The 56156-nt window shown below is 44.2% G+C and carries 55 protein-coding genes, 9 tRNA genes, 1 rRNA gene and 2 other annotated features (1 of these 67 running past the window's edge); of the genes, 46 read left to right on the top strand and 19 right to left on the bottom strand.

Going from position 1 to position 56156, the window contains the following annotated elements; genetic code table 11:
• The first annotated feature begins 100 nt into the window (after positions 1-100).
• The 14 genes from rrf (at position 101) to rocF (ending at position 8035) form a co-directional block, all read left to right on the top strand.
• A 5S ribosomal RNA gene (gene rrf, locus ACFQ2J_RS07825) occupies positions 101-214 on the top strand.
• Positions 215-436: 222 nt separating this feature from the next.
• Positions 437-511, top strand: a tRNA-Asn gene (locus tag ACFQ2J_RS07830).
• Positions 512-520: 9 nt separating this feature from the next.
• Positions 521-592, top strand: a tRNA-Thr gene (locus ACFQ2J_RS07835).
• 553 nt (positions 593-1145) lie between these two features.
• Positions 1146-5444 (top strand): S8 family serine peptidase, encoded by a 4299-nt coding sequence (locus ACFQ2J_RS07840; protein WP_386059026.1) that lies wholly within the window; start codon positions 1146-1148, stop codon positions 5442-5444.
• Between the two features lie 179 nt (positions 5445-5623).
• Positions 5624-5698: transfer RNA gene (locus tag ACFQ2J_RS07845), tRNA-Glu, on the top strand.
• Between the two features lie 6 nt (positions 5699-5704).
• Positions 5705-5780 (top strand) — tRNA-Val (locus tag ACFQ2J_RS07850).
• 177 nt (positions 5781-5957) lie between these two features.
• Positions 5958-6033, top strand: a tRNA-Thr gene (locus ACFQ2J_RS07855).
• Between the two features lie 10 nt (positions 6034-6043).
• Positions 6044-6129, top strand: a tRNA-Tyr gene (locus ACFQ2J_RS07860).
• Between the two features lie 137 nt (positions 6130-6266).
• A tRNA-Gln gene (locus ACFQ2J_RS07865) sits at positions 6267-6341 on the top strand.
• A gap of 5 nt (positions 6342-6346) precedes the next feature.
• Positions 6347-6419, top strand: a tRNA-Lys gene (locus ACFQ2J_RS07870).
• Between the two features lie 7 nt (positions 6420-6426).
• A tRNA-Ala gene (locus tag ACFQ2J_RS07875) sits at positions 6427-6502 on the top strand.
• A 139-nt stretch (positions 6503-6641) separates the two neighbouring features.
• Positions 6642-6830, top strand: coding sequence for a hypothetical protein (locus ACFQ2J_RS07880; protein ID WP_386058411.1), 189 nt, complete (start codon positions 6642-6644; stop codon positions 6828-6830).
• Positions 6823-7047, top strand: coding sequence for an HAD hydrolase-like protein (locus ACFQ2J_RS07885; RefSeq protein WP_386058414.1), 225 nt, complete (start codon positions 6823-6825; stop codon positions 7045-7047). The genes ACFQ2J_RS07880 and ACFQ2J_RS07885 overlap by 8 nt, the downstream gene beginning before the upstream one ends.
• Positions 7048-7132: 85 nt before the next feature.
• Positions 7133-8035, top strand: a complete 903-nt coding sequence (rocF, locus tag ACFQ2J_RS07890; RefSeq protein ID WP_386058417.1) for an arginase — start codon at positions 7133-7135, stop codon at positions 8033-8035.
• A 13-nt stretch (positions 8036-8048) separates the two neighbouring features.
• On the opposite strand, the gene ACFQ2J_RS07895 is transcribed toward rocF, so the two are convergent.
• Positions 8049-8228, bottom strand: coding sequence for a Spo0E family sporulation regulatory protein-aspartic acid phosphatase (locus ACFQ2J_RS07895; RefSeq protein WP_386058419.1), 180 nt, complete (start codon positions 8226-8228; stop codon positions 8049-8051).
• 180 nt (positions 8229-8408) lie between these two features.
• On the opposite strand from ACFQ2J_RS07895, the gene sigW reads away from it, so the two are divergent.
• The 6 genes from sigW to glmS all read left to right on the top strand — a co-directional run bounded on the left by sigW (position 8409) and on the right by glmS (position 15499).
• On the top strand, positions 8409-8972 hold the full coding sequence (sigW, locus tag ACFQ2J_RS07900; RefSeq protein WP_386058422.1) for an RNA polymerase sigma factor SigW: 564 nt from the start codon (positions 8409-8411) through the stop codon (positions 8970-8972).
• Positions 8973-8986: 14 nt separating this feature from the next.
• On the top strand, positions 8987-9631 hold the full coding sequence (locus ACFQ2J_RS07905; RefSeq protein ID WP_386058424.1) for a zf-HC2 domain-containing protein: 645 nt from the start codon (positions 8987-8989) through the stop codon (positions 9629-9631).
• Positions 9632-9783: 152 nt separating this feature from the next.
• Positions 9784-10605, top strand: a complete 822-nt coding sequence (cdaA, locus tag ACFQ2J_RS07910) for a diadenylate cyclase CdaA (protein WP_386058427.1) — start codon at positions 9784-9786, stop codon at positions 10603-10605.
• The gene (locus ACFQ2J_RS07915) at positions 10598-11836 is read left to right on the top strand and encodes a CdaR family protein (RefSeq protein ID WP_386058430.1); all 1239 of its coding nucleotides are present in this window, start codon (positions 10598-10600) and stop codon (positions 11834-11836) included. Before cdaA ends, ACFQ2J_RS07915 begins: the two co-directional genes overlap by 8 nt.
• A gap of 40 nt (positions 11837-11876) precedes the next feature.
• Entirely contained in the window at positions 11877-13223 is a 1347-nt protein-coding gene (gene glmM, locus ACFQ2J_RS07920) for a phosphoglucosamine mutase (RefSeq protein WP_386058433.1), read from the top strand.
• Between the two features lie 473 nt (positions 13224-13696).
• Positions 13697-15499 carry a glutamine--fructose-6-phosphate transaminase (isomerizing) gene (glmS, locus tag ACFQ2J_RS07925; protein WP_386058436.1) on the top strand — a complete coding sequence of 601 codons (1803 nt, stop codon included), beginning with the start codon at positions 13697-13699 and terminating at the stop codon, positions 15497-15499.
• Between the two features lie 61 nt (positions 15500-15560).
• Here glmS and ACFQ2J_RS07930 read toward each other — a convergent pair whose 3' ends face one another.
• A complete protein-coding gene (locus tag ACFQ2J_RS07930) occupies positions 15561-15989 on the bottom strand; it encodes a disulfide oxidoreductase (RefSeq protein ID WP_386058438.1) in 429 nt (142 codons plus the stop codon).
• Entirely contained in the window at positions 15986-16675 is a 690-nt protein-coding gene (locus tag ACFQ2J_RS07935; RefSeq protein WP_386058441.1) for a DsbA family protein, read from the bottom strand. Before ACFQ2J_RS07935 ends, ACFQ2J_RS07930 begins: the two co-directional genes overlap by 4 nt.
• A gap of 187 nt (positions 16676-16862) precedes the next feature.
• On the opposite strand from ACFQ2J_RS07935, the gene ACFQ2J_RS07940 reads away from it, so the two are divergent.
• Positions 16863-17234, top strand: a complete 372-nt coding sequence (locus ACFQ2J_RS07940) for an ArsR/SmtB family transcription factor (RefSeq protein WP_386058443.1) — start codon at positions 16863-16865, stop codon at positions 17232-17234.
• 19 nt (positions 17235-17253) lie between these two features.
• Complete coding sequence (locus ACFQ2J_RS07945; RefSeq protein WP_386058446.1) at positions 17254-19845, top strand: heavy metal translocating P-type ATPase; 2592 nt, start codon at positions 17254-17256, stop codon at positions 19843-19845.
• A gap of 60 nt (positions 19846-19905) precedes the next feature.
• Here ACFQ2J_RS07945 and ACFQ2J_RS07950 read toward each other — a convergent pair whose 3' ends face one another.
• The 3 genes from ACFQ2J_RS07950 to ACFQ2J_RS07960 all read right to left on the bottom strand — a co-directional run bounded on the left by ACFQ2J_RS07950 (position 19906) and on the right by ACFQ2J_RS07960 (position 21118).
• Positions 19906-20367 (bottom strand): DinB family protein, encoded by a 462-nt coding sequence (locus ACFQ2J_RS07950; RefSeq protein ID WP_386058449.1) that lies wholly within the window; start codon positions 20365-20367, stop codon positions 19906-19908.
• 115 nt (positions 20368-20482) lie between these two features.
• Positions 20483-20719, bottom strand: coding sequence for a hypothetical protein (locus ACFQ2J_RS07955; protein ID WP_386058452.1), 237 nt, complete (start codon positions 20717-20719; stop codon positions 20483-20485).
• Between the two features lie 108 nt (positions 20720-20827).
• Complete coding sequence (locus tag ACFQ2J_RS07960; protein ID WP_386058455.1) at positions 20828-21118, bottom strand: DUF3243 domain-containing protein; 291 nt, start codon at positions 21116-21118, stop codon at positions 20828-20830.
• Between the two features lie 261 nt (positions 21119-21379).
• Between ACFQ2J_RS07960 and ACFQ2J_RS07965 the strand changes: the two genes are divergently transcribed.
• The 7 genes from ACFQ2J_RS07965 to ACFQ2J_RS07995 all read left to right on the top strand — a co-directional run bounded on the left by ACFQ2J_RS07965 (position 21380) and on the right by ACFQ2J_RS07995 (position 26095).
• A complete protein-coding gene (locus ACFQ2J_RS07965; RefSeq protein WP_386058458.1) occupies positions 21380-21814 on the top strand; it encodes an AraC family transcriptional regulator in 435 nt (144 codons plus the stop codon).
• Positions 21815-21945: 131 nt separating this feature from the next.
• Positions 21946-22380: an HIT family protein gene (locus ACFQ2J_RS07970; protein ID WP_386058461.1), complete on the top strand. Its 435-nt coding sequence runs from the start codon at positions 21946-21948 to the stop codon at positions 22378-22380.
• The gene (locus ACFQ2J_RS07975; RefSeq protein ID WP_386058464.1) at positions 22377-22787 is read left to right on the top strand and encodes a VOC family protein; all 411 of its coding nucleotides are present in this window, start codon (positions 22377-22379) and stop codon (positions 22785-22787) included. The genes ACFQ2J_RS07970 and ACFQ2J_RS07975 overlap by 4 nt, the downstream gene beginning before the upstream one ends.
• 241 nt (positions 22788-23028) lie before the next feature.
• Positions 23029-23778 carry a phosphorylase family protein gene (locus ACFQ2J_RS07980; protein ID WP_386058467.1) on the top strand — a complete coding sequence of 250 codons (750 nt, stop codon included), beginning with the start codon at positions 23029-23031 and terminating at the stop codon, positions 23776-23778.
• A 14-nt stretch (positions 23779-23792) separates the two neighbouring features.
• Positions 23793-24569: a class I SAM-dependent methyltransferase gene (locus tag ACFQ2J_RS07985; RefSeq protein WP_386058470.1), complete on the top strand. Its 777-nt coding sequence runs from the start codon at positions 23793-23795 to the stop codon at positions 24567-24569.
• A gap of 11 nt (positions 24570-24580) precedes the next feature.
• On the top strand, positions 24581-25120 hold the full coding sequence (gene pseH / locus ACFQ2J_RS07990) for a UDP-4-amino-4,6-dideoxy-N-acetyl-beta-L-altrosamine N-acetyltransferase (RefSeq protein ID WP_386058473.1): 540 nt from the start codon (positions 24581-24583) through the stop codon (positions 25118-25120).
• 549 nt (positions 25121-25669) lie between these two features.
• Positions 25670-26095, top strand: coding sequence for an Hsp20/alpha crystallin family protein (locus ACFQ2J_RS07995; protein ID WP_386058476.1), 426 nt, complete (start codon positions 25670-25672; stop codon positions 26093-26095).
• A gap of 42 nt (positions 26096-26137) precedes the next feature.
• On the opposite strand, the gene ACFQ2J_RS08000 is transcribed toward ACFQ2J_RS07995, so the two are convergent.
• Positions 26138-26887, bottom strand: coding sequence for a hypothetical protein (locus tag ACFQ2J_RS08000; protein WP_386058479.1), 750 nt, complete (start codon positions 26885-26887; stop codon positions 26138-26140).
• Complete coding sequence (locus tag ACFQ2J_RS08005; RefSeq protein ID WP_386058482.1) at positions 26887-27609, bottom strand: hypothetical protein; 723 nt, start codon at positions 27607-27609, stop codon at positions 26887-26889. Before ACFQ2J_RS08005 ends, ACFQ2J_RS08000 begins: the two co-directional genes overlap by 1 nt.
• A 157-nt stretch (positions 27610-27766) precedes the next feature.
• Here ACFQ2J_RS08005 and ACFQ2J_RS08010 point away from each other — a divergent pair, with 157 nt between their 5' ends.
• The 6 genes from ACFQ2J_RS08010 (at position 27767) to thrS (ending at position 35145) form a co-directional block, all read left to right on the top strand.
• A complete protein-coding gene (locus ACFQ2J_RS08010; protein WP_386059029.1) occupies positions 27767-28456 on the top strand; it encodes a response regulator transcription factor in 690 nt (229 codons plus the stop codon).
• On the top strand, positions 28453-29457 hold the full coding sequence (locus ACFQ2J_RS08015) for a sensor histidine kinase (protein WP_386058485.1): 1005 nt from the start codon (positions 28453-28455) through the stop codon (positions 29455-29457). Before ACFQ2J_RS08010 ends, ACFQ2J_RS08015 begins: the two co-directional genes overlap by 4 nt.
• A gap of 104 nt (positions 29458-29561) precedes the next feature.
• Positions 29562-30323 carry an ABC transporter ATP-binding protein gene (locus tag ACFQ2J_RS08020; RefSeq protein WP_386058488.1) on the top strand — a complete coding sequence of 254 codons (762 nt, stop codon included), beginning with the start codon at positions 29562-29564 and terminating at the stop codon, positions 30321-30323.
• Positions 30313-32256, top strand: a complete 1944-nt coding sequence (locus ACFQ2J_RS08025; protein ID WP_386058491.1) for an ABC transporter permease — start codon at positions 30313-30315, stop codon at positions 32254-32256. Before ACFQ2J_RS08020 ends, ACFQ2J_RS08025 begins: the two co-directional genes overlap by 11 nt.
• Positions 32257-32472: 216 nt before the next feature.
• A complete protein-coding gene (locus ACFQ2J_RS08030; protein ID WP_386058494.1) occupies positions 32473-32643 on the top strand; it encodes a hypothetical protein in 171 nt (56 codons plus the stop codon).
• A gap of 54 nt (positions 32644-32697) precedes the next feature.
• Positions 32698-32923 (top strand) — a binding site (T-box leader).
• 30 nt (positions 32924-32953) lie between these two features.
• Positions 32954-33178 (top strand) — a binding site (T-box leader).
• A 47-nt stretch (positions 33179-33225) separates the two neighbouring features.
• Positions 33226-35145: a threonine--tRNA ligase gene (gene thrS / locus ACFQ2J_RS08035; RefSeq protein ID WP_386058497.1), complete on the top strand. Its 1920-nt coding sequence runs from the start codon at positions 33226-33228 to the stop codon at positions 35143-35145.
• Between the two features lie 433 nt (positions 35146-35578).
• On the opposite strand, the gene ACFQ2J_RS08040 is transcribed toward thrS, so the two are convergent.
• The 3 genes from ACFQ2J_RS08040 to ACFQ2J_RS08050 form a co-directional block, all read right to left on the bottom strand.
• Positions 35579-36283, bottom strand: coding sequence for an ABC transporter ATP-binding protein (locus tag ACFQ2J_RS08040; protein ID WP_386058500.1), 705 nt, complete (start codon positions 36281-36283; stop codon positions 35579-35581).
• 1 nt (position 36284) lies between these two features.
• The gene (locus ACFQ2J_RS08045; protein WP_386059031.1) at positions 36285-37895 is read right to left on the bottom strand and encodes an ABC transporter permease; all 1611 of its coding nucleotides are present in this window, start codon (positions 37893-37895) and stop codon (positions 36285-36287) included.
• Positions 37896-38073: 178 nt separating this feature from the next.
• Complete coding sequence (locus tag ACFQ2J_RS08050) at positions 38074-39159, bottom strand: Fe(3+) ABC transporter substrate-binding protein (RefSeq protein WP_386058502.1); 1086 nt, start codon at positions 39157-39159, stop codon at positions 38074-38076.
• 250 nt (positions 39160-39409) lie between these two features.
• Here ACFQ2J_RS08050 and ACFQ2J_RS08055 point away from each other — a divergent pair, with 250 nt between their 5' ends.
• The 4 genes from ACFQ2J_RS08055 to ACFQ2J_RS08070 all read left to right on the top strand — a co-directional run bounded on the left by ACFQ2J_RS08055 (position 39410) and on the right by ACFQ2J_RS08070 (position 45818).
• Positions 39410-42838 (top strand): hypothetical protein, encoded by a 3429-nt coding sequence (locus ACFQ2J_RS08055; protein WP_386058505.1) that lies wholly within the window; start codon positions 39410-39412, stop codon positions 42836-42838.
• A 256-nt stretch (positions 42839-43094) separates the two neighbouring features.
• On the top strand, positions 43095-43598 hold the full coding sequence (gene mscL / locus ACFQ2J_RS08060; RefSeq protein ID WP_386058507.1) for a large conductance mechanosensitive channel protein MscL: 504 nt from the start codon (positions 43095-43097) through the stop codon (positions 43596-43598).
• A gap of 65 nt (positions 43599-43663) precedes the next feature.
• Positions 43664-44554: a formate/nitrite transporter family protein gene (locus tag ACFQ2J_RS08065; protein ID WP_386058510.1), complete on the top strand. Its 891-nt coding sequence runs from the start codon at positions 43664-43666 to the stop codon at positions 44552-44554.
• A gap of 127 nt (positions 44555-44681) precedes the next feature.
• Entirely contained in the window at positions 44682-45818 is a 1137-nt protein-coding gene (locus ACFQ2J_RS08070) for a CapA family protein (RefSeq protein WP_386058513.1), read from the top strand.
• A 31-nt stretch (positions 45819-45849) separates the two neighbouring features.
• Here the strand turns inward: ACFQ2J_RS08070 and ACFQ2J_RS08075 are convergent, their stop codons facing one another.
• From ACFQ2J_RS08075 to ACFQ2J_RS08085, 3 genes are all read right to left on the bottom strand, one after another.
• Positions 45850-46701, bottom strand: a complete 852-nt coding sequence (locus tag ACFQ2J_RS08075; protein ID WP_386058515.1) for a VOC family protein — start codon at positions 46699-46701, stop codon at positions 45850-45852.
• 15 nt (positions 46702-46716) lie between these two features.
• The gene (locus tag ACFQ2J_RS08080; protein ID WP_386058518.1) at positions 46717-47124 is read right to left on the bottom strand and encodes a DoxX family protein; all 408 of its coding nucleotides are present in this window, start codon (positions 47122-47124) and stop codon (positions 46717-46719) included.
• 138 nt (positions 47125-47262) lie between these two features.
• Complete coding sequence (locus tag ACFQ2J_RS08085) at positions 47263-47577, bottom strand: winged helix-turn-helix transcriptional regulator (protein ID WP_386058521.1); 315 nt, start codon at positions 47575-47577, stop codon at positions 47263-47265.
• Between the two features lie 344 nt (positions 47578-47921).
• On the opposite strand from ACFQ2J_RS08085, the gene ACFQ2J_RS08090 reads away from it, so the two are divergent.
• Entirely contained in the window at positions 47922-48065 is a 144-nt protein-coding gene (locus ACFQ2J_RS08090) for a hypothetical protein (RefSeq protein WP_386058523.1), read from the top strand.
• A 243-nt stretch (positions 48066-48308) separates the two neighbouring features.
• Here ACFQ2J_RS08090 and ACFQ2J_RS08095 read toward each other — a convergent pair whose 3' ends face one another.
• Positions 48309-49187, bottom strand: a complete 879-nt coding sequence (locus tag ACFQ2J_RS08095) for an AraC family transcriptional regulator (RefSeq protein WP_386058526.1) — start codon at positions 49185-49187, stop codon at positions 48309-48311.
• Positions 49188-49368: 181 nt separating this feature from the next.
• Between ACFQ2J_RS08095 and ACFQ2J_RS08100 the strand changes: the two genes are divergently transcribed.
• Both ACFQ2J_RS08100 and ACFQ2J_RS08105 read left to right on the top strand, forming a co-directional pair.
• Entirely contained in the window at positions 49369-50139 is a 771-nt protein-coding gene (locus ACFQ2J_RS08100; protein WP_386058529.1) for a MerR family transcriptional regulator, read from the top strand.
• 88 nt (positions 50140-50227) lie between these two features.
• Positions 50228-50599 (top strand): DUF4181 domain-containing protein, encoded by a 372-nt coding sequence (locus ACFQ2J_RS08105; RefSeq protein ID WP_386058532.1) that lies wholly within the window; start codon positions 50228-50230, stop codon positions 50597-50599.
• A gap of 34 nt (positions 50600-50633) precedes the next feature.
• Here ACFQ2J_RS08105 and ACFQ2J_RS08110 read toward each other — a convergent pair whose 3' ends face one another.
• Positions 50634-51689 (bottom strand): class I SAM-dependent methyltransferase, encoded by a 1056-nt coding sequence (locus tag ACFQ2J_RS08110; RefSeq protein WP_386058535.1) that lies wholly within the window; start codon positions 51687-51689, stop codon positions 50634-50636.
• Positions 51690-51859: 170 nt separating this feature from the next.
• On the opposite strand from ACFQ2J_RS08110, the gene ACFQ2J_RS08115 reads away from it, so the two are divergent.
• Entirely contained in the window at positions 51860-52075 is a 216-nt protein-coding gene (locus ACFQ2J_RS08115) for a hypothetical protein (protein WP_386058538.1), read from the top strand.
• Positions 52076-52328: 253 nt separating this feature from the next.
• Here ACFQ2J_RS08115 and ACFQ2J_RS08120 read toward each other — a convergent pair whose 3' ends face one another.
• Positions 52329-52520, bottom strand: a complete 192-nt coding sequence (locus ACFQ2J_RS08120) for a hypothetical protein (protein WP_386058541.1) — start codon at positions 52518-52520, stop codon at positions 52329-52331.
• A 121-nt stretch (positions 52521-52641) separates the two neighbouring features.
• On the opposite strand from ACFQ2J_RS08120, the gene ACFQ2J_RS08125 reads away from it, so the two are divergent.
• Positions 52642-53256, top strand: a complete 615-nt coding sequence (locus ACFQ2J_RS08125; protein ID WP_386058544.1) for a hypothetical protein — start codon at positions 52642-52644, stop codon at positions 53254-53256.
• A gap of 135 nt (positions 53257-53391) precedes the next feature.
• The gene (locus tag ACFQ2J_RS08130; protein WP_386058547.1) at positions 53392-54549 is read left to right on the top strand and encodes an acyl-CoA dehydrogenase family protein; all 1158 of its coding nucleotides are present in this window, start codon (positions 53392-53394) and stop codon (positions 54547-54549) included.
• Between the two features lie 11 nt (positions 54550-54560).
• Here ACFQ2J_RS08130 and ACFQ2J_RS08135 read toward each other — a convergent pair whose 3' ends face one another.
• Positions 54561-54749 carry a DUF4177 domain-containing protein gene (locus tag ACFQ2J_RS08135; protein ID WP_386058550.1) on the bottom strand — a complete coding sequence of 63 codons (189 nt, stop codon included), beginning with the start codon at positions 54747-54749 and terminating at the stop codon, positions 54561-54563.
• A gap of 113 nt (positions 54750-54862) precedes the next feature.
• On the opposite strand from ACFQ2J_RS08135, the gene ACFQ2J_RS08140 reads away from it, so the two are divergent.
• Entirely contained in the window at positions 54863-55780 is a 918-nt protein-coding gene (locus ACFQ2J_RS08140; RefSeq protein WP_386058553.1) for an exonuclease domain-containing protein, read from the top strand.
• A gap of 14 nt (positions 55781-55794) precedes the next feature.
• Here ACFQ2J_RS08140 and ACFQ2J_RS08145 read toward each other — a convergent pair whose 3' ends face one another.
• On the bottom strand, positions 55795-56156 hold the 3' portion of the coding sequence (locus tag ACFQ2J_RS08145; RefSeq protein ID WP_386058556.1) for a DUF6944 family repetitive protein. Its footprint extends 187 nt past the window's final position; the window shows 362 of its 549 coding nt (coding positions 188-549); the start codon falls outside the window, past its right edge; its stop codon occupies positions 55795-55797.

The following is a 56156-nucleotide window of genomic DNA, read 5'->3' on the forward strand; positions in this document are numbered from 1 at the left end:
TCGATCGAGGACTTATCTATATGATGATTCGCGAAAAGACATGATATGTTGAATGGCTGCACTTATCTAGTTTTGAGGGTTCATCCTCAATTAAAGAAGATCTAGTGGTGATGGCGGAGAGGTCACACCTGTTCCCATGCCGAACACAGCAGTTAAGCTCTCCAGCGCCGATGGTAGTCGGGTTTACCCCCGTGAGAGTAGGACACCGCTAGGCTTCTTTTTTTTATCTAATTATAACTTGAATACCATGTGGCATTTCGGTTATAATTTGTTTGTCGCTGATATAGAAAAAGCCGTAAATCTCCTTGAATAACTTCACTGTAGGCTTTGCGAGAAGTACAACACTGCCTGTTAACGCAAGAAGGCATACCAAACATGTTGTACGACGAGCACAAAACCAAACGAACAAGCTCAATGAATATCTACATATTATTGTTCCACCGTAGCTCAGTGGTAGAGCAATCGGCTGTTAACCGATCGGTCGCAAGTTCGAATCTTGCCGGTGGAGCCAACTCTATATGCTTCCATAGCTCAGTGGTAGAGCACTTCCATGGTAAGGAAGGGGTCGCCGGTTCAAGTCCGGCTGGAAGCTCTTTTATAAAACGACTTTCTCATTGGAGAAGGTCGTTTTTTTGTGGAAAAACGGAGTCTTGTATGAAATTTTTCCAAACTTGTATTAATACGATGGAAAGTTGTCAGAAAAACCACCCGAATTGTATAAATGATATCCCATTTTGTATAAATACCAGCTAAAGTTGTATAAAAAGCCTCCTAAGTCATTAGAAAAACACATCAAAGGTTCTATAAAATCTTCCATATTCACTCTGTTAACAGTCTTCTTCTCGACTCTGACAGCACCCTGTTAATCTTCTTTGCGTTTCGACACCTTTCACTGAACCCAAAGACTTATTTGTATACTTGCATTTTCCTGTTTTATGGAAATGGCATAGGAATCATGAAAGATGTGTAGTAACTTGTTTGTAACATCTTAGACATCTTTCGAAACATTCCATTCCGAAGGAGGTGTGATTTCCTGGTTTTTTGTCTGTTAGTGGACAGATTTGGTTGTGGGTTGAAAATCAAAGGAGAGAGGGGCCAAACATTTGCACTCAAAAAAGAGGCTAATTAAGTGGTTGAGTATTACGATGATTTTTATGATGATCGTACCATTTTTCAACTTCGGCACTACCGCAGCCCAGACATCCCCAAGTTTATCCATCAAAGATAGTTCCCAACTGAAGAATAAGGTGGACAAGGCACTTACTGACTCTTTCAAAAAGAACGATAAAGTGACTTACCTTGTCAAAATGAAAGAGCAGGCGGATACGAAAAAAGCAGCTCTGAACGCAGTGGAAAAAGCGAAAAAGAATAAGGCTGCGTTAACGAAACAGCAGGAGAAAAGTGTTAAAGCTTCTGCTGTAGTGACGGAACTTCGTGCGACTGCTATACAGTCACAACAATCTTTGAAAAAGTTACTGACAGATGCAAAACAAAAAGGAAAGGTTTCTTCCTATGAATCTTTCTACATTGTAAACGGTATGGCTGTAACAAGTGATCAGGAAACGATGAAGCAGATTGCAGCACTTCCGGAAGTAGAAAAGATTCTACCGAACCGTACGAGGCAGCTCACTACTCCTACGGTGAAGGAAGAAAAGGCTCAACTAGGTGTCCAACTGGACAATGAAGTTGAGAATACGGAATGGAATATCGATCGTGTCGGAGCTCCACAAGTGTGGAGTGAATTCGGAATTGATGGTGCTGGTGTCGTTGTTGCTAACATAGATACTGGGGTTCAGTGGGACCACCCGGCACTAATGGAAAATTACCGAGGTTACAGTTCAAGTGACCCGGAAAACCCTGACCATGAGTTCAACTGGTTTGATGCTACTGCTGGACAAGCGGTTCCATATGATGACCATGGTCATGGTACACATACGATGGGCACGATGGTAGGGGCAGAAGATGATGGTTCCAATCAAATCGGTGTCGCACCTGGTGCGAAGTGGATTGGAGTCAAAGCCTTTACTGCAGCTGGTGGTACGGACGTTGACCTCTTAGCAGCGGGTGAATGGATCCTTGCGCCAGTGGATGAAGACGGAAACCCTCATCCGGAGATGGCGCCGGATATCGTCAATAACTCCTGGGGTGGTGGCCCGGGGTTAGATGAATGGTACAGACCAATGGTTCAAAACTGGAGAAATGCTGGTATTGCACCTGTCTTTTCCGCAGGTAATGATGGACCAGGAGACGGGACAATCTCTGCTCCGTCAAACTATCCAGAAGCGATTGCTGTTGGAGCCACGGATTCAAGCGATGGACTGGCAAGCTTTTCTTCACGTGGACCATCTCCATATGATGGAGAAATCAAACCGGATATCTCTGCGCCTGGTGTGAATATTCGTTCCTCTGTACCTGGCAGTGATTATGAAGGTGGATGGAACGGCACATCAATGGCTGCTCCTCATGTTTCTGCTGCTGCAGCACTAATGTTGCAAGCGGACAACTCCTTGACGGTCGATGAGTTGGAAACAATTTTACTTGAAACTGCTGATACCGCAACGAATGATCAATATCCATCCGACCCGAATGAAGGGTATGGTGAAGGAATTGTTAACGTCTTCAATGCAGTCTCAGCGATTACAGATGGTATTGGTGAAGTGACTGGTCATGTGTACAAAGAAGGAGAAGATTCAGAAGCTCCAACTTATAGTCACGAAGCACCTGAGGAAACATATGAGACTGTTCCTCTACCATTAGTAGTTCAAGTAAATGATAACGTAAGCGTGGATTCAGTTACACTATCCTATCGTATTAATGGTAACTGGTCTGAACTTGAAGCAGAGCTGATCAGCGGTGATTATATGACTGGTATGTATCAAGTAGTGGTTCCTGGTGAAGAAATTTCAGGAGATCTGCTTGAATATAAATGGCTAATAAATGACTTTGGAAACAATGAAGTAGAGTCCGAAGTTTATGAAGTAGCTATCAAGGATTCTATCACAGTTGGTTATGAGCAGGACTTTGAAGCGATCCCAAGCGGCTGGATGTCGTTCGGAGAAAACAATTCCTGGGAGTGGGGAGTGCCTGAATCAGGTCCGGAAGCAGCTTTTTCAGGTGAAAAAGCTTACGGTACCAACCTTGCAGGCGAATATGGAAATAATGCCGATATGACGCTAGTGATGCCTCCTGTATCTCTACCTGAAGGTGATGCCTTCCTGAGGTTCCAGAGCTGGCATATCCTTGAGAACAACTACGACTACGGTCATTTGGTTGTCTCTACAGATATGGAAAACTGGGAGCAGGTAGCAGAATACAATGGAGATAGTGCTGGATGGGTTGAAACTGAAGTAGATCTATCCAATTACGCTGGTCAGAATGTCTTCATTGGTTTCCATGTAGATACTGACTTCAGTGTAACTAAAGAAGGCTGGTTCATTGATGATGTCCATTTGACAGACGAGTCTAATGGAACAGCGACTTCTGCTAAGAAAGCTAACAAAGGTAAAATCGGAAAGATGAAAGAATCCAAACCGAAAATGATGCAAAGAAAGAATCCAGTCAATCCTAAGAAACTCCTTCCTGGAGAAGTGACAAATGTACAAGCTCCAATGTTGAAGAATACTGTAAGTAAGAAAGAAGAGAAGAAAAAGCAACCTACAGTTTTACCATTGGATGCGACTGTAACGGTACTTGAAACAGACCGTTCTACAAGTACGAATCCTGCTGATGGCAGCTATCGTATTGTGCACGGTGCTGGTGATTACACATTGCAAGCAGATGCATATGGTTACTATCCAAGCACTGAAGATGTACAAATCCCTGATGACGGAAATGTTGAAGTGAACTTCCAGCTTGAGCCGATTCCTCAAGGGGAACTTACTGGAACAGTTACAAATGAGCAGACTGGTGAGCCGATTGAGGGTGCAACATTGATGGTCGCAGAGGATGCGGCGGTCGCACCTGTAGAAACAGACGAAAATGGTAACTACTCACTGACTGCTTATGAAGGTGACTACACGTTGATGGTTATGGCGCCAAACTACCACTCTGAAGAGTTGGCTGTTACCATCGAAGCGAATGAAACAGTGACGCAGGATGTTGAACTGGCTCCTTTCATCGGATACCCTGGTGAAATCGGTTATGACGATGGAACTGCAGAAAATGCTCGTGCATTCTATGATGCAGGTAATGGTTGGGCAGTTCGGATGTCACTTGAAGAAGGTCAGGAGTCTGCCATGGTAACTGGTGGTCTATTCCGATTCTGGAATGAAGAATGGCCGGTACCTGGTGGAACTGAATTCCAAGTGGCTGTCTACGATGCAAGCGGTCCGGATGGAGCTCCTGGTAAGAAGCTTGCAGGACCGATTGATGCAGAGGCTCTTCGTACTGGAGAATGGACAGAAGTAGACCTTAGTGAACAAGGCATCGTGGTCAACGGTGACTTCTATATGGTTTACATCCAGTCCCAACCGAACCCTTATGCACCTGGACTTGGAACTGATGAAGACGGTGACTATGCAGCTCGTAGCTGGCAATTGGTTGGCGGTGGATGGAGTCAAGCTCCTGAAGCGGAAGGAAACTATATGATCCGTGCCCTCGTCAGCTATGCTGCAGAAGCACCGGTCATTGAATCTCCAGCAGACGGCTCCTACACGAATGAAGCGAATACGACAGTGGAAGGATCAGCTGCACCAGGCACGACAGTAACAGTTTATAATAACGAAGAAGAAGTGGGATCCACAGAAGTGACGGAAGACGGACATTTCTCTTTGGAAATCACACTTGATGACGGGGAGAATGTATTGACTGCCGTTTCAAATGCTGATAATGGGTCTACTGATCCTTCAGCGCCTGTTACAGTTACGCTTGATCAGCAAAAACCTGGATTGCAAATCACCTCTCCTGAAGATGGAGATCGGACGAACAAACAGGTTGTAACTGTTGAAGGCGAAGTACAGGACGAAAATCTTGATCGTGTAATGGTCAATGGTCAGCGCGCCTCCGTATCTGAAGATGGTACGTTCTCTAAACGTATCCTTCTGGATGAAGGTGAAAATGAAATCAAAGTCCGTGCCATTGACTTAGCTGGCAACAAACGCACGAAGAAAATCACTATCGATGCTAAATTTGAAGCGGCTCCAATCGAAAATCTGACTCCTGCAGAAGATACGTATCTTCAGGCTGGTGAGTCCGTGAAGATTGAGTTCGATTCAGAACCTGGATTGGATGCAACCTTCTACATTAAGATGCCATTGGTCAATCTATCGAATGCAAATGATCTTCCAATGATGGAAGTCTCACCTGGTCACTATGTAGGTTATTGGACAGCAACCTCTAACCTGGTAGCGGAAGGTGCAGAAATCAATGTGAAGACGATGGATGATTACGGCAACATGGCTCAGCAAGCAGCAGAGGGTAAATTATTCATCAATACGGAAGAGTAAAGGTTTTTGGAGAAGCTCCCTGAAGTCCAGGGAGCTTTTCTTATGTAATCAATAATCTGTTTTATAGAAAAAAGAAAGAAACATTAAAAAAATGTCGAAAATGCCTTTACAAACATATTTGTGTGTGGTTATAATAATACTTGTCAGTTTTCAGAGCGGGTGTCGAAGAAAACAAGCAAGGCCCGTTGGTCAAGTGGTTAAGACACCGCCCTTTCACGGCGGTATCACGGGTTCGAATCCCGTACGGGTCACCACTAACTGGAGGATTAGCTCAGCTGGGAGAGCACTTGCCTTACAAGCAAGGGGTCGCAGGTTCGAACCCTGCATCCTCCACCATTTGCTCTATTACTGAATATGTGGATAAATGTGTATAAGTATGTCGACCCTTGCTATGACAATGCTGATCGAGTGATGTCATAATTTGGATTGTGTATAACTTTTAAGTTTTGCACAAGTTCACTTGCAACGAGACGAGCACAATACAATTAATCTGCTGTAATCTTAACAAATAATGCCGGTCTAGCTCAATTGGTAGAGCAACTGACTTGTAATCAGTAGGTTGGGGGTTCAAGTCCTCTGGCCGGCACCACTCATATTATGGAGGGATAGCGAAGTTGGCCAAACGCGGCGGACTGTAAATCCGCTCCCATCGGGTTCGTAGGTTCGAGTCCTACTCCCTCCACCATCTTATGTTTTCTTACTTCGATGTAACGGCTTCTAGTTAGAAAACGATTGTTGTCCTATGGGCATATTAAATTTTATATAATGGATGTTTCATTTTTTGAAAATCGGTTATATTAAACATATTCCTTTCATCATTGTTGGGCCATAGCCAAGCGGTAAGGCAACGGGTTTTGGTCTCGTCATGCCCAGGTTCGAATCCTGGTGGCCCAGCCATGTTTGAGCCATTAGCTCAGTTGGTAGAGCATCTGACTTTTAATCAGAGGGTCGGAGGTTCGAATCCTCCATGGCTCACTCTTTTGGGGCCTTAGCTCAGCTGGGAGAGCGCCTGCTTTGCACGCAGGAGGTCAGCGGTTCGATCCCGCTAGGCTCCACCACTCACTTAAACCAATACCATACATAAATGGAAAGCTGACATGATTCGTTCATGTCAGCTTTTTTCGTGTGAAGGCATGAGTTTCTCACGAGGTAAGTCGTACTTGCAGGTAAATCCGAATAAAAGGGGGAGATGGGTTCATGCCAATCAAGGCAGTGTTTCTTGATCGGGATGGAACACTAGGTGGTTCCGATCAAATCGAGTATCCTGGAGAATTTCAATTATACCCAGGTGTGCGTAAGTCTCTGGATAACCTCAGAAAAAATGGCATCAAACTCTTTTCTTTCACCAACCAGCCTGGAATTACGGATATCCACAGGAATGATTGATGAAGCATTAACAAAATACCGGTTATCCCCACAAGATTGTGTAGTCATTGGGGATAGGGAGAAAGATATGCTCGCCGCACATCGTGCAGAAGTCAAAAGCATACTCGTACTGACCGGAGATGGAAAGAAAGCACGCAATCAACTAAATTCCATTTATTTACATTATGTCGCGGAAGATTGTAATGATGCAGTAAGCTGGCTGTTATCGCACAAATAACGTATATATATACAGAATCGTGTCCAGTTGAGTCATTTTCCTGAAAGCGTCTACAATATAGGTAGATGAAAAAGGAGGAGACATGATGATGAAGAAAATCTCTATTCTTGGTGTACCGATGGACCTTGGTCAAAACCGCCGTGGTGTGGATATGGGACCAAGCGCAATCCGATACGCAGGTGTAATCGAACGTTTAGAAAAGTTGAAGCTTGATATAGATGATCTTGGGGATGTAGCAATTCCTCGTCCGAATCGCAAAGAACCTCAAATGCAGGACAACCTCCGCAACTTGAAAGAAGTAGCGGAAGGAAATGAACTGCTTGCAGAGAAAGTCGATCAAATTGTTAGTGAGGGCAGTTTCCCATTGATTCTTGGTGGGGATCACAGTATCGCGATGGGGACGCTTGCAGGAGTATCCAAGCATTACGAGAATCTTGGTGTTATCTGGTATGATGCACACGGAGACCTGAACAGCAGTGAAACTTCCCCGTCCGGTAACATTCATGGTATGCCACTGGCAGTCAGTCTTGGTATCGGCCATGAGCGTCTGGTCAACATCCATGGGTACCAGCCGAAGTTGAAACCCGAGAATATCGTGATTGTCGGGGCTCGCTCTCTGGATGAAGGGGAACGCGAACTGATCAAAGAGAGAGGCATCAAGGTATTCACGATGCATGAGGTTGATCGTATGGGAATGACCCAGGTCATGAAAGAAACGGTCGATTATCTGAGAGATCGCACCGACGGCGTTCATCTGAGTCTCGACCTGGATGGACTGGATCCAAGTGATGCCCCAGGTGTCGGAACGCCTGTCATGGGTGGTATGAGCTATCGTGAAAGCCATCTGGCTATGGAGATGCTGCAGGAATCAGGGATGATCACTTCAGCTGAGTTTGTCGAGGTGAACCCGATTCTAGATGAGAAGAACAAAACAGCGGATACGGCTGTTGGATTAATGGGCTCACTGTTAGGTGAAAAACTGAAATAAAAAAAGAAGCAACTTATCCACATGTGGGTAAGTTGCTTTTATTTTTTGTTTTTAAATACTGATTCATCAATTGGTCCAATTCTTTACTGAGTGTAACAACTTCCCTAGAAGTCAACGCATTATCTTTGGATGCCTCGTTCATCTTCTTTCTGTGAGCTTCAATCTTCTCCAAGTATTGATTTTTCGTACGCATAGAGCCCTCCGTTATGTTACTGATCGAAATTTATCAGAGATAATCGTGTTTACTGTATCGTACCCTTCTGCAAAAGATGTTAAACTGAAAATTGGAACATATTTCTTTTTATTTTTTTGAAACCTTTACAGGTGGTTGTACGTAGATGTAATGACCGCAAGTATAGCGGAGGTAGGGGACATGGAAACCATAATAAAACAAAAGATAAAAGAGGTTAAGAAAGGGGATCAGTCCTCTTTTGAAGACATCGTATCATTCTACCAGAATAAAGTGTATCAGATCTGCTTCCGCATGATTGGTAATGCCCATGAGGCGGAGGACCTTGCGCAGGAAGCCTTCATCAGAGCGTACACGAACATCCACACCTTTGATGAACGAAGGAAATTTTCAACCTGGTTATATCGCATAGCGACGAACCTTACAATCGACCGTATCCGAAAGAAGAAACCGGATTATTTCCTGGATGCGGAAGTGAAGGGGACAGAAGGGTTGGATATGTATTCACAATTGGCTGCGGACCAAGCGTTACCGGAGGAAGAGGTAGAGAGCCTGGAATTGCAATCGTATATCCATAAGGAAATTCTGGCACTGCCGCCTAAATACCGCAGCATCATCGTACTGAGGTTCCTGGATGAACTATCGCTTCAGGAGATTGCTGAAGTGCTGGATATTCCGGTAGGTACGGTGAAGACACGGATACATCGTGGGCGAGAAGCGTTAAGAAAGAGGCTGCGCCATGTGTAAAGGAGTGAGAGAGAATGAAATGTAAGCCTGAAACAGTTGCGTTGATGCATAAATACCTTGACGGCGAATTGAAACAAGAAGAAGAGAGAGAACTTCGTACGCATCTACAGCAATGCAGTGCTTGTCAAAATCATTTCCATGAATTGAAGCGAACGATCACGATGGTCGGAAGCTCCAGTCATATAAATGCACCACCGGATTTCACGAAAAAAGTGATGGCGGGCCTTCCTAAACAGAAGAAACGTAACAATGTTACAAGGTGGTTGAGGCATCACCCGCTGATTACAGCTGCCGCAGTATTTTTCCTTCTGATGTTCAGCGGTGTATTCTCCGCTTGGAATCAGGATCAGCAAGTGACCGTTTCCAAACAGGAGAACCTGATCATCAAAGAGGATATGGTGATTGTGCCGGAAGGTGTGACCGTCAAAGGTGACCTGGTTGTGAGGAATGGTGATCTCAAAATCGAAGGTGCTGTCGATGGTGATGTCACGATGATCAATGGTCAGATCATTACGGACGATACCCCTCCAGACAACCCGCTTGAAGGCGAAAAATATATGGCATATGTCAGCGGTGAAGTGGAAGAAGTGAACCAGGTTTTCGAGTGGATGTGGTATCACGTAAAAGATACGTTCAAAGATGTCTTTTCATTGAATTGAATGAGGCTTTCCAAGGAACTTGTTTTCATAGACAAGTTCCTTTTTCTATATACTGTAATAATGTGTTCCAATCGTGTAGTGTGATATAATAGGACAAACTATGACATTTTTCAAAAATATTTCACTTACATTATATAGAAGGAAGTGTAGGCATGCTTGATGGGGGACGCGATGTACTCGATTATTTATTGATAGCAATAGACATAGCCCTTGTCTGGTTTGTTATTTATAAACTCATCATGCTTGTGCGCGGAACGAAAGCGATTCAGCTCTTGAAGGGAATCTTTGTCGTTCTGGCGATTTGGCTGATGAGCTATCTGTTTGGGCTGACCACGCTCCGTATGCTGATGTCAGAAGCCATCACATGGGGTTTCTTAGGAATATTGATCCTTTTCCAACCGGAGTTCAGACGTGCTCTTGAACAGCTGGGAAGAGGAAGCTTCTTCAGCAGCAGGAATGTTTCTGAAGAACAGATGATTGAAAAGTCGATTCAAGCGATTTTGAAATCCACCAGCTATATGGCGAAGCGTCGCATCGGAGCGTTGATTACAATTGAAAGAGAGACGGGGATGGGCGATTATGTCGAGACCGGAATTCCAGTCGGAGGCCGTTTGACGAGTGAATTGCTGACGAACATCTTCATTCCGAATACACCGTTGCATGATGGGGCGGTAATTTTGAAAGGGGATGAGATTGTCGCTGCAGCTTGTTACCTCCCTTTATCCGAGAGTCCTTTCATTTCAAAGGAACTGGGTACCCGCCACCGGGCGGCTATGGGAATCAGTGAAGTGACAGATGCGCTGACCATCATCGTTTCTGAAGAGACTGGTAATATCTCCTGTACGAAGAATGGTGAACTGCACCGTGAGTTGACGCAGGAGAAACTGGAAGAAATCCTACGTAAGGAATTTGAAGTTGTAAGCAAAAACTCTTCCTCGAAATCATGGAACTGGAGGGGGACGAAAAATGGATAAGTGGCTGAGAAGTCCATGGTTCGTTCGTGTCATTTCACTTATGATTGCAGTACTGCTTTGGATGTCTGCAAACCTTGATAGTGACACGACATCCGATGCATTACTCCTGAATGATGGCAATAATGATTTAGAAGTTCTATCGAATATTCCATTGGATTTAAGGTATGATGATGAACAATTCACCATAACTGGTGTACCGCAATATGTGAACGTGACGTTGGAAGGACCGACAAGTGCCATGACACCGCATGTTCGTCAGAAGAACTTCGAGGTTTTTATCGATCTCGAGGACATTGATGAGCCTGGTACATATCAAGTCAATGTACAGCACAGCGGTATTTCAAACCGATTGAATGTCACGCTTGATCCCGCCACATTGGAAGTGACTGTGACGGAACGAACTTCTGCGGATTTTGATGTCAGTGTCGATTTCATCAATGACCAGAACCTGATTGAAAACTACACGGTCGGTGAGCCGACAGTAGAACCAGGACAAGTGACCATCACGGGTTCACAGGATTTAGTCAATCGCGTTGCTTTAGTGAAGGCGATGGTTGATGTGACGAATGTGACGGAAAGCATCGACCAGATAGAAGCTCCGGTCAAGGTGTACGATTCACAGGGTAATGAATTGAACGTATTGGTCGACCCGAACAGGGTGGATGTATCGGTTCCAATCGATTTGCCGACTGCCACTGTACCAATCGAAGTGCAGACGACTGGCGAGCTGCCTGATGGATATGCACTAGGCTCCGTTACACCGAATACACAGGAAGTGACCATTACTGGACCGCAAACGGTGTTGGATGAAATCGAGAGCATATCTGATTTGGAAGTGGATATCAGCGAACTGACGGAAACGACTACCGTTGACGTAGACATTCCATTACCGGATGGAGTTCAGAGTGTAGAACCGGAAACGGTACAAGTGGAAGTGGTAGTGACAGAAGCGGAACAGGCAGAAGAAACCATTGACAATATAGAGGTTGGTGTGGATAATCTTCAGGATGGACAGACCATTGACTTTCTGAATCCTGAAGACCAGCTGATCGAAGTCGTTCTGAAAGGTGACCCTGAAGCCTTGGAGCAAGTGACGGCAGAGGACCTGCAGGCTTTCATCGATGTAGATGGGCTGGAAAGTGGCGAACATGAAGTTCCGATTCAGTTGGAGACACCGGAAAATGTGGAAGCACAAGTAAGCACGGAAAATGCAACTGTGCGAATAGGATAAATCAGAATCGTTGGGAAAGATGAAGGAGAGGTATTACATCATGGGAAATTATTTTGGTACAGATGGTGTGCGTGGCGTAGCAAATAAGGATTTGACTCCGGAATTAGCGTTCAAGCTTGGAAGATTCGGAGGCTATGTCGTTACGAAAGGTGTAGAGCGTCCGAAAGTATTGATCGGCCGTGATACAAGAATCTCTGGTCATATGCTTGAAGGAGCACTGGCTGCAGGCTTGCTTTCTATCGGAGCGGAAGTGATGCGCGTCGGTGTCATCTCCACTCCAGGAGTTGCCTATTTGACGAAAGCATTGGGAGCAGAGGCTGGAGTCATGATTTCTGCATCTCATAACCCAGTAGAAGACAATGGCATCAAATTCTTCGGTCCCGATGGATTCAAGCTGACCGATGATCAGGAAAACGAAATTGAAGCGTTGATGGACAAAGACACGGATGATCTTCCTCGCCCAGTAGGCGGAGATCTTGGACAGGTAAACGACTACTTCGAAGGCGGCCAGCGTTACATGCAGTACTTGAAGCAGACGGTGGATTACGACTTCGAAGGAATGCATATCGCTTTGGATTGTGCGCATGGTGCGACTTCTTCCTTGGCATCTCATATGTTTGCCGACTTGGAAGCAGATATCTCATCAATCGGGTCGTCTCCGGACGGTTTGAATATCAATGACGGTGTCGGCTCGACTCACCCTGAAGCAGTGAAGAAGCTTGTGCTTGAAAAGGGTGCGGATATCGGTCTTGCTTTCGATGGAGATGGAGACAGACTGATTGCAGTCGATGAGAAAGGGAACATCGTAGATGGAGACCAGATCATGTTCATCTGCGCTAAACATATGAACAAAAAAGGCCAGTTGAATCATTCTACTGTCGTTTCTACTGTAATGAGTAACCTCGGTTTCTATAAAGCGGTGGAAGCAGAAGGAATGAAGAGTGACAAGACTGCAGTAGGTGACCGCTATGTGATGGAAGAAATGCGCAATGGCGGGTACAACCTCGGCGGAGAGCAGTCCGGACACATCATTTTCCTTGATCACAATACGACAGGTGACGGAATGCTGTCTGCATTGCAGCTCGTCAACGTCATGAAGGATACCGGCAAGCCTCTATCCGAACTTGCATCAGAAATGAAGAAATTCCCGCAAGTATTGAAAAATGTTAAGGTCACGGATAAAAAGGCTGTACAGACGAATGACAAAGTCCAGGAAGCGATTCAGGCTGTTGAAGCGGAAATGGGCGATCAAGGTCGCGTACTTGTGCGTCCTTCAGGTACAGAACCGCTTGTCCGTGTAATGGTGGAAGCACCTACCGAAGAAGACTGTGAGAAATACGTCAACAAGGTAGTAGAAGTAGTGGAACAGGAACTAGGAATGGAATGACCGATGATGCATCGCCTGCACTCAGGAGCAGGCGGTGCATATTTTATTACGTGGGGTTTACATTTGTTTTAACCTGATCAGAAAATGATTGACCTGGTAGTTTGTATTCGGGTAAAATCGTAGTTGTCTTTGATTTTATTTCCATATAGGTTTGAAACCTTTGGAGATGGGATAATAAGATTAAAGTGCATTCATAGGAATAAGGGGGAACAAGATTAATTATCAGTTATAAAAGCGCCAGGACTATTTTCCGTTCGGAGTGAAAATAGTTGACGAGGAGGAGGTTCATCGAGCGTTCGGCGGATGCCTCCCGGTTGCCACACTTCAACCGATCGTCCCAAGTCAAAACAATGAGGCGACTCTTTGCACAAAGACTTCGGACAAAGTGCCAATAAAGATACGAGAGAGGGGGCTGATCGATGCCCCTGATCGGGTGTTGGTCAGCCTCCCATAACTAAGGAGGATACACCAACATGTGTGGAATTGTAGGATATATCGGACAAAATGATACGAAAGAGATTTTGCTTAAAGGACTGGAGAAGCTGGAGTACCGCGGATATGACTCTGCAGGTATCGCTACATTGAATGATAACGGCGTCGATGTTTTCAAAGTGAAAGGTCGTATTGCAACACTTCGTGAAGCAGTAGATGAAAATGTACATGCAACAATGGGAATTGGCCATACCCGCTGGGCGACACACGGGGCACCGAGCGAATTGAATGCCCACCCGCACCAAAGTACGTCTGGACGCTTTACCATTGTTCATAACGGAGTCATCGAAAACTACACGGACGTTCAGGAAGATTACCTTTCCGGAGTAGAACTGAAAAGTGAAACAGACACAGAAATCATCGTTCAATTGATTGAAGTGCTGTACAACCAGATGGATGACGTTTCAGCGGCATTCCGTAAAGCGGTTGAATTGCTGAAAGGTTCTTACGCGATTGCATTGATCGATGCAGAGAATGCAGACACGATCTACGTAGCGAAAAACAAAAGCCCATTGCTTGTCGGCCTTGGCGACGACTTCAACGTCGTATCCAGTGACTCGATGGCAATGCTGCAAGTAACAGATCAGTTCCTTGAATTGATGGATAAAGAAGTCGTAATCGTTCAGCGTGACGGTGTAGAAATCCAGTTGTTGGACGGCACGAAAGTAGAGCGTGAACCGTTCACTGCCGAGCTTGATGCATCCGACATCGAAAAAGGAACCTACCCTCACTTCATGTTGAAGGAAATCGATGAACAGCCATTGGTCATGCGTAAAATCATTCAAGAGTATCAAAACGAAGATAATGAAATCAAACTGGACCCTGAAATCCGTAAAGCGATGACAGACTGCGACCGCATCTATATCATTGCAGCAGGAACAAGCTATCACGCTGGATTGATCGGTAAACAGTTCATCGAAAAATTTGCGAACATTCCAGTTGAAGTCCATGTGGCAAGTGAGTTCTCTTACAACATGCCATTACTATCTGAAAAACCATTATTCGTCTACATCTCCCAAAGTGGAGAGACTGCGGACAGCCGTTCCGTACTTGTACAGACGAAAGAGCTAGGACACCCGGCACTGACGATTACGAACGTACCAGGGTCCACCCTTTCTCGTGAAGCAGACTATACCCTGCACCTGCATGCAGGCCCTGAAATTGCCGTAGCATCTACAAAGGCATATACTGCGCAAATGGCTGTACTTGCTATCTTGGCAGTAGATACAGCGAAAGCAAAAGGAATCGAACTTGATTTCGATCCAATGCAGGAGCTAGCTATCGTTGCGAACGCAATGGAAGCGATGACTGACCAGAAAGACCTGATGGAAGGACTTGCGAAAGACTTCCTTTCAACAACACGCAACTGCTTCTTCATCGGCCGCAGCATCGACTACTACGTATGCTTGGAAGGTGCCTTGAAGCTGAAAGAAATCTCTTATATCCAAGCGGAAGGTTTCGCTGGTGGAGAATTGAAGCACGGTACGATCGCTTTGATTGAAGAAGGTACTCCTGTCATCGCACTTGCTACACAAGAGCCGGTCAACTATTCTATCCGTGGTAACGTACAGGAAGTCGTTGCACGTGGAGCGAATGCATGTGTAATCAGCATGAAAGGCCTTGAGAAGAAAGGCGACAGCTTCGTGCTGCCACAAGTACACGAATTGATGACACCATTGGTTTCTGTACTGCCATTGCAAATGGTTTCCTACTACGCAGCCCTTCACCGTGACTGTGACGTAGATAAACCACGTAACCTTGCTAAATCAGTAACAGTTGAGTAAGAATATACAAAATAAGAGCGTTCATCCTTCTCGGGATGAACGCTCTTTTACATTTAATCGATTATTTCTTCCTTCCGAACCACAGAATCACCGTAATGGAAACAAACGCAGTCAGTGCTAAGAAAGGAATGGTAATGAATCCGAGCCAATTAATATACTCGGCGCTGCAAGGAACTCCTTGCGCACATGGCTTTATTTGAGCAAAGCCAGGGACCTTCTGTTCCAGATAATGAAAGAGTGAAATGCTTCCTCCGATGATCGAAAGAGGAAGGACATATTTGATGATCTGTCTTTCATTATAAAAGGTGGCGATTCCAAGCAAGATGCTGAGTGGATACATGAAGATGCGCTGGTACCAGCATAATTCACATGGAATATATTCTTTAATTTCACTAAAGTATAAGCTTCCTAATGTAGCAATAATGGAGATCAACCAGGCAAAATACAAGTGGTACGCTTTTCTGCTGGCTTCATTTTTTACAGAACTCATTGCCTGTCCTCAAGTTCTTCCTCTATTACAGATTTGATTTTCTCATAATCGAAAGGGTTTTCTAAAATGCGTCCATTGATCATGACAGTAGGGGTCAGCTGGATATCATATTGTTCAACTAAACCGTTATCAACATTGACAGCTTCCTCCACTGCATCAGAGGATAGATTTTCTTTGAATTTTTCCTCATCCAAACCTTCTACACTTTCTTTTGCCACTTCCAAGAGTAATTCTTCAGTGACCCATTGTTCATCATGGCTTTCAGGTTGATTCGCATATAAATTTTTACTGAACTCCCAGAATGATTCAGGTGCCAGCTGATACACAGCCTCTCCGCCTTTAGCTGCCAAGAAGGATTCCTCGCCATGGAACAGTACATTGACATAGGTAAACTGCGCATCGCCTGTATCAATAAAGTCCTTTTTTAACTGTGGATAAACCTGTTCGCTCCAAGCTTTACATGAAGGACATTTATAATCCCCGAATTCAACGATTTGAACAGGGGCATCTGCATCTCCTAATGTTGGTTGGTTTTCCGTGGAAATAGCTTCATTCTCAGAGGTACTTTCGCTCACTTCTTCTTGCTTTTCTTTATTGTTGAATACTACAAGGACGGTTAGAAGGCCGATAACAAATACCGTCAACAATACGATAAACTTCATATTTCCTTTCTTGTGCTCTGCCAATAGACTCACTCCTTCACTTCTGACTCATAGCCATAGAAGTCTAACTCATAATAAGTACAGGTTTAGTTTATGGAAAAACAGGCATACATTCAAGTGATTGTTTGAATAAAAATATTGACACATTTGTTACAAAGGTCATACACTATAAACAAACATTCAAACAATCATTAGAATGAGGGTGTAAATAATGAGCGAAGAAGTAGTAAAAAAACCCCTTAAAGATACATGTGACACGTTTTGTTACGATGAAGCACTTGTCCAACGCGTGCAACCGGAAATTAAAAAAGTGGAAGGCGTCGAATTGATTTTCAAAGCGCTATCGGATGCAACGCGGATGAAAATAGCGTATGCGTTGACGTTGGAGAAGGAACTATGTGTTTGCGATGTGGCAAACATTATCGGTTCGACCACGGCTACAGCTTCTCACCATCTAAGGTTATTGCGCAACATGAAGCTGGCCAAATACCGTAAAAAAGGAAAGCTTGTATTTTATTCGTTGGCCGATGATCATGTTCATCAGTTGGTTTCAATTGCTTTACTGCACTCACAAGAAGGTTGAATAGAGAGGGGGAAACCCAATGAGTCGTTTAGAAAAAGAGGCTCAATCAAGCTGTTGCTCTAGTCAAGCAGAGCCGGAACTTAATGAAACAGAAGATACGAATTCCTGCTGCTCGGAGAAAAAGCCGGCAGAAGCTGCTGCCACCTCCACATGCTGTAGTAGTGAGACAGACGAAAAAGAAACCTCAGTCACTTCTGCATGCTGTGGAAATGATGATGCGGAAGAAGCACACACAGAAACAACACCATCTTGCTGCAGCACCGGGGAAAATGCAACCCCAAAGAATAGTCAGCCAGAAGGACCAAATACCATGGAATTCAAGGTTAATGGAATGGATTGTCCCTCTTGCGCAGCGACGATTGAGAAAGGGCTCAAGAAGGCGAAAGAGATCCAATCAGTACGCGTCAATTATGGAACCGGAAAAATGGCTATAGAGGCCGATGATGTTACCGTGTACGATAAGATTCCTGATCAGGTTCGCAAGCTGGGCTTTGAAGCTGAAGTCTTGAACAAAAACAAGACGATGCAAACGTATAAAATTGAAGGAATGGATTGTGGTTCCTGTGCGATGACGATTGAAAAACATTTAAGTAAGAATCCGAATGTCAAAGAAATCCACGTGAATTTTTCTACGGGGAAAATGCAAATTGATCATACGACGAATCATAAAGAAATCATAAAAGAAGTTCAACGAGCAGGTTTTGATGCTTCTGTAGACTCCTTCAGTAATCGGAAGGAAACGACTACTGATAAAAAGAATATAGGCGCATCGACCACTACTATATCAGGGATATTCCTGGCACTTGGTTTTTTCGGTTCTTTTACCAGCATAGCTCCTGAATTAATTACTGCCTTATATGCTGCGGCTATCCTGATAGGTGGATTCAAGCCGGCGAGAAGCGCCTTTTATGCAATTAAAAGCGGTTCCCTCGATATGAATGTTCTCATGGCCTCAGCAGCGATTGGAGCGGCTCTGATTGGAGAATGGTTTGAGGGTGCTACGGTCGTTTGGCTATTTGCTTTAGGAAACTCCTTACAAAACAGATCGATCGAGCGCACGAGAGAATCGATTCGGAGTCTGATCAACCTGGCTCCATCTGAAGCTACTGTTAAATCCGGTGACCAACTGATCCGAAAACCAGTAGAAGAAGTAAGCGTCAATGATGTGATTATCATCAAACCCGGCGATAAAATTCCTCTGGATGGAGAAATTCTATCAGGTACTTCAAGTGTCAATCAGGCTCCTATCACTGGAGAGTCCCTGCCTGTCGATAAACAGCAGGGAGATACGGTTTATGCAGGTACAGTCAATGAAAGCGGATCGTTAGAAGTGAAGGTAACTAAGCTGGTGGAAGATACGACGATTGCAAAAATCATCCACCTTGTGGAAGAGGCACAGGAGAAAAAAGCCCCAACCCAGGCATTTGTGGATCGGTTTGCAAATGTCTATACCCCGATTGTGTTTGCACTTGCCCTTCTTGTCATGGTCGTCCCGCCATTGTTCGGTTTCGGATCATGGGGAGAGTGGGTGTATAAAGGGCTTGCGCTACTGGTGGTGGCATGTCCTTGTGCGTTGGTCATTTCTACGCCAGTGGCGATTGTATCTGCAATCGGTAACGCAGCTAGAAATGGTGTTCTTATCAAAGGAGGCACCTTCCTGGAGAAGGCTGGTGCCATTCAGGCAATCGCGTTTGACAAGACAGGGACGCTTACAGAAGGTAAACCGAAAGTCGCTGAAGTGATTGCACTTCAGAACAACAGGGAAGAGCTGATCGGTATTACACGGACGATTGAAGAACATTCCACTCATCCGATCGCTCAGGCAATCATCACCTACGCTGTGGAAAGGAACATTCCTGCCAAGCAAGGGGATGCGTTCAAGGCAATTGCCGGTAAAGGTGCACAGGCTACCATAAATGGTAAGGAGTACTTTGCTGGTAATCCTAAGTTGTTCAAAGAAATGGAAATTCCCCTTCGTGAAATAGAGGAACGTATCGATGCATTACAAAGAAACGGAAACACACTTGTCGTGATAGGTACCCGCACAGAGATATTGGGAGTCATAGCTGTGGCGGATACTATCCGTGACATTACTGTTCAATCCATCCAAAAGCTTAAACAAGTAGGAATGGAAGAAATGGTGATGTTGACAGGGGATAATGAAGGGACAGCGAAAAAAATCGCCACCGAAACAGGTGTCGATCGCTACTTTGCTGAGTTGTTGCCTGAAGACAAAGTATCCGCCGTGAAGAAATTGCAGGATGAGGGCAAGCGGGTTGCTATGGTGGGAGATGGTATCAATGATGCTCCGGCTCTGGCTACAGCTGACCTTGGAATTGCAATGGGTGGTGCAGGAACGGACACAGCTATGGAGACTGCCGACATCGTACTGATGGCAGATAATCTGGAGAAACTTCCTCATACAGTTCGCTTGAGTCGAAGAGCCTTGAAGATCATCAAACAGAACGTATGGTTTTCTTTGATAACGAAGCTGGCAGCCTTGCTGTTGATCTTCCCAGGTGTTCTGACTTTATGGATGGCTGTTTTAAGTGATACAGGCGCTGCGCTCATTGTCATCCTCAATAGCATGAGATTGTTAAAGCAGAAATAATTACACAAAAAAGATACTCCTTTTTAAAGAGGAGTATCTTTTTGATTTTATCAGGCAGTACTATTTTCTGATGCATTTCTTCAAGTCGTTGATTGCCTGGGTATGTAATCCTTCATGAAAGATGGTCCGGATCAATACTTGTTCGATTGTGAACATCCCCATTTCTGTTGGCGGGAATTCTTCCTCGAGCCGATCACCGTAGTGTTCTTTAATTCGTCTTGGCTGATCTTTCAAGCGTTCCTTCAGTTCATCAAAGGATGGAGTGTCCTGATCAAAGTCAGCGGGAGTTGTCCCGAATCCAAACCATCCAGTCAACTGGTCGGAGTATAGATCGTCCTTGGTTAATACCTTGATCCACATATACTGATCGAGATACAAGTGACCCAGATTCCAGCGGATATTATTGTTGAATTCTTCTGGAATCATTTCTGCTTCTTCTGATGTGACGTCACTTAATATATCTAACAGTTCCTCTCGATAGGTATCCATTTGGTTAAATAAAGCTTCTTGACGTTTATTCATATTGATATCCCCCTTGGTAGTAAAGTTCAACAACAGCATTTAATTTCCTTCAAAAAAATTGCACACTAAAACCCCGACCTTCTACAGGAAGATCGGGGTTTGGCAACTCCACACATCATATAATGATTTTGTGAAGTTTGACTTTCATCACTTCATTTTCATTCTGGCAATGGATATAAGGCTCTCGCTCAAAGGGGTAATATTGGATGGTGGTTGGCGTAAGTTTCATCTGCTTGTAAAGGTCTTCATCTGTGGGCACATCCGCCAGCTTCAGCTTTACTGCTTTTCCGCCGTTGGGGGTAAATGTCACTGCTGTAAACCCTTCGTCTTGGATGAATTGTAGAAATTTCAAGGTAGTCTGCTCCTTCATCGATAGAAAGCCTTGTTTCTAAGAGAAAAATATCGGACTCCGAATCCTCAATAAGGACGGAGCCCGATTGATTCACCTTTTAAAAGGCTTCTACTTGGTAAGTTTCACGAGAACGTGTGCCATGTGTTTACGTTCTTCTTCATTGGCAACATTCCATAGTTCATTAAGAACCTTCTCTTCACGGTTTCTAGGCTGCTCGTACTCAGCGAGGTAATCCGCTACGCGCTTTGCACCTTTAGTAAGCTGTTCGTCGTCCATACCGAGCTTTTCACCTTTGTGTACTTTATCACCTAAATAGTTCTTGAATGACTCATAATTTTGCATGATATCGTCTTTTTTATCTTCACCCATATTTGCTGCTGCTTTCTTTGGATCTGCCATTTTAAAACCTCCTTGATAAGTTATGTTTCGATTCCTCTGTCATTCACCTGATAAACATAGTGGAGCACATTAGAGTCCTATAACTTTTATCAAACCTATGGAACGGTGGGGCGTATAGTGTATGTTTCCTTTTTTTCGCTCCTATAAACCTTTTTCTGGTATTTCAATTATATTACAATAATGATTTCGCTCTCATAAAAACAAAGTAATGGCAGCTTATAAATGGTAAAATGTAGCATATAAACGATTGGAGGAGTCAGTATGAGGTGTAGTCGTAGCTCTCAGCTTTTCAAGATTACAGGAATAAGTAGAAAAGGTGCGTACTCAGATTTTCATAAAGATGTCCCTGCGACTGCGAGCGCTTTTATGAATCGTTTGAAGGAGATTGAAGGACATACAGGTGTGGAGGTTGCCCTGTATGAACCGAAGAAAGGAGAACAGCATCTGGAGGGAGAATATTATGTTGGCGTAATGATGGAGGAACCCCCATCCCAGACACCTGATGGAATGGAATACATTAATCTTTCACGAGACTATGTATCGATAAGAGGGAAGATTGGAGAGGTAGGTACCCTACATGCCCAATTACAGGAGTTTGCAGAGGAAACGAATGGTAAAATTGATTCAAACGACTGGATTGTGGAGACGTATCATCCAACTGAAACTGGAGAAGAGGTAACCGTCTACCTGCCTTAATGCTGCTGGCTATTCTCACTAGTAGTCATATTAATATTTCTATTTTCATTGTGATTCCATTAGTGATTTTAGCCTTTTGGGTGGCAAAGAAGAAGACTGACGAAAAGAATGGTCGATGAGAGGTGAAGAGGTTGGAAGAATGCTTAGGGTGTACATTAGCAAACAAGGAAGCACCAGTACATGTCATCTATGAAAATGATCATCTCTGTTGTTTTCTTGATCATGATCCCTTCAACGAGGGGCATGTCCTGATTCTACCGAAAGGACATTATCGGGAACTCATTGAAATGGAAGAGTCATTGGTCAATCAAATCATGGGAGCGGCCAAAGTGATAAGTCAGGCTGTGCAAAGGTTATATGACCCAGATGGAATAACAATTTCGCAAAATGGCGGGGTTTTCAGTGAATTGGACCACTTCCACTTACATGTGGTACCTAGGTTCGTACAGCAGGATTTCCAGGATTTCTATTCCGAAGTACCGCTGGAAAATGAGCATTTAAAGGAAAAGCTGGCAGAAACCAGAGAAAAGCTTGCTGTCGCAATTGAAGAGGAGGAACTGAAATGACTACGCAATTGTTGAGAGTGGGCACTACATACTTGCCTGTGCAACAGGTGAAAGATTCCGCTGAGTGGTATGCGTCGAAGCTTGGGGCAAAGTTGAATTATATCGATGAAGATAAAGCCATTTTGGATTTGGCGAACCAAAGCTTTTTCCTCGTGGCTGCCCAGAATAGTGAGCGTGCCAATTTTATTAAACGCAATGGAAACGAACATTTCTCCATGACTTTTGAGGTTGATGGACTGGAAGCATTGAAGGAGCTACATCAACAACTTAAAGAAAGTGGAGTGAAAGTCGGGAATATAGAAGATCGCGGTCATACCGGGAACAATTTTGTTTTTGAAGATAATAACAGCAATCAGTTCGATGTGTGGAGTGAACTGAGCCCTTCATTCAAAATTAATAAAAGGTAGTGTTGAGATGAAGGTTGCGTGTATTGGAGATAGCTTCACAGAGGTCGGACCCATGGATTCAGTAGTCAAATTTTAAAAGAAAGAAGTTCATCCGATACCATATATGACTACGGTTTACCTGAGAAAAAGTTTAAACCTTACATAAACGTCCCATGAATACCTCATTATCCACCAACTTGGATGATGTAGCAGATGCATATGACGCAGTTATCGATAAATACCGCTGAAAAGGATGGAAACTATGAAACTGTATGGTGATTTTACAAAAGAAGACTGGCTGGAAGTATTGGAGATAAACGAAGCAGCTGTACCTTCCACGCTGATCCTTCATGGACAATGGGACCATGAAGAGAATCTTTCTTTATGGAAAGAAAAACTGACCAACGATCAGTGGATTCCGAGCTGGAATACGGTTGTCGGGAAACATGAGGGAGAGCAGGTCGGCTTTTCCAATGTTTTCGGAGGTCCGATTGCTGCTGCAATTGCCCATCGGTTTGCGGTGATGGGAACAAGGACCTTTATTCAAACCGGCTACTTCGGCGGGCTTTCACACGACGTCGATTATGGAGACATTCTAATTGTGACAGGGGCTGTCATGGATGATGGGGTGTCCCAATGGTATGTGCCGGATCAGCGAATGATCGATGCTGATCAAACGTTTGTTCAAGAAGCGGTGCGCTACTGTAAAGAGAAGGGATATCGCTACACAACAGGTACAGTTTACTCTACTGGTGCCATTATGGTGGAAACGCAGGAGATGGTACAGGAGTGGGCGAAGGAAGGTTACCTCGGCGTCGATATGGAGACAGCTACGACATTTGCGGTGGCGAGGAAATTCAATAAAAGCGCAGTAGGTTTACTCAACCTCTCAGACCATATCATCAAAGGGGATACGTTTTATAATTCGGATGACCAACGGGATATTAGTGAAGAACAAACCGACCAACGAATAAGGGAGCTTGCTTTACATCTATCAAGCTATCAACCATAAAGGCAGGGAAAAAGATGAATACCATAGATCACAACAAAAAAGCATGGGATAAAAAAGTGGAAGAAGGAGCGGTTTATACCAAACCTGTAAGCAAAGAAATGATCGAAACCAGCAAGTCAGGAGACTGGAGCATTACCGTGACTACAGAAAAACCGGTGCCAAGAAACTGGTTCCCTTCATCCTTGGATGGTTTGAAGGTGCTTTGTTTGGCAGCGGGTGGAGGCCAGCAGGGGCCGGTACTTGCCGCTGCGGGGGCAGAAGTGACGGTCATTGATATTTCTATAAAGCAGTTGGAACAGGACGCCTTCGTCGCTGAACGTGATGGACTGAACTTGAAAACGGTGCAGGGCAGCATGGATGATTTACATATGTTCGAAGATGAATCCTTCGACCTGATCGTACATCCGGTTTCCAACCTGTTCGTTGAATATATCCAGCCGGTCTGGAACGAAGCGGCTCGCGTCTTGAAAGAAAAAGGCACGCTCATTTCCGGATTTACGAACCCGCTATTGTTCATTTTCAACGATGAACAGGAGATGAAGGGGAATCTTGAAGTGAGTAATTCTGTGCCTTCATCGACTGTAAGCGGTTTTTCAGAAGAAGAGCTGCAGGCATATTTGGAAGCAGACCAGACGATCGAATATGCACATACATTAGAGGAGCAGATCCAGGGTCAGATCAATGCTGGCTTCATGGTCGCAGGACTATATGAAGATGATTTCGGCGGCAGAAGAATGCTGGATAAGTATATTAAGACTTTCATTGCGACGAAGGCAATCAAACAATCATAAAGGAGACTGTCATGTTTGAAGGAGAGCGGATCACATTAAGGAAGATTACTATGGACGATGCGGAAACCTATCATCGGTGGCGGAATGATCCAGAAGTGATGCAGAGTACAAGTCCGACTCTGGACACCTATACCTTAGAGGATACGAAGGCATTCATCGAGATGATCAGTACTTCTGCACAGTCGAAGAGTTATCTGATTGAAGCGAAAGAAGGCGGCCAACCGATCGGTGTCGTTTCACTAATTAACATCGATTATAAAAACCGGAATGCCGAGTGCATTATCGATATCGGCGAAAAAGAATGGTGGGGCAAGGGGATAGGGAAAGAGGCGATGAACCTCCTGCTGCACTATGCCTTTGCAGAGCTGAACCTTCATAAAGTTCATTTGAAGGTGTTTTCATTTAACTATAGAGCAATCAAATTATACGAAAAGCTTGGTTTCACTAAAGAAGGTACATGGAAAGATCACCTTTTCCGGGACGGAAAATGGCATGATGTCGTACTGATGGGAACCTTCCAGAACGACTATCTTAAATCGGATGATAAATAAAAAGCCAGGAGCGATTGTGGTCGCTCCTGGTTTTTCTAATTGATTGCATATATAAGGACCAGGTTTAATTGAGAGTCAATTGGCTGTTGCGTATAACAATTTTGATCGCTGACTAATTGCACGTAATAAGAACAACTTATCCTGCGTGCTTAACATACACCAGCTGCCAGCTTTTATTTTCATACGATCCTCTCCCTATAAAGAATTGGTGATGTACATTCTAGGTGGAGAGACTTTCCAATTTTCTTGTAGTTAGTCTTCTATTCCGCCTTTTCCATCAGGTTAAACAATACAACTTTCTACAAATGTGTGACAGATGCTGCTGAAACCGATCGTATCGATGATTTCATTTGTCCTATGATAAGAAAAAAGGTAGAAATCAGATGAAAATAAAATGCCTTTTTTATCACACTCCTCTGAATCGATTTATAAATTTTTATTCGTCAATGGTGTGGGATATGCAAAAAATCGGGCATTCGTCCACGCACTTCTAGGCGTAATACATAGTGTAGTTATGAAGATGAAATGAAAAGAGGAGGTACTGGATCAATGGCTTCAGAAGAGAATAAGCGGCCTCGGACGAGAAGCATGTTTGATGATTTGTTTGAACTGCAGCCGAATCGTTCCTTGATGGATACGATGAACGATTTTTTCCAAAATACGATGTCTAAAAGCATTCCTGTTCAGGTGAAGGAATCGAACGACAGCTATAACCTGAGCGTCCAGCTGCCGGGTGTTGCCAAAGAAGATATTGATTTGGAGATGCGGGGGGAATACTTGCATATCACTGTTGATCGGCAGCAATCGATTACAGATACGAAGGCAGGATATAGCAGTAAGAAAGATATGTACCTGGAACGCAGGATTCGTATCCCGTCGGATGCCATGCGTCAGCACATGACGGCACGCTATGACAACGGGCTGCTGTCCATCAGTTTTCCGAAGGTGAAAGGGAAGAAAATCGATATCGATTGAAAAAACCCCCTTATCTGCGCTGGCAGGTAAGGGGGAATGCTTTTAATAAAGGCGATCTAGTTCACTCTCTTCAATGGAAGGCATATAATCGAGCAACGTGTCGCTGCCCATCGAATACCCGTGGCCATTTACGGAATGCTTCGGGAAGGTTACCGTTCCATCTTGCTTGTAGAGTGTGTATCTTAGTTGAAAAGTGGGATTTTGGAACATGGAACCAAAAGAGAAAATAGAATGCTGATCCGCTTGGCTTTCAGCAGTTGCCTTCATCAGGTGACTCCATTGTTTTGGAACAGGGCGTGTACCATAGGTAGCATCAAATGTTACGTCTGTACTCATTTGAATTGCAGGGGAATAATTTTCTACTCCCATGGAAATGTGATAGCCTCGCCTTCTCAAGGCATACATCTTCATTGAGGCTGCCTGATCATCAGGGTGAAAGTTCCAGATAATGTGATAGGTGGAAGGATCACTTGGGTCAAGCTTCCAAATCATCGGTTCACCGATTGTATCGATTCTTACTAATTTCCATTTGTTATGTTTCCATTCCCACAGGCTATAGCCGTAATCTCCAGCTCCAGAAATATGAGGGGCAAATACATAACCATCCTCTACGAATCTGATATCCTGAATGGTTTCTGCATCTGCTTCTGCAAAGGTTTCATTGACCTGATTCAAAACCTCTTGTTCTTTCAAGAATGGTCCTGGTTCAGCCAGGTAGAACCAGTAGATTAGGAATATCGTTACAATAACTAAGATGATCCCAGTAGTCATTAATTTCTTTGCTCGGCTCATCATGCTCCCTCCTTAAGGAAGGTTTGCTCGGAGCGGAAATAGATTTGTCCCTCGCCGGTACGTATCAGTAACCCTTTCCCATCGTTTTCAACATAAATGAGCGGATTGATGCCGCTTCCCCATCTTGTGTCGATCCCTTCCACCATATAAGGGAACCGTTCATCCACTTTTTCTGTTCCGACCGTATCGTATGTATCCCTGTACCATTGTTCACTATGAATCTGACTTGTTTTCATGGTGTCCAATTGCTCCATTAATCGTTCAGCATCCAGCCTGCGCTCATTCGCCGAAGGGTGCGTTGCGATGATTTCTGCGCCTTTCACTTCCGCTATGTATGTTGAAGGTTCATGTGCTGGATAAAACCAATTATGTACGGTCGGAGTGAGGAAGATAGTTAGTAAAAAAACGAAATTGATTACAAAACCAGTCCATGCATAAGGGCGATAGGTAGACCAGCCTGTTCCTCGCCGTTTCAAGATCCACATCAGAATCCATACACCTAATGGAAGCACTGGAATCCGGAGCATCGTGTTCTCTGTCTGATAGTTGAAAGTGAAGCAGAACAATCCGATGATTCCTGCAACGAGCACTTTCCAGAACTTAGGCGGTGCATCCTGCTTCTTATAAATGATCAGGATACCTGCAAATAGAAGTATCCATCCAATGGAAGCCATCAGTAGTGCTGGCATATTCACGGGTAGAAGATTGAATTCGAAGTTCATGAAGTTCCTCCTTTCAAAAGGTAAAACATTCCTAAACTAGTATATCATTTCAAGTAACCTGTTGATGCGCATTTCCGGAATCTAACAATCTCCGATAGCACTCTGGCTGCTTTTGTTTTACAATTTACTTAACTACTAGCAGAGCGTGGTGTTTGGTTTGTTCAACATTCTATTGATCGAAGACGATACGAGTCTTTTTACTGAAATTGAAAGCAGGTTAAGGCAGTGGTCCTATGACGTGCATGGCATCAATGATTTCAGCAAGGTGATGGAAAGGTTTACGGAAATAAAGCCGGACCTTGTCCTCATCGATATCCAGCTGCCAATGTATGATGGTTTTCACTGGTGCAGGATGATCCGAGCGCATTCCAATGTGCCGATACTCTTTCTATCATCGAGGGATCACCCCACGGATATGGTCATGTCGATGCAGCTTGGAGCAGATGATTTCATCCAGAAGCCGTTCAACTTCGATGTTCTGATAGCAAAAATTCAAGCCGTGCTTCGAAGAGTGTACAACTATAGCAGTGAGCAGACGAATTTGAAGACATGGAACAAGGCAACCATTGACTATGAAAAGAATTCGGTTTCCAACTCAGTTGGAACTGTCGAGCTGACGAAGAATGAAATCTACATATTGAAAGCATTGATTGAACATAAGAATAGGATTGTCAGCAGAGAAAGCTTGATGCAGAGCTTGTGGAACGACGAGCGGTTCATTAGTGATAATACATTGACGGTCAACGTCAATCGCTTGCGGAAGCGGTTGGGAGAAATCGGTCTTGGTGATCGAATCGAAACGAAGGTAGGGCAAGGGTATATTGCAATAGAAGAGGAAAACCGATGATCCGTGAATACATAAGGGAACGATTGAGCTGGATCAGCCTGGTGATCGGAATCCATGGACTGTTTCTCTTTGTTGGTTATTTGGATTCATCCATTCCATTTCAATCGATGGGGTATGTAGTGTTTCTGTCGAGTATCCTTTTTGTCGTCTTCCTCGTCACACGTTACTATAAAGAAACGAAATTTTATAAGCAGCTGAATGAACGCATCAATGATCTCGATGCTACAAGTGTACTTCAAGGAGACCTGCCATTTGAAAAAATGACCGCTGAAACGCTCACAGACCACATGGACGTGTGGAAGCGTGAGATCACTGCCAATAACATAAAGGTGGAGCAGGAAAAAGAAGAAATGCTCGCGTGGATTCATGAAGTGAAAACACCTTTGACAGCTATCCATCTGATGATCGATCGGGTGGAGGATCAGGATTTGAAACGGCAATTGACCTACGAATGGCTTCGCATCCACTTTCTACTTGATCAGCAGCTGCACCAGAAGCGGATCGGTGTGATTGAAAATGATCTGTATATCGAGCCGGTGGATTTGAAAGAAGTCGTTTTCGGTGAAATACGCACGTTGCAGTCGTGGTGTATTCAGAAAGGAATCGGTTTTGATATCGATCTTCAAGTGAAAGAAGTGCTCAGCGATTCCAAATGGCTGGCTTTCATTATCCGTCAGCTGTTGAGTAATGCGGTGAAGTACAGCTCGGATGGGGATATTACCGTTAGCTCCTATGAAATCAGCGGAGAAAAAGTGATGAAGATAGAAGATCATGGAGTGGGGATTGACGCTAAAGACCTCCCACGAATTTTTGAAAAAGGGTTCACATCCACTGCGCGTAAGGAAGCAGCGAATGCCACGGGGATGGGGTTGTATCTCACACAGAAAGCAGCCAAGCCATTGTTGATTTCAATTGATGTGGACTCAACGGTCGGAAGTGGAACGATCGTTACGCTGACCTTCCCGAAACGGAATGATTTCGTCGATGTGATAGGCATGTGACAAAAATGTCACATGCCTTATCTGTTTTGTTAGGTGAATCGAAGGAAAAGATTCGTTCAGCTTTTTATAATGAATCTATCATCAACAATGGGGAGTGCGAATGCATGAGTATTTTACACGCAGAAAAAATCAGAAAAAGCTACGGAAACAAGTTCAATCGTCAGGAAGTACTGAAGGGAATTGATTTAAAGATAGAGGAAGGTGAATTCGTCGGCATCATGGGTGCTTCCGGTTCAGGAAAGACGACGTTGCTGAATGTCCTTTCTTCCATCGATAAAGTGAGCGGAGGCTCCATCCACATCGAGTCGAACGAAATGACCGCGATGAAAGAGAAGAAGCTTGCCGAATTCAGGAAACGTCATCTTGGCTTCATCTTCCAGGATTACAACCTGCTGGATACATTGACAGTAAAAGAGAATGTGCTGTTGCCATTATCGATTACGAAAACACCAAAGAACGAAGCAATGCAACGGTTTGATGAACTTGCGGAAGAACTGGGCATCCACGAAGTAAAGGATAAATATCCGAATGAAATTTCCGGAGGGCAGAAGCAAAGGACCTCAGCTGCAAGAGCCTTCATCCATGAGCCAAGCATCATTTTTGCAGATGAACCTACAGGCGCACTTGATTCGAAGTCAGCATCTGACCTTTTGAATAAATTGAGTGAAATGAATGCAAAGCGGAAGGCGACGATCGTAATGGTCACACACGATCCAGCCGCAGCAAGCTATTGCAGCCGAGTAGTGTTCATCAAGGATGGCCGGATTTATTCCCAACTGATGAAAGGGGATCAGTCCAGACAGTCGTTGTTCAAGGACATCATCAAAACACAAGGAGTACTTGGAGGCGTACAGGATGAGCATTAATTACTTGATTCTCCAAAACTTGAAAAAGAATCTCCAGAATTATTTCTTGTATATTTTCGCATTGATGTTCAGTGTCGCTTTATATTTTTCATTTGTAACGTTGCAATATGATCCATCGATGGACGGGACGAAAGGAACGATCAAGGGAGGAGCTGCCGTAGGTACCGCATCCATCCTTCTTGTTGCGATTGTTGCCATTTTTCTGCTCTATGCCAACACGATTTTCATTAAACGGCGCAGTAAGGAAATTGGATTGTTTCAATTGATCGGTTTGAAAAAAGGCGAGATTTTTCGCATTCTCAGTGTGGAAAACCTTATCTTATACTTTTCCTCGATGGCAGCTGGGATTTTCCTTGGTTTCGCATCATCCAAGTTGATTCTGATGATCCTGTTCAACATCACGAAGGTGGATACCGCAGCAACGCTGAGATTTTCGGAAAAAGCTTTGGTCCAAACCTTGCTGGTGTTCGGAGGAATCTACCTTCTGATCATGGCGATGAACTATCTATTCATTAAGCGCCAGACAATCCTCTCCTTGTTCCGTGTAACTTCCTCGACGGAAAGCGCGAAACGGAGAAGACCGGTACTGGAAGTGGTGTTTGGAATCATCGGTATCAGTATGATTGCTTTAGGGTATTACCTTTCATCAAAGCTGTTCGGCGGCGACTTTACGACGATGAATCAATTGTTCATGGTGATGGTCATCATCCTTGCTTCTACAATCATCGGTACGTACTTTTTCTATAAGGGTTCAGTCAGCTACCTATCCAACCTGATTCGGAAGAACAAGGGTGGGTACATGAACATTCAGGATGTGATGTCTCTTTCATCGATCATGTTCCGGATGAAGTCGAATTCCTTGCTACTTACAGTGATTACGACTGTATCCGCTTTGGCAATCGCATTGTTGTCACTCAGCTATATTTCCTATTATTCGGCGGAAAAGCTGGCGTCGGATAGTGTTGCCGCAGATTTCTCCTTTACAGAAGAAGCAGATGCAGAGAAGTTCACTAGCGGGCTCAAGGAGCTTGAGATTGGATATGAACAGGAGAAAATTGATGTCGTCCAGGTGGCGGTTGATATCTCCCGAATATTGGATGGAAAGATCGATGGACTCACTGCTAATCTTGAAGAAACCTACATGCCTGTCATCAGTGATGCAGATGTAGAGGTAGATGTGAGTAAGGAAGAACCGATCTTCACTGGATATAACGACCTTTTACAGAAGTTCATGCAGTTCAGGGATTCCGGTCCGGTTGTTTTTCATGGGAAGACCGAAGAACTTGAATTGCAGTATTCCGGCTTGGAAAAAGATCACCCGATATCGGGTTACTTCACTTCTGGAGGTGTTCCGGTCGCAATTGTCGATGACAGTATCTTCGAGCGTCTGCAGGCAGACGCAGACCCTGAATTACAATATGAATCGTCGCTTCACATCGGAGTGCATTTGGATGATCAGGATAAAATGGAGAAAGCGAACAAGCTGTTTACGAGCCTGGATTTCGGCGAAACTGGAGCAAGTCAGTCATGGCTTGAAACAAGTGATCAGCAAAAAATGATGATGGGTCTGGTTATGTTCATCGTCGGATTCCTGGGCCTGACATTCCTCGTCACGTCGGGGTGTATCCTGTACTTCAAGCAAATGAACGAAAGTGAAAGCGAGCGACCAAGCTACACGATATTGCGGAAGCTCGGCTTCACTCGGAAAGATTTAGTAAAGGGAATCCGGGTAAAGCAACTCTTCAACTTCGGAATTCCATTGGTAGTTGGACTGTTACACAGCTATTTTGCGGTCAAATCAGGATGGTTCATGTTCGGAGCGGAACTATGGACGCCGATGCTGATCGTCATGGTGCTGTATGCAGGTCTGTATTCGATCTTCGGATTTTTGTCAGTGTTGTATTACAAGAAAGTCATTCGTGAAGCACTGTAGTGAGGGGGAAAACTTCGGCTTGATGCTGGAGTTTTTTCTGTTTGTATAATAACTTCACTGATTTGTGTAATAAACGCTGTGATTTGTATAATAAGTCTGCCTTTTTGTTTAAGAAAGCATCGCATTCGTATAACAAGTTCTTCAATTTGTTAAAAGCACTGGCGAGCGAGCTTTGTTATAATGAGGAATAAAATCTTCACATCAAGGAGAACCTGTATGAAACAGAAACTCAGCCTTATCTTCTTACTTTTGATTGCAGTAGTTCAGCTTGTCGGGCAGGCAGCGGATTTTCCGCAGGAAGGGATCGTCGTCTGGTCACTGACGATCATTTTTCTCGGGCTTGGCGCTTATTTTTCCAAATATCTGCCGGATAAAAAGAAAAAATGACGCAAATGCCCATTGACGAAAAAATGCCCCTGCTGTATATTATTAACAATTAACTAAAAAGCGTTGAAAAGGACACCGATCATTCAGTCCGGTCTGCCAGAGAGGGAAGTGAAGCTGGAATCTTCCTAGATGCAGGAGAATGATTGACCACCTTGGAGCTGTGCCGGGGAAATGAAGTAACCGGCATCGTACCCGCTACGTTACAGCGAGCAATGAGTCATCAGCTTAAACTGATGAGAAATTGGGTGGAACCGCGAGCAAGCACGTACTCGTCCCTTTACCAGGGATGGATACGTGCTTTTTTATATATGAAAAAGCGTTGAAAAGGACACCGATCATTCAGTCCGGTCTGCCAGAGAGGGAAGTGAAGCTGGAATCTTCCTAGATGCAGGAGAATGATTGACCACCTTGGAGCTGTGCCGGGGAAATGAAGTAACCGGCACCGTACCCGCTACGTTACAGCGAGCAATAAGTCATCAGTGAAACTGGTGAGAATTCGGGTGGAACCACGGGTGTACACGTACTCGTCCCTTTCCTAGGGGCAGGTACGTGTATTTTTTATTTAAAAAAGGAGGGCTTTATATGTCAGAGAAAAGAATCAATGTCGTGTTTCCGGACGGGAATGTAAAAGAATTCGAGCACGGAATTTCGGTAGAAGAGATTGCACAGTTGATCAGTCCAAGTCTGAAAAAGAAATCCATTGCCGGTAAAGTGGATGGGGTGCTGGTCGACATGAGCTACCAGCTGCAAAAAGATGCAAACATCGAATTGATTGCTAGAGATTCAGCAGTCGGGGAGGAAGTCATGCGTCATACTGCTGCTCACGTGTTAGCACAGGCGGTGAAAAGGCTTTATCCATCTGTAAAACTCGGAGTCGGCCCAGTGATTGAAAACGGCTTCTATTATGACCTCGACCTGCCAGAAAGCATTGGCATAGAGGACTTGGTTAAGTTGGAAAAAGAAATGAAAAAAATCATCGAAGAGAACCATAAAGTGATGCGTAAGGAATTATCGCTGGAAGAAGCGGAAGCACTTTTTGAAGAGGATCCACTGAAACTGGAGCTTCTCGCCGATATCCCTGAGGGAGAGTCTTTATCGATCTATGAACAAGGGGAGTTCATCGACCTTTGTCGTGGCCCGCATGCACCTTCGACTGGCGTGATCAAAGCATTCAAACTGATGAACGTTTCCGGTGCTTATTGGCGCGGGGACAGTGAAAACCAGATGCTGCAACGTGTTTATGGCGTGGCTTTTGCCAGTCAGCAAGGTCTCGAGGAATATTTGCACTTCAGGGAAGAGGCGGAAAAACGTGATCACCGGAAGCTTGGAAAAGCACTTGAACTGTTCATGTTTTCAGAAGAAGCTCCAGGAATGCCGTTCTATCTCGCAAATGGGCAGATCGTCCGAAATGAACTGGAGGCTTATCTTCGAGGACTGCAGCAAAAGCATGGATACGAGGAAGTCCGTACACCGCTGATGATGAACAAGCGGCTTTGGGAGCAATCGGGGCACTGGAGCCATTATAAAGACAACATGTATTTCACGGATGTTGATGAAGTAGAATATGCGCTGAAGCCGATGAACTGCCCTGGTCATATGTTGATTTTCAAGGATAAACTTCATTCTTATCGGGACCTTCCATTACGGATGGCAGAATTCGGCCAAGTGCACCGGCATGAATTCAGTGGCGCTTTGAACGGCATGACACGCGTTCGTACTTTCTGTCAGGATGATGCGCACATCTTTGTTGCGCCAAATCAGATTGAATCTGAAATCGAAGCTGCCATCGCGCTGATTGATGAAGTGTATGGGGTAATCGGATTCGATTATGAACTCGAACTTTCTACTCGACCTGAAGACTCGATGGGGGAAGACCACTTATGGGAACAGGCGGAGGCTTCCTTGAAGAGGGTGCTGGATAAACTCGGGTACAATTACCGCATCAACGAAGGGGACGGCGCTTTTTACGGTCCTAAAATCGATTTTCATATCAAGGATGCGCTCAAGCGGAGTCATCAGTGTGCGACAATCCAGCTCGATTTCCAAATGCCTGAGAAATTCGATTTGAGCTATGTTGATGAAAATAATGAAAAAGTAAGGCCGGTCGTCATCCACCGGGCAGTTTTCGGATCCATTGATCGTTTCTTCGGCATCCTTGTTGAACATTTCGCAGGTGCGTTTCCGGCTTGGCTCGCTCCCTTCCAAGTAAAAGTCATTCCGGTTTCCAACCAAGTCCACCTCGACTATGCTGAAAAGGTAAAAGAACAGCTGCTGAACGCTGGGATCAGAGTTGAAGTGGATCATCGGGAAGAAAAACTAGGCTACAGGATGAGGGAAGCGCAAATGAAAAAAGTTCCTTATATCCTTGTCGTCGGGGATGAAGAGATGAAGAACCATTCCGTCAATGTAAGGAAGTATGGCAGCGAAGTCTCTAATCAGGTCTCTAGTGATTCCTTCATCGCTTCGATCAAAGAAGAAATTCTTCTAAAAAAGCTTCAGTGAAACAATATCATGTGAGAAGAGTTATAGTTGGCACCAAAATAATTAACTAAAGATTATGGGTAACAAAATATATAAAGCGTAGTCAACATCCGAAGACTCCATCGGGAACAGCACGCGTCCGAAGGCCCCGCAGAAAAGCGTTCTTTGCTTTACGAGGAGACTGAGGCCGTGCCCGAGGAAAGCGGAGGGTGTTGACGGAGCGGTACCTATTTTATTCATCTGTCTTTTTCGGTAACAAAGATGTAATGTTTATCTTTATCACTTTTTTGGGAAAGAATAAGCAAAAGCAATCGAAGGAGGCAGATGTCATGATTCGTACAATTTTAATGATTATCGGTGCAATCGTAGTAATTGGTGCAATTTTATCGATGCTATAATATCTTCCATAAAAAAAGCCTTGCAGTTATTGTACTGCAAGGTATTTTTTATGCTCTTATTCAACGGATAAAGGTTCGAATTCCCCTCTTACCGTACATATGGAATCCCAATCGTGCGCTGCGCCATCCCGCATCGTAATGATCCGGTCGGCAATTGCTCTTGAGTCCTCCCGGTCATGGGTGACAAAGATCGAGGTGGTGCCGGTTTTCTTGATGATCTGTTTCAGTTCTTCACGGATTTTGATCTGCAAGTCTGCATCAAGGTTACTGAAAGGTTCATCCAGAAGCAATAGGGAAGGTTCTGGTGCAAGCGCTCTAGCTAATGCGATCCGTTGTTGCTGGCCACCACTCAATTCATGCGGGTAACGCTTTTTGAATTTCTGCATGTTGACCAGTTCAAGCACTTCATCAACGCGCTGCTTCTTCTTTGCGCGGGCATATCCCTTCAAGCCAAAGCTGATGTTATCCGCTACGGTCATGTGAGGAAACAGGGCATAATCCTGGAACACCATACCGATGCCTCTTTTTTCAGGCAGGACGAAGGTGCGATCATCCGTCATCACTTTACCATTGATCATGATGCTTCCGGAACTTGGAGTTTCCAGACCGCTCAACAGACGGAGCACCGTACTTTTCCCACTTCCGCTTTCACCAAGAATGGAAATGATCTCCCCTTGGTCTATATCAAGACAAAACTTATCAACGGTCTTTTCTTTGGAATTTCTATAGGAGAAGCAAATGTCTTTGATTTGAATGTACATATCAGTTCCGCTCCTTTTCTAACACTTGGTGGAAAACAAAAATGGCAATGGCGCTGAGTACGACAATGACAATCGATGCAAGCGAGGCTTCATGGATCTGTTCATCGCTTGCATACTGGAATGCTTTTGTTGAAAGGGTATCAAAATTGAATGGTCTCAGAATCAACGTAAGCGGCAGCTCTTTCAATATATCAATGAAGGCGAGGATGAAACCACTGAAAATCGCCCCCTTGATCAATCGTAGGTCGACCTTGAAAAACGTTTTGGTCATGCCCATACCGAGCATGCGAGAAGCTTCGGTATATTTATTTCCTATTTTATCAAAACCTGATTCAATCGAATTGTATCCGACGGCAAGGAAACGAATGACATAGGCGGAAATCAGCAAGAACAAACTAGTACTTAAGAAAAGCGTCGGTTCCATACCGATGGATTCGTAAAATGTAAATAACAGATTATCGATATCAATGAACACAGCACTGATTCCAACTGCAATGACAGCCCCCGGGATGGAATAGCCGAGTATCGTGATCCGAGCGGATGCTTTTGAGAACCAGCTACGGTGCATGCGTGCAAAGTTGGCGATGATGACAGCGAATCCGACAATCATGACCGATCCGAAAAATGCGACCGTCAGTGAGTTGGTAATGAAGCCGATGAATGCTGGGCTCGCAATTTTATCAAAGGTAAGGATCATCCAGTCGAACAGTTGGATGAACGGGATGAGAAATCCTAGTGAGAAAACCAATAAGGTGTAGCCGAATACACTCCAGGCTTTCCATCCTGTCAGGCGGATCGGCGTCAGCGGTTTGACTTTGGCAGTCGTTTGGCTGAACTTCCTTCGTCCCCGTGAGACTTTTTCAAGAATTAAAATAGTAAAAACGATGAACATCAATGTGGCCGACAACTTGATGGCGGCATTCAGGTCTCCCATGTTGAACCACGTTTGAAAAATCGCCGTGCTGAAGGTGGGAACCCCGAAATATTTCACCACTCCATAATCGTTCAATACTTCAAGCAGGACAAGGCTCACTCCACCGACAATGGCTCCACGTGAAATCGGAAGCACGATACGGAAGAAAATTTCGAACGCATTGCTGCCTAACAGCCTGGCATTCTCGATCAATGCTGAAGACTGGTTGGCAAGAAATGCCCTCGTAATGGTATAGACATAAGGGTAGAGAAACATCGTAAAGATGAAGATTGCTCCAGGAATCGTCATAATATCGAAGTATTTCTGGTCTACCCGGATACCGAAATCATTTCGGAGGGTTGTCTGGATCACACCTGTGTAATTCAATATTCCGTTGTACGTATATGCTGCAATATAGGGAGGGATGGCCAGCGGCAGCATCAATCCCCATTTGAAAAAACGTTTGAGCGGGAAGTCATAAGCAGAAATCAGCCATGCCAGACTGGTTCCGATCATGACAGTAAAGATCCCGGTGAATACGATCAGGATCGACGTATTCTTCAGAAGTGCAGGAAGAATGAATTCTTTAATATGCTCCCAGTTATTCGTTTGTTCTGTGAAGAAGCTGATCAGGATATTCAGATTAGGCAACAAGATCAGGACAACGATGATGAAGCTGAACAAGGTCCAGATGTTCATATATCCTGGGAGTTTTCTAAGCACTCTCAATGACGACACTTCCTTCTGAGTCTACGACGATGGTATGGGGGATGTAAAATCAGTGAACCCCACCACCTATGATAACGTTTCTCAATAAGATTGTACATACAGAAAAAGGCTGTCACGGTTACCTGTGACAGCCTTTTTGTTTAAAGTTTTATTTCCAGCCAACTTCGTTCATGATTTTGATGGCTTTTTCGTTGTTTTCACCAAGCTTCGTCAGGTTGATGTCCTGCGCTTTGAATTCTCCCCAGGATTGTAGCAATTCAGATGCAGCTACATCAGGGTTGGCAGGGTATTCATAGTTTGCTTCTGCGAATTGTTTCTGTGCTTCTTCCTGTGTAAGGAATTCCATAAACTTGATCGCACTTTCTTTATTCTTGCTGCTTGCTGTCAACGCAATTCCGCTAATGTTCACGTGTGCACCAGTAGTGTCCTGGTTAGGGAAGATGACACCAAGCTGTTCAGCTACTTTCACTTCTTCTTCGTCTTCAGAGTTCATCATTTTTCCAAGGTAATACGTGTTCATGACAGCAACGTCACCTTCACCAGCAGCAATTGCTTTCGCCTGGTCACGGTCTCCACCTTTTGGTTCGCGAGCCATATTGTCAACGATTCCTTGTGCCCATTCCTTCGCTGCATCTTCACCTTCAAGCTCAATCATTGAAGCGAGCAGGGACTGGTTATAAATGTTAGAAGAAGAACGGATCAATACTTTTTCTTTCCATTCGTCGTTTGTAAGATCCTGGTATGTCTTGATGTCTTCCGGGTTTACCGTTTCTTTGTTATAAGCGATGATTCGTGCACGTTTCGTCAGACCGAACCACTGGTCCTCTGTGTCACGCAAGTTTTCAGGGATGTTGCCTTTCAGTTCTTCGCTGTCGACTGCCTGTAACAAGTCTTTACTTTTTGCACGGTGAAGACGTCCTGCATCAGCAGTAATGAACAGGTCCGCTTCAGAAGCTTTTCCTTCACGCTCAAGACGAGCAATCAATTCATCATCTTTACCTTCGATAACGTTGACTTTGATTCCAGTTTCCTCTTGGAACTTCTCATATAGTTCCTGGTCAGCCTCGTAATGGCGTCCAGTGTAAAGGTTGATTTCTTCACTTGTTTTTTCATCTTCTGCATTGGAGTCGGAGCCTTCTTCATTCTGGCTCTCTTCACCATTTACACACGCAGCAAGTGCGAATAGGGATAGCACCATGATGATGCTGAATAAGAACAGTTTGTTTTTCTTCATCTTGTCCACCTCTTATTATGTAATTTAATTGATAATGATTTTCATTCCCACAACCTATTTTACTGAAAATGATTCTCAAGTCAAGGGTAATTGAAAAGTTTTCTCAATAACTAGTATTTGTTTGATTCAATCCTTTTATGTGGGGGAATGTATTCTCTAGAAATGTACTGGAAAAAATTGTTGCTTAAACTTACACTCGGGTGTAAAATTACACTAATGCTTATATTTACATAAAAAGGGGGCGGGGAGGATGAAGGAAAGAGAAAAAGTCTTCCGGTCAGAGTTATGGAAGCTTTGGCAGAAAGGGTTTATCAGTGAACGTGACTATGAATCTTTTTCCGAAAAATACGATGCTTATATCAAACATATGAATGAGGAACAACTGCAAGCTTCGATGGAGACTGCAGAGGTTAAAGTGGAGGAAGAGAAGCCTGCGCCAATTCCGAAAAATCCGGTACCTGCACCGAAACCGAAGAAGGTGAAAACCCAAGAGCAGGTCAGAGAACGGAACATCACCTGGTCATTGATTCTAGGAGTCGTTCTGTTGTTGATCAGTGGTCTAGTTGTGGCAACAACCAATTGGGATCAGATGGGTGCAGGGTTGAAAGTAATCTCGATCTCCTTCATTTCCATCTTCTTCTTAGGTCTTAGTGTGATTAGCAGTAAGTTCCTTAAAATCGAAAAGACTGCGTTTGCCTTTTTGACATTAGGTAGTTTGTTGATTCCTGTAGTAGTGCTGGCTATCGGTTATTTCGAGTTACTTGGTTCCTATCTATCTATATTCGGGGAGGGAAGGGAGCTGCTCGGGTTGATTGGTACCCTGCTCCCATTACCGCTATACGTAAGGAATGGCCATAGGCATCAATCCAGGCTTTTCATCTGGATTTCATATCTATTCCTATCATTTTCTGTGGGATTCGGAATTGCAGCCCTGGAAGTTTCAGTTGATGTTTTCTACCTGGGTATCATGATTTTCAATGGCCTGTTGCTATACGGATATCATCGGTTCAATCAAAACGAGCGTTGGAAACTGTTCATGAAGGAATTGCCTATATTTGCTCAGTTAAACTTGATTGTATCGACGATGCTGATGTTGTTTTTGTTCAAAAGTGAAGTCTTTTACAGCTTCAATGTCCTGCTGACAGCGGTTATCTATATGGCGATGGTGTTTGTCTATGATCGGAAGGAATACCAGTTTGTCTTCTCTGCGTTATTTGCCTACGGCGCCTATCAACTGACTGAACATTCGTTTCTGCAACAAGTAGACCTAGTTGTTTACGCAATCATAGGTACTGCATTCCTTGGGTTTGCAGTCGCTTCCGGAAAGCATGACTACATCCGTCGCATGTTCCGGTATATTAGTGCAGTGATTTCGTTTGCTGCATTTCTGTATATTACTTATCAAGGAATTCTGCTTCGAACAGAGACGGACCAGTCCCTGTTGTTGTTGATTGCCTACCTTGTCATTGCATTGAACTATACTTATCTTGCATATGTGACAAATCATCTACTGTTTGCCTATCTGTCTCCATTCTTCCTGTTCGTTTCCGGATTTGAAGTATGGAGTTTGATAGAGAGTCGCTATACAGATTGGGTCAATCCGGAAGTATTCTTATTCTTCTTTGCTGTCGGGGTATTTTTCCTGTTGGGACTAGCGAACAGACATAAATATCTGCAGGCCATCCGTACGAGCAGCTATTATCTATCCATAGGGGTAATGGCGCTTACCGTGTTATATGCGCTGTCGATCTTTGCTTACTTGGAAACAGCTTTGATGCTGGCTGTCGTAGCTCTTCTGGCGATTGTGGTTGGGAAGAAGCGGACAGCAGAGACGAAGATTGCAGGTTGGGTCCATCCCGTCTCACTTGGATTTTCTTTGTTTCTGATTTACCCAGAGTTAGCGGATGCGTCTTTCTTCTATGAACATAACTTGAATGTACCTTTCCACCTTAGTTTGACGGGTCTCCTCATCCTTGGCACTAGTCTTCTATGGAGAAAAATGAACGTACAGCCATTTGAAGAAGCTGCATTTTTTACCGGTCAGGGGTTTTATTTGTTTGGGCTGTTGGCAATGGCGAATGTATTCATTGATATCAATCACGACTTCGTAAGACCATTGCTGCTTCTGATTGGAATAGGGATTTCTGTGTGGCTGGTGTTAAGGACGAAGCTCCATGGCTTATGGATGTATGTAACAACTGTAGTGTTCTTTTTCTATGGATCCTTGGTTATCCCGTTACCATTAAATACACTGAATGGTGTGCTGCTTTATTATGGGTTTGCACCGATCGCTTTCCTGCTGGTGGATCATTATGCGGGTAGGTGGAGGGAGGATCTGAAGCCTTACTTTTTCTGGTTCGGGCAAGGGGTTCAGCTTCTGTTGATTCCTGTGTTCCTATTGAGCTATGCCTCGCCCGATCCAGTTCATCCATTCATCTTCCTGTTAGCATTAGTCATCTATGTGTATAGTGCACTCATAAAACAGAAGGAGTGGCAGGTTCGAAGCTTGATGTATGTCGGGATGTCAGTCATCCCTCTGTTCCTTGCATTGCTTCTCGATTATTATCAATGGCTGGAAAATATGCCGGACGCATACATCTGGATGATTGCCAGTGGAATTTTCGCTTGCATCCTTGTAACAGTGCCCCGTTTGTGGAAGAAAAGGGTGCTTGATTATACGATTCCATTTTCGATTTTCGGACTTTGGATGGTTGTCACTGAATGGACATTGATTTCAGTATGGGAAATCATTCCGATGACCGTCTATGCAGCATTCACGCTCTATCTGCTTCATAAGCGAGGCTGGTCTTATCTGGCGATTCTTCCACTGGCAGCTACGATTGCGATGTGGGAGCAGGTGGACGTCCGCTTGTCAGACATGACGCTGTTGGTGGTTGAAACCATCAGCTTTCTGGTCCTGCTAGTACTGGGGCGCTACTTATTCAAAGCATTTGCGAGATGGGATAAAAATGAACACTATATCGATTGGTACACCATTACCGCTTTCCTTTATGTACTGCAGGTTGGGGAAACGATCGGTTCCGACCCAGTCGTCTGGCTGGAGATCATTCCGTTTGTGATGGTGAGCATCGGTCTGTTCTATCAATTCGGCCGATTTGATCAAACGTTTGTTCAACCCGTGCTTGCTACGCTGGCCATGGTCAGTATCCTGCCAACGTATTACTTGATTTTCAATGAATATCAATCAGAAATACCTGAGCTGATCCATGCAGAGCTGATTGCTTTGCCGTTGATGGCCCTTGTCGTTCTGTTAAGTCTGAAGACATGGTCGAACTATAAAAAAGTGATGCAGTATGTACAATTGACTGTCCTGTTGCTGGTTACGATCTACCTGGTCGTCGACGCAATCCAGAGTCAAACGATCTGGGATGCAGTCATCATCGGGGGTTTATCGCTGGTATCGATTTTGGCAGGTATGCAATTCAGAATCAAATCCTACTTCTTTGTCGGTACAGGTGTGCTGATCTTCAATGTCATGTACCAGACCAAGCCATATTGGGGGAACCTGCCGTGGTGGAGCTACCTCCTTATAGCCGGATCCACCCTGATTGCCGTTGCAAGTTACAATGAGTGGCAGAAACAAAAGGGTGACAGCAATAAAGGGAAATTGGAGGCCAAGTTCAAGCGGCTGATCCTATCCTTTAAAGAGTGGGACTAAAGTGAGCTGAATCTCGTGCAGAATCCTCTGGGTTCGCACGGGATTTTTTCGTTTTCGGTCAGAAACTGCATCGAATCGGTCATAATTTCAGTGTTTCGGTCAAAAAAGTGAAAAGTCGGTCAAAATCTCAGATTTTCGGTCATAAATGAATCGGTAACCGAAGCACGTCCTAATCGATCAACCGCCATCACCAAATTCATAGCCTGTCCTCCCGCATCATAGAATAGAATAATCCAGCAATGAGGGAATGGTTGATGTGCGATTGATTCAAGAATTCCGGCAGTTTGCCATTCGCGGCAATGCCGCAGAGATGGGGATTGGGATTGTTTTAGGGGCAGCATTCAGCGGCCTGATTGATTCACTCGTAACCGACATCCTGCTGCCGCCTGTCGGGCTGCTTTTAGCAAAAATGAATTTTACTGATCTCTTCATTTCGCTTAATGGAGTAGCTTACAGCTCTTTGAATGAGGCGAAGGAAGCGGGTGCAGCAACGATTAACTATGGACTTTTCATAAGTACAAGCATTCGCTTCATTTTCATTTTATTCGCGGTTTTCCTCGTTGTCCGTCAAATGAATCGCTGGAAAAAGCCGCATCAGCGCCCAATTGATTCGATGACGAGGAAGGAGTGTCCGTTCTGTTGTACGCCGATTCCTTCAAAGGCGATCATCTGCCCGAACTGCGGGTCCGAGCTGAAGGAAATTAGCGATGGTAAACCGCAGGAGAAACGTGTTTCGAAGTTCCGTGTGAAGATCAAATAGGCTCCCGTTAGATTATGCCTTCGTAAATCGGGGAATACGAAGGGAAAGAAACGGAGGGCTTAATGATGAGCGATGAAAACAAACATACAAGCAACGAATCAGACGAGGAAACGAACCAGAATAAAGAGGAAGAACATCACCCCGGAAGACAGTTCTATATACCCTCTCAAATCGTCAAAGACTTCGGAGAAAAAGGCAAGGATCACCTGAAGAAGCCTTTCCGTGCGCAACTATTGTTAGCACTGACTGCAGGGTCTTTCATGACTTTCGGTGCTGCATTTTCCATCCTGCTTGCTATAGGGGTAGAAGCGAAAGGATTGTATTATCTGTTATCCGGGATGGGGTTTGCGGCAGGTTATGCGATGGTATTCATTTCGGGTTCAGTATTATTTACGGAAATAAATGTACTCTTACCTACTTATCTTTTCAATGTCACTGGTCTCATGCAAAAGCCCATCCTTAAATTCTGGGCGTCGGCATACATCGGAAACATCCTTGGTGCGTTGTTCGTGGCAGTCCTGATCCAATTATCAGGGTCGCTATCAACCCCTTTTTATACCGAGTTATCTGTGTACCTCGAACATAAAATGAAATTCATGGACCATGGAGTTAAGGGCTGGTTCGAAGTCCTCGTCTCGGGTATTCTTGCCAACTGGCTGATCGGGATGGCAGCATTCCTAACTACTGCCGCCAGAGATATCACTGGTAAGATTCTCGGAACCGCACTGCCGGTCATCTTATTTGTAGCAGGAAACTTCCAGCACAGTGCAGCGAATATGGGTTACTTCAGCCTTGGTGTACTGTCGAAATCAGAATATACGTGGTATGAATTCATCCTCTTCAATCTGATTCCAGCCAGTATCGGGAACATCATTGGTGGAGCAATTCTTGTATCCCTGCTGTTCTCCTACGCTTATAAAGAGGACATCCAGTCCGCTTTGAGTTTAAAAAAATGAATGAAAGCTGAGACGCCTCCGGTGTTTCAGCTTTTTTTAATTTTTCGACGGAGGTGGTGTTTCATTTATCACCGACTAATGTAAAATAGAGGTAAAGGGTAAAACAAATTACCTAAGAGGGGTTCCTATGAAAAATATCTGCTATATGATGTTCATCTTCCTTTTTGTACTTACTGCCTGTAATAATGAAGAGGAGACCCGTTTTGCACAGCATCATGCCTCATCAGATGTTTCGATATCGGAAAAAGAACAAATCATCACGAAGCAGAGAATCACACTTTCTGCAATTGGTGACATGCTGATTCATGACGGAGTCTACCACGATGCTCAGACTGCAAATGGTTATGATTTCAAACCGATGCTTGAACTTGTGAAGCCATACCTTGAGGAAACGACGTTATCGATTGCCAATCAGGAAACGATGATTGGAGGAGCGGAGATCGGATTATCCTCCTACCCTTCATTCAATAGTCCATATGAAGTCGGTGATGCATTGAAGGATGCCGGAGTCGATATCGTTTCAATCGCGAATAACCATACCTTGGACCGCGGGGAGAAAGCAATCCAGAATGCGATTGCACATTGGAATGCCATTGATATGGTGTACACAGGTGCCTACCAAAGTGACCAGGACAGTGAACAACTGCGGATTGTCGAGAAAGAAGGGATGCGTGTCGCTTTCCTAAGCTATACATACGGCACGAATGGAATTCCTGTTCCGGCCGGGAAGGACTACTTGGTCAATTTGATTGATCCCGTCAAAATGAAAGCAGATATTGCAGAAGCAGAAGAGCAAGCGGATGTAACCGTCGTGAGCATGCATTTTGGAGCGGAATACCAGCGGCTACCCAATGAATCACAGAAAGAGCTGGCTCAGGTGATTGCCGATGCTGGTGGAGATGTAGTGATCGGGCATCATCCTCATGTACTGCAGCCGATGGAAATGCTGAAAGGTAAAAATGGAAACGAAACGTTCGTCGTCTACTCGTTGGGGAATTTCCTATCTTCTCAGAATGAACTGTACCGACGGCTCGGAGGCATCCTGCAAATTGAGATAGAGAAGGTATCCGGACCTGTCGATGAAGTGGTGTCCATAAAGAATCCGAAGTTCATTCCTACATTTGTATATTATGAAAGACACCGTAATTATAAGGTGGTTCCGATGCACCAGCTTGAACCTGGAATGCTAGCGAATGGAGAAAAGCTTCACGAGGAAATCAAACAGCATATGTCCCAGTGGATGCCGGAACTTAAATTTCCATAAACAGAAGGTACGCCTCAACTGGCGTACCTTCTTATGTTGTCACGATTACTTTTATTCCTGATGGATCGGTTAATGTGATGGATTGATCGAGTTGTTCGAATGTGATGGCGTTATGCTTCACTCGCTCAATTGTCGTATTAAATGACTGGAGATCAGGGAGCTTTATAGTAAAGTGTTTCAGGCCGATGGAGCTTTCCTGTTTATAAGCAACATGCCTTCCCCAAACATTCATCGCTATGTGGTGGTGATAACCGCCAGCAGAAACAAACAGCGCATTTCCTCCAAGAGTGAACATCTTATCAAATCCTAATCCATCTACATAAAACTTTTCCGTATCGTCGATGCTGCTTACATGCAGGTGGACGTGACCGATAATAGTGTCCGTCGGGAGTCCGCTCCACACTTTGTCTTCGCTGAGTTTCAGCAGTCCTTCCACATCTAATCGGGAAGTTGTGGCTGTCAGTTGGCCGGAAGCATCCTTTTGCCACAGATGTTTCGGACGATCAGCATAGATTTCAATTCCATTACCTTCCGGGTCCTGCAGGTAGATGGCTTCACTGAACCCATGGTCGGATGCACCCTGAAGTGGGTAATTGTTTTTGATCAAATGCCTTAAAGATAGCGATAGGCTGACTCTGTCAGGGACGAGAATAGCGAAATGGTACAAGCCTGCTGATTGGGCTCGAGAGGCATCCTTTGCTTTCGTTTGTTCCAAGGTAAGCAGTGGAGAAGTGCCATCCACTGCGAAGGAAACACGGTCTTGTTTCTCTTCCAATACTTCAAACCCGATCAGTGACCGATAAAAATCCGCGGTGCCGTGCAGATCCTCCACTAACAGATGAACAGAATCGATTGTTGTTTTAGGATGAATCGTCGTTTTCATCAATGTCTTACCTCCTTAAAAGATCAAAGCATCAACGGAATAGGTACCTGCACCAGTCAAAGCGATTCCTAACGCAATGATCGCAATCAATACGTTGTATTCATATCCGCCTTCAGTCGCCCAGTACCCATTTGGTCCATGAACTTTCATGATGGCAACAATCATTGTAAGGATGATCAGGAGTGCAGCCAGCGGGGTAAGCAGACCAATTGCAAACAAAAGTCCTCCAATCAATTCACTCAAACCTGCCAGTAACGCCATCGTTTTACCAGGTTTGATTCCGATGGAAGTAAAGAATCCGCCTGTTCCTTCAATTCCATGCCCTCCGAACCATCCAAATAACTTCTGTGCACCATGTGCAGCAAATGTAATACCTAATACTATACGGATAAGTAAAAGTCCGATACTTGCTAAAAGTGTCATTGTCATTTCCTCCTTTTCTTGATGATAAAAATATATCAGGTTACTTTAAGTAAGTCAATGGTGTTTTTAATTTAAATTACAAAAAGTAACTTTAAGACATTTAAAAAAGCCCTGAGATCAGGGCACTTGTTCAATCGATTACTTTTCAACCCATTCATCCGCCCAGTGTTGCACTTCAGATAGGGCTGGTGTTATCGCTTTTCCTTTATCAGTAAGGGTGTATTCAATTCTCACAGGAGTTTCCGGATAGACACTCCGTTGTACCATCCCGTGTTCTTCTAATTCTTTCAACCGTTCTGTCAGCATTTTCTTGCTGATTTCCGGAATGTTATTCGCAATTTCATTGAAGCGTAATGGACCATTTTCCAGCACACGGATAATGATTCCCACCCAACGCTTACCAAGGAGTTGGAATGCCTTTTCGAATTTAGGGCAAAGGGATTGTGGAGACATGACAGTCACCTCCATCTAATAATACATTTATTATAGTACATTCAGCCGCTTACAAAAAGTAATTAAGTTTAAATCATATAGTAACAGCTATAAAATTATGGAAAATATGAAAAATTCTTTTCCACCTATTGCCCCCGAAACTTTACATATGTTACCTTACAGGAAATAGAGATATTGTGGTGGAAATAGCAAGATTAATTACGGTTTTCGACACACTACTTCATCCAGCTTCCTCCTGATATCTTTATTGAAGCCTGGTTAGGCAATTCCTATAAAATTTTAAGTTTTAACGTATGATGAGCGGGAATCGCCTAATACACTTTTTTAAAGGAGGGTGAGCTGCTGTGACGATCCTGTTCTCCAAAGGCCGTGAGTTGTTTGAGAAAGATTTTAAAAACCAGGCGTTTAACCAACAATCCGAATCAAAAATCAAACAACCGAAGAAAAAAAGCGGTAAAGTCATGTTTTTTGCTAACAAACGTAAGTAAGCCATTGTGAATCGTGTAGGCTAGGTCTTTGGGAAAAATGTAAGAAATGTCAGGATCAACGGAACATGGGAGCCAATACAGCAGATCATCATCATAGTAGTATGGATCAAATTCCTTTACTAGAGAGTTACGAACTGTACACCCCTATGTTTGCAGTTGACATTGCAAATGGAACGGAAAAATAATCAACCCCTCTGCTGTCATTCAGCGGAGGGGTTTCTTTGGTATCCAGGTTCTTTACGCTCAGCCTCTATTTTTCTTTACTGGAATCCAAATTTCACTTTTATAGTCGGGTGATGTGATGTCTTTGCCTTCCGTCCAAAGAATCTCCGGACCTTCGGCTTGCTCGTAATTGGAAGACGGGAACCATTCTGAATAAATCTTCCCCCAGGTTTCCTGAAGGGTATCTGGAAAAGGTCCGCTTGATTCGAAGACGGCCCATGTAAACGCTGAAACGTTCAATTGATCCAGATCATCGGGGCATTCCTTCGTGGTAGCTACTCCGATATAATGATCCAATTCTCCCTTTTCCTCCATTCGAGTTTCAGAAAAGTTGGTAGAAGCTTGAATCAACCCATGTGGTTCTATGTTAGAAAGGGCCTTTAACCTGTCAATTTTCTCACCTGATAATGACTTCCACATTTTCGTGATTTCTTCATTTTCTCCTTTGAAAACAATAGGAACTCGTTTCATTAAACCAGCAACCGTAAACGGGTGTTTTTCTTCGAGACGATAATTCATTTCGCTTCCTCCTTCGATAGTTAATTGGAAGCTCATTCTTGGATAAGCTTTAAGCGATTGGCCGGAATTCCTTGCCTGCGAAGGAGTAATACCATGCATTTGCTGGAAAGCTCTTGTAAAAGCATCCGGTGACTGGTATCCGTATTTTATGGCAACATCAATGATTTTCTCATTACCGTTACAAATCTCAAACGCTGCAAGGGTCAGCCGTCTGCGCCGGATATATTCAGATAGCGGAACTCCAGCCAGAAAAGAAAACATCCGTTTAAAGTGATATTCTGAACATAAAGCGCGGCTGGCAATCTCCTCATAATCAATCTCACCTGCAAGGTTTTCCTCTATATAATTGATAGCATCATTCATGTGTTTAAGCGAATCCAATGGATGAACCTCCTTTAATTAAAGAATAGCAGTGAAGGGAAGATATAACCCGACAATCAATGCTAGATATTGCAGGGTCTTCTATACTAAAGGATAGCATCTCTAAAAATAATCCTAAGTGAAATAAAGTATTGACCCTTACGTTACGTCATAGTCTAAGCTAAGAATTGAGGTGATGGAAATGTACAAAATCAAGGAAGTCGCTGAGCTGGCTGGAGTAAGTGTGCGCACACTGCATCATTATGATCGAATTAGCTTGTTGAAGCCGGCAATCGTCGGTGTAAACGGGTATCGGTTCTATGATGATGCCAACCTGAGCAGGCTGCAGCAAATCTTATTCTATAAGGAAATGGGTTTCTCCCTGCAGGAAATCGGCGGCATACTGGATGATCCGACTTTCGATTTCAAGAAGGCACTGGAAAAGCACAAGGTGATTCTTGAAGCGAAAATGCATCGCCTCGAACGAATCATTCGCTCGGTTGATCAGACAATCGATGCGATGGAAGGAGGAACTACAATGTCCAAAGAAGAAAAACTGGAGCCATTCGATATGTCAGAAATCGAAGCGCATCAGAAGAAATATGCAGATGAAGTGAAGGAAAGATGGGGCCATACGGATCCTTACAAAGAATCGATGCAAAAGACCGCGTCTTATGATGCAGACGATTGGAAGCAGATCCAGGAAGACATGAATCAGCTTTACAAAGGTATTGCAGACCGTATGGATGAGGGGCCTGAAGATACTGAAGTTCAGCGTTTAGTCGGAGAATACCGAAACCATATCACAGGTAACTTCTACGAATGCACGCCTGAAATTTTCCGAGGCCTTGGCGACATGTATGTCAATGATCCTCGCTTCACGAAAAATATCGATAAAGTGAAGCCTGGATTAGCGGAATTTCTGCGTGATGCCATCCAAGTGTACTGTGATAATCTGGAACAAAGCAGGTGAGCCGACATGGCTCACCTCTTTTTTTAATAAAAGGAATTCAACCCACCAATCTAGAAAGGTAAGGATAGAGTGAATTGGAAGGAAGTGGATGGAAATAGGCGATATCATAAGCTTTGCAGTAATTGTGCTGATTGTTTATTTAGGTTTTTATTATGGGTTGAAACTGAAACTGGGCATTAAGGAAGAAATCCCTTATAAGCATGTGAACAAAAAACACAAATGGACCGAAATGATCGTAGTTTTTGGCGGAATTGCGGCTGTCATTACGGTGACGGTCATCGATCCTTATATGATCCACCCAACAAGATACCAATTTCTAATGGTAATCTTATTCATGTTTCGTGGCTGGATGGAATGGAAGCACAAAAGGGAAGCGAAGCGACATTATCTTAGTCTGTTAACTAGTTTGACTTTGATTATAGTTATAGTAGGCGTGGAAATTATAAGTCCTTGGTTATGAAACGTGCTCAGCCTTTACAGCTGAGCACTTATTTTCACCTTGGTTTGGCAATGATACCGTTATGGACTTTGATGTAGCCATGACGAAGGATGTCCAGTCCGTTCTCATACATATACAGCCCCATCTGTTCGACCGTCATCAATTCACGATAGGTGTGGTTCATGACATCTGCCATGATCTGATAGTAAAGCTTAGAGCGGACTTGACTGCGTGGAGTCGTCATAACGACATAGCCGCCATCTTTCAGGAATTTCCGGTGCCAGTCGACTACTTCGTGTTTGTATTCATCAGGGAAGTGCTCGAGCAATCCGACGGAAAGGACGATATCGAATTCCTTTCCATAGTCGAGGTTTCGGATGTCATCAACTACATATTCAATGTTAAAATCATTTTTGTAGTAGATCTTTTGGCTTCCGGTTGCCGGATTCTCTCCTAAAAATGGGTAGGAGTCTGGGAAATCTGCAAAACGGGTCGTCTTACAGTATTCATCATAATCAACCATGACGACTTCAGCCTCCGGGTACATTGCCGCAAGCTGCATTGCTTCATATCCCTCAGCAGCTCCGAGGAAGAGGATGCGCGGATGTTTCACATCCAACCCTTCAAAGAGCGCCCGCTTTCCTCTCGGGTCCCAGATTCCATCCTGCATGCGGTGGACATAATTCCACAACTGGATTTTAACGACATCTCCAAGTGCCTGTTTGACTTGAGATGGTTTGAATGAACGAATACTGCTGAAGAACTGCTTTTTTGCTTCCTGCATTTCTGCCGGGACGTCTTTCTGGAACCATTCATGAAACGCTTTATTGAAGAATGTCCAAGAAGTGTGAGGATCCATCTCTTTGGCGTGATTCTTTTCCCAAGTGATTCTGTCCTTGGAATAGGTCTTCACCTCATAGGGCTTCCGGACATCCTTCCATGTAAGCTGGGACCAGTCCTTTACCGTATTCATCGTCACGAACTTATTGTATTCCTTTTCCGAATAATGTCTTAAATCGATACGATACTGGTTGATCAGTTCCGTTTTTCCAATGTGTGATTCATCGAAAGGGGAGGCGTTTGGTTCAGAACGGATGGCTTCTTCCAACATGTACATTCCTCCTAAAGCTATCAGAATATTCAATAATATAAGTATAAGCCTGTTTGAAAATATTTACAAACAGGCTTTTATCATGAAATGAGGGCTTGGCCTATACAATGTAAAAAGAGAACGTATCACTTTCCTGTCCTCCTCTGAATAAACTGTATAGAGGTGATTGTATGGGTGATCTTATCCCATTTCCGAAGCGGCCTGATCCACCGAAACCGAAGATTCCACTGACATATGAGGAAAGTCTCGAACTTAGCAAGCTGGAAGAGCTCGTAAAGGATGTCGATAGTTTAAGAAAGCTGATCATTGCTAAAATCAAGGTGAATCGTTTCATCAAAAAAGTGCATAAACGACATCGTAATGAAGAAAACGGGAAACTTTATTGATCCGTTTTCTTTTTGTATTGGCAGGATTTACATATACCCTGTCCTCTTTCTTAGTTTTACTGACCAACTTGAAGGGAATAGCATAACCAACAGGTCAGCATACTAAGGGAAGAGGTGAATCTGATGAGAAAACTGATCAAATATATCCCTATCATATATCCGATTGTACGAAAGTTGATGAGAAGACGCGGACGAACACGCACATTTTAAACAAGCAGGCACGCCATTGACGGCGTGCCTTTTTTCATGGAGATTACCTTCTGAACCCTCGGACCATTGCGACAACGCCATGATAAAGAAGGACAAGAGAAAATACGATGACTGCCAGCACACCAATGATCAAGCCAAGCGGTTTCAGAGGTTCAAAGAATTCCGTATACGGGACACGAATCAGAGCGAAGCCGGCCAGGATGCACGCCAAGTAGAGCAATGGATAACGTTCCATTGTTATCACTCCCTTCTGTTCACTATATGATTCAAGCTTGGAGAATATTTTCATCATCGACTGACGGATTCTGGTTATGCTATGAACGAAGAAAATTATTCCACCATGGAGGTTTAACATCATGATGAAAAAAATGATTGTTGCAGCATTTACAATTGGAATGCTAGGGATAACTTTCCCTGTTACCATCAGTCACGCAGATCACCACACTACCGTCCACGGAGAGATGCATGAAAACAAGGCAGAGTTTCATGAACAGTTTAGGGACTTGGTGAAGCAAGGTTACACGAAGAAAGATATCGTTCGTGCCTTCCATATCGCCAAGAAGAGCGGAGAAGATGTGGAGGAGATTCTGAAGCATCATAAGGAAACTCAATCATGGGAGAAAACGGCAGAACACTATGGAGTTGACCTTGAAAAAATGAAGGAAGAGTACCGGGCGAAACGAGAAGCCTTCATTGAGGATCATAAAGATGCAATCATGAGTCAACTCTCTGAATACACTGGGAAGACAGAGAAAGAATTGAATGAATTGATCGAAAGTGGAGTCCCCATTTCATTTCTTGTAAAAGCTTCGATCGTCTCCAAAGTTGCAGAAACCGATTTTGACAAGCTGGTGGCTGCAAAACGAAAGGGAAAATCTTTTAAGGAAATGACAGAAGATCTGAACATCGATCAGGAAGCACTTCATAAGGAAATGAAGGAATTCATGAAAGAAGTTAAAGGTGAAGAGTGAAGGGAACAGGTCGGGAATCCGGCCTGTTTTCATTTCCGTCAGAAGATGTGCTTCAAGCGTAGCAATTACTGGAATATATCCGAGTGATTTAGTATGCTTTTGTCAAAGAACTTGAAGTAGGGGGAGAGCTGGACGATGGTGGATGTGTACACTTCATTTATTGAAAACGAACGTCAGAAGGAATTATTCGAAAAAGCAGTGCGTCTAGCCGAACAGGCAAAGAAGCATGCACCGCAGTCTGACCGTGACGCACGGTTTTCAGTGGAAGTACTGAAAGAGTTGAAGAAAGAGCACTATTTTTCTTTACCATTACCTGAAAAGCTCGGCGGAGAGGACTTGTCTTTATATGAATTTTTATTATTACAGGAGCGACTAGCGGTTGGGGACGGTTCGGTAGCGTTGTCTGTTGGGTGGCACCTCGGGATTCTGATGGAGCTTAGGGATGAGAAGTTATGGGAAGAGGAGAAGTTCAAGCAAATAAGCGAAGAGATCAGTAAGCATCAGGTGGTCATGAATCGTGCTGCTTCTGAACCTGCAACAGGAAGCCCGACAAGAGGTGGAAAACCGGAAACGAATGCAAAGAAAGATGGAGATGGCTATGTACTGAATGGGCGTAAAACGTTTACTTCTATGGCGGATGCATTGGATTATTTCATCGTGACCGCTTCGATTGAAGCAGAGGATCAGGTCGGTTGGTTCTTGATTCATAAGGATACACCTGGATTAACTGTTGACCATACGTGGGATACGCTCGGTATGCGAGGGACAGCAAGTGATGACCTTATTTTGAACAATGTTCATGTAAACGCTGATAACCTGGTGGAACTGGCTGGTAAGAAGAAGTCTCAGCCAAAAGGTTGGCTGCTCCATATCCCGGCTTGTTATCTGGGGATTGCCATCGCCGCACGGAACGATGCGATTGCTTTCGCCAAGGACTTTCAGCCGAACAGTCTGGATCACCCGATTTCTGAAGTACCCCATATCCAACAGAAGATAGGGGAAATGGAAATGAAGCTGATGCATGCGCGTACATTCATGTATGCGGTAGCGGAAAAGTGGGATCGTGCTCCTGAGCGGAGAAATGAATTGGAGGCAGAACTGGCTGTCGTCAAAACGGTAGCCACGAATGCAGCGAACGAAGTGGTTGATCTTGCAATGAGGATCGCAGGTGGCAGAGGACTATCGAAAACGTATCCGTTTGAAAAGTATTGTCGCGATGTTCGTGCCGGCTTGCATAACCCGCCGATGGACGATGCTGTTCTGGGGATGTTGGCTAAAAGAGCGACGAAGTAAGGAAGAAGCACTCATTGCTTCTTCCTTTTGAATATCAGCTCATAAAAACTGGGCATCCCATAGGATTTTATTCCCGGAGCGAAAACCTGCACGAGCTCCCAGCCTTCTTTTTCATGGTCGTAAACGATCTGATGGTAGTCCTGTTCAGGTTTGAGCTTGAATTTGGATAAGGCTACTTTCACGAATTTATGTTCATACATATGTATACCCCCCTTTTCTCTATTATCGGTTGGAAGATTCCAATGCGTAAGACCCGAACCTATGTACTTGCCTGTGTTAGAATGGAAGCAAATATACTAAAGGGGTATGGAGAATGAATTTTCTGGCGCTTGACTTCGAAACAGCTAATTCCTCCCGTGGGAGCGTGTGCTCGATCGGGATTGTCGAATATGAAAATGGTCAGCTGAAAAATGAATATTACCGACTGGTAAAACCGAAGCGGAATTATTTTTCTTCGTTCAACATAAATGTGCACGGAATTACACCGGAAGATGTTGCAGATGCTCCTGAATTCGATGAATTATGGGAGTCGGACATCAAAAAGATGCTTGAGGGCAGGCTTGTAGTCGCGCATAATGCCCAGTTCGATATGGGCGTCCTGCGTGCTGTTCTGGACCAGTACGGTATGTCCTACCCGATGCTTGCTTACAATTGCACCGTCAATATCTCCAAAAAGACGTGGCATCTGCCTAGCTACAACTTGAAGACAGTTGCCAATCATATCGGTTTCCGGTTTTCCCATCACCACGCGCTTGAAGATGCGAAGGCATCTGCGGAAATTCTGATGAACGCCAAACATGCACTGGCTGCTTCAGATGAAAAAGACTTGATCGAAAAGACTGGAACGACCAATGGTATGATGTTCGATTCCGGCTACGAGCCAGCCCGTTTGAATAAACGGAAACCAGCCCGTAAACCACATGCGAGCGTGTATGTAGCCGCTTCGAAGGATTTTGATCGCAGTCATCCGTTCTATGGGACCTCCGTGGTGTTTTCAGGAAAGCTCGAGAAGATGAAGCGAGAGGATGCCATTCAGCGTGTCGTAGATGTTGGAGCGAATTGGACACCGACAATTGAGTCCACTACGAATTATGTAGTCGTCGGGACAAAAGCGTACGAAGCCTATCAAAAAGGTGAAAAGAGCAGCAAACTGGAACGGGCAGAAATATTGATGAGCCAAGGCTATCCAATCGAAATCATCGATGAAACAGCTTTCTGGCAGAAATTATGACGAGAACAGGCGGATCACTCATTCAGTGAATCCGCCTGTTTTGTTTGCACAATGGCGATCAGTGTTGCGCCAGCGGCCTGGATCCAGCTTCCTAAAAACCCGAGCGTTTGCCCGAGTTCCGGGTCATTCGGACTTCTGGATGCACCAATCGCCTGCATGGAATTTCCGATCACCTGCATCAAGTTTCCTGTATTGATCAATGATTGGGCCTGCGTAATTGTTCCATCGAATCCGTCTGCAAGAACAACTCCTCCACCTAATGCCTGCAGCAGATTTCCTTTAATTGTGAACGGCCTGCGTTCTCTTTCGCTATCGGTTAACAGTAAGCCATAGATGACCGTAGAATTCCCTATCGCCTGTGTGCCATTTCCGATGT

The organism is Thalassobacillus hwangdonensis (assembly GCF_042675915.1).
Taxonomy (GTDB): domain Bacteria; phylum Bacillota; class Bacilli; order Bacillales; family Halobacillaceae; genus Thalassobacillus_A; species Thalassobacillus_A hwangdonensis.

Excerpts from the sequence above, each read along its gene's own strand:
- ACFQ2J_RS08065 (WP_386058510.1), top strand. The coding sequence starts at position 43,664 with ATGAGCGATGAAAACAAACATACAAGCAACGAATCAGACGAGGAAACG.
- ACFQ2J_RS07950 (WP_386058449.1), bottom strand. The coding sequence starts at position 20,367 with ATGAATAAACGTCAAGAAGCTTTATTTAACCAAATGGATACCTATCGA.
- glmS (WP_386058436.1), top strand. The coding sequence starts at position 13,697 with ATGTGTGGAATTGTAGGATATATCGGACAAAATGATACGAAAGAGATT.
- ACFQ2J_RS08045 (WP_386059031.1), bottom strand. The coding sequence starts at position 37,895 with ATGAACATCTGGACCTTGTTCAGCTTCATCATCGTTGTCCTGATCTTG.
- ACFQ2J_RS08025 (WP_386058491.1), top strand. The coding sequence starts at position 30,313 with ATGAGCATTAATTACTTGATTCTCCAAAACTTGAAAAAGAATCTCCAG.
- ACFQ2J_RS07945 (WP_386058446.1), top strand. The coding sequence starts at position 17,254 with ATGAGTCGTTTAGAAAAAGAGGCTCAATCAAGCTGTTGCTCTAGTCAA.
- pseH (WP_386058473.1), top strand. The coding sequence starts at position 24,581 with ATGTTTGAAGGAGAGCGGATCACATTAAGGAAGATTACTATGGACGAT.
- rocF (WP_386058417.1), top strand. The coding sequence starts at position 7,133 with ATGATGAAGAAAATCTCTATTCTTGGTGTACCGATGGACCTTGGTCAA.
- ACFQ2J_RS08110 (WP_386058535.1), bottom strand. The coding sequence starts at position 51,689 with ATGTTGGAAGAAGCCATCCGTTCTGAACCAAACGCCTCCCCTTTCGAT.
- ACFQ2J_RS07965 (WP_386058458.1), top strand. The coding sequence starts at position 21,380 with ATGAGGTGTAGTCGTAGCTCTCAGCTTTTCAAGATTACAGGAATAAGT.
- ACFQ2J_RS07840 (WP_386059026.1), top strand. The coding sequence starts at position 1,146 with ATGATTTTTATGATGATCGTACCATTTTTCAACTTCGGCACTACCGCA.
- ACFQ2J_RS08120 (WP_386058541.1), bottom strand. The coding sequence starts at position 52,520 with ATGGAACGTTATCCATTGCTCTACTTGGCGTGCATCCTGGCCGGCTTC.
- ACFQ2J_RS08105 (WP_386058532.1), top strand. The coding sequence starts at position 50,228 with ATGGAAATAGGCGATATCATAAGCTTTGCAGTAATTGTGCTGATTGTT.
- ACFQ2J_RS08125 (WP_386058544.1), top strand. The coding sequence starts at position 52,642 with ATGATGAAAAAAATGATTGTTGCAGCATTTACAATTGGAATGCTAGGG.
- ACFQ2J_RS08005 (WP_386058482.1), bottom strand. The coding sequence starts at position 27,609 with ATGAACTTCGAATTCAATCTTCTACCCGTGAATATGCCAGCACTACTG.
- ACFQ2J_RS07885 (WP_386058414.1), top strand. The coding sequence starts at position 6,823 with ATGATTGATGAAGCATTAACAAAATACCGGTTATCCCCACAAGATTGT.
- ACFQ2J_RS07940 (WP_386058443.1), top strand. The coding sequence starts at position 16,863 with ATGAGCGAAGAAGTAGTAAAAAAACCCCTTAAAGATACATGTGACACG.
- ACFQ2J_RS08100 (WP_386058529.1), top strand. The coding sequence starts at position 49,369 with ATGTACAAAATCAAGGAAGTCGCTGAGCTGGCTGGAGTAAGTGTGCGC.
- ACFQ2J_RS08040 (WP_386058500.1), bottom strand. The coding sequence starts at position 36,283 with ATGTACATTCAAATCAAAGACATTTGCTTCTCCTATAGAAATTCCAAA.
- ACFQ2J_RS07975 (WP_386058464.1), top strand. The coding sequence starts at position 22,377 with ATGACTACGCAATTGTTGAGAGTGGGCACTACATACTTGCCTGTGCAA.
- ACFQ2J_RS08050 (WP_386058502.1), bottom strand. The coding sequence starts at position 39,159 with ATGAAGAAAAACAAACTGTTCTTATTCAGCATCATCATGGTGCTATCC.
- ACFQ2J_RS08015 (WP_386058485.1), top strand. The coding sequence starts at position 28,453 with ATGATCCGTGAATACATAAGGGAACGATTGAGCTGGATCAGCCTGGTG.
- ACFQ2J_RS07880 (WP_386058411.1), top strand. The coding sequence starts at position 6,642 with ATGCCAATCAAGGCAGTGTTTCTTGATCGGGATGGAACACTAGGTGGT.
- ACFQ2J_RS07960 (WP_386058455.1), bottom strand. The coding sequence starts at position 21,118 with ATGGCAGATCCAAAGAAAGCAGCAGCAAATATGGGTGAAGATAAAAAA.
- cdaA (WP_386058427.1), top strand. The coding sequence starts at position 9,784 with ATGCTTGATGGGGGACGCGATGTACTCGATTATTTATTGATAGCAATA.
- ACFQ2J_RS08055 (WP_386058505.1), top strand. The coding sequence starts at position 39,410 with ATGAAGGAAAGAGAAAAAGTCTTCCGGTCAGAGTTATGGAAGCTTTGG.
- ACFQ2J_RS08070 (WP_386058513.1), top strand. The coding sequence starts at position 44,682 with ATGAAAAATATCTGCTATATGATGTTCATCTTCCTTTTTGTACTTACT.
- ACFQ2J_RS08085 (WP_386058521.1), bottom strand. The coding sequence starts at position 47,577 with ATGTCTCCACAATCCCTTTGCCCTAAATTCGAAAAGGCATTCCAACTC.
- thrS (WP_386058497.1), top strand. The coding sequence starts at position 33,226 with ATGTCAGAGAAAAGAATCAATGTCGTGTTTCCGGACGGGAATGTAAAA.
- ACFQ2J_RS08115 (WP_386058538.1), top strand. The coding sequence starts at position 51,860 with ATGGGTGATCTTATCCCATTTCCGAAGCGGCCTGATCCACCGAAACCG.
- ACFQ2J_RS07995 (WP_386058476.1), top strand. The coding sequence starts at position 25,670 with ATGGCTTCAGAAGAGAATAAGCGGCCTCGGACGAGAAGCATGTTTGAT.
- ACFQ2J_RS08075 (WP_386058515.1), bottom strand. The coding sequence starts at position 46,701 with ATGAAAACGACGATTCATCCTAAAACAACAATCGATTCTGTTCATCTG.
- ACFQ2J_RS08135 (WP_386058550.1), bottom strand. The coding sequence starts at position 54,749 with ATGTATGAACATAAATTCGTGAAAGTAGCCTTATCCAAATTCAAGCTC.
- sigW (WP_386058422.1), top strand. The coding sequence starts at position 8,409 with ATGGAAACCATAATAAAACAAAAGATAAAAGAGGTTAAGAAAGGGGAT.
- glmM (WP_386058433.1), top strand. The coding sequence starts at position 11,877 with ATGGGAAATTATTTTGGTACAGATGGTGTGCGTGGCGTAGCAAATAAG.
- ACFQ2J_RS08140 (WP_386058553.1), top strand. The coding sequence starts at position 54,863 with ATGAATTTTCTGGCGCTTGACTTCGAAACAGCTAATTCCTCCCGTGGG.
- ACFQ2J_RS08020 (WP_386058488.1), top strand. The coding sequence starts at position 29,562 with ATGAGTATTTTACACGCAGAAAAAATCAGAAAAAGCTACGGAAACAAG.
- ACFQ2J_RS07905 (WP_386058424.1), top strand. The coding sequence starts at position 8,987 with ATGAAATGTAAGCCTGAAACAGTTGCGTTGATGCATAAATACCTTGAC.
- ACFQ2J_RS08130 (WP_386058547.1), top strand. The coding sequence starts at position 53,392 with ATGGTGGATGTGTACACTTCATTTATTGAAAACGAACGTCAGAAGGAA.
- ACFQ2J_RS08080 (WP_386058518.1), bottom strand. The coding sequence starts at position 47,124 with ATGACACTTTTAGCAAGTATCGGACTTTTACTTATCCGTATAGTATTA.
- ACFQ2J_RS07895 (WP_386058419.1), bottom strand. The coding sequence starts at position 8,228 with ATGCGTACGAAAAATCAATACTTGGAGAAGATTGAAGCTCACAGAAAG.
- ACFQ2J_RS07915 (WP_386058430.1), top strand. The coding sequence starts at position 10,598 with ATGGATAAGTGGCTGAGAAGTCCATGGTTCGTTCGTGTCATTTCACTT.
- ACFQ2J_RS08030 (WP_386058494.1), top strand. The coding sequence starts at position 32,473 with ATGAAACAGAAACTCAGCCTTATCTTCTTACTTTTGATTGCAGTAGTT.
- ACFQ2J_RS07980 (WP_386058467.1), top strand. The coding sequence starts at position 23,029 with ATGAAACTGTATGGTGATTTTACAAAAGAAGACTGGCTGGAAGTATTG.
- ACFQ2J_RS07985 (WP_386058470.1), top strand. The coding sequence starts at position 23,793 with ATGAATACCATAGATCACAACAAAAAAGCATGGGATAAAAAAGTGGAA.
- ACFQ2J_RS07930 (WP_386058438.1), bottom strand. The coding sequence starts at position 15,989 with ATGAGTTCTGTAAAAAATGAAGCCAGCAGAAAAGCGTACCACTTGTAT.
- ACFQ2J_RS08000 (WP_386058479.1), bottom strand. The coding sequence starts at position 26,887 with ATGAGCCGAGCAAAGAAATTAATGACTACTGGGATCATCTTAGTTATT.